This window comes from Alteromonas sp. KS69 (assembly GCF_003989595.1).
In the GTDB taxonomy this organism is placed as follows: Bacteria; Pseudomonadota; Gammaproteobacteria; order Enterobacterales; family Alteromonadaceae; genus Alteromonas; species Alteromonas naphthalenivorans.
In genome coordinates this window covers 1-57,671 of the sequence record NZ_PYHU01000022.1, presented here as the reverse complement: position 1 = coordinate 57,671, position 57,671 = coordinate 1, and the positions used below count along the sequence as shown (strand labels likewise).

General features: G+C 43.5%; 46 protein-coding genes, 1 tRNA gene and 1 pseudogene (1 of these 48 running past the window's edge). 23 read left to right on the top strand and 25 right to left on the bottom strand.

Annotation, left to right across the window (positions count from 1 at the left end; translation table 11 throughout):
- On the bottom strand, positions 1 to 983 hold the 5' portion of the coding sequence (gene typA / locus C7Y69_RS13810; RefSeq protein WP_013782794.1) for a translational GTPase TypA. It extends 847 nt beyond the left edge of the window; the window shows 983 of its 1,830 coding nt (coding positions 1–983); its start codon is at positions 981 to 983; the stop codon falls past the left edge of the window.
- Between the two features lie 433 nt (positions 984 to 1,416).
- On the opposite strand from typA, the gene glnA reads away from it, so the two are divergent.
- The 4 genes from glnA to glnG all read left to right on the top strand — a co-directional run bounded on the left by glnA (position 1,417) and on the right by glnG (position 6,112).
- Positions 1,417 to 2,826, top strand: coding sequence for a glutamate--ammonia ligase (gene glnA, locus C7Y69_RS13805; RefSeq protein ID WP_013782793.1), 1,410 nt, complete (start codon positions 1,417 to 1,419; stop codon positions 2,824 to 2,826).
- Positions 2,827 to 2,931: 105 nt separating this feature from the next.
- Entirely contained in the window at positions 2,932 to 3,501 is a 570-nt protein-coding gene (locus tag C7Y69_RS13800) for a hypothetical protein (protein WP_013782792.1), read from the top strand.
- A 126-nt stretch (positions 3,502 to 3,627) separates the two neighbouring features.
- The gene (gene glnL, locus C7Y69_RS13795) at positions 3,628 to 4,713 is read left to right on the top strand and encodes a nitrogen regulation protein NR(II) (RefSeq protein WP_013782791.1); all 1,086 of its coding nucleotides are present in this window, start codon (positions 3,628 to 3,630) and stop codon (positions 4,711 to 4,713) included.
- Positions 4,703 to 6,112 (top strand): nitrogen regulation protein NR(I), encoded by a 1,410-nt coding sequence (gene glnG, locus C7Y69_RS13790; protein WP_013782790.1) that lies wholly within the window; start codon positions 4,703 to 4,705, stop codon positions 6,110 to 6,112. The genes glnL and glnG overlap by 11 nt, the downstream gene beginning before the upstream one ends.
- A 115-nt stretch (positions 6,113 to 6,227) precedes the next feature.
- Here the strand turns inward: glnG and C7Y69_RS13785 are convergent, their stop codons facing one another.
- Positions 6,228 to 7,367 (bottom strand): HD domain-containing phosphohydrolase, encoded by a 1,140-nt coding sequence (locus C7Y69_RS13785; protein ID WP_013782789.1) that lies wholly within the window; start codon positions 7,365 to 7,367, stop codon positions 6,228 to 6,230.
- 232 nt (positions 7,368 to 7,599) lie between these two features.
- On the opposite strand from C7Y69_RS13785, the gene C7Y69_RS13780 reads away from it, so the two are divergent.
- The 4 genes from C7Y69_RS13780 (at position 7,600) to C7Y69_RS13765 (ending at position 11,298) form a co-directional block, all read left to right on the top strand.
- Complete coding sequence (locus C7Y69_RS13780) at positions 7,600 to 8,325, top strand: 1-acylglycerol-3-phosphate O-acyltransferase (protein ID WP_126873104.1); 726 nt, start codon at positions 7,600 to 7,602, stop codon at positions 8,323 to 8,325.
- A 30-nt stretch (positions 8,326 to 8,355) separates the two neighbouring features.
- Positions 8,356 to 8,754 (top strand): ribonuclease E inhibitor RraB, encoded by a 399-nt coding sequence (gene rraB, locus C7Y69_RS13775; protein WP_126873103.1) that lies wholly within the window; start codon positions 8,356 to 8,358, stop codon positions 8,752 to 8,754.
- 113 nt (positions 8,755 to 8,867) lie between these two features.
- Positions 8,868 to 9,707, top strand: coding sequence for a choice-of-anchor H family protein (locus C7Y69_RS13770; protein WP_126873102.1), 840 nt, complete (start codon positions 8,868 to 8,870; stop codon positions 9,705 to 9,707).
- Positions 9,708 to 10,026: 319 nt separating this feature from the next.
- Complete coding sequence (locus tag C7Y69_RS13765; RefSeq protein WP_260563515.1) at positions 10,027 to 11,298, top strand: diguanylate cyclase; 1,272 nt, start codon at positions 10,027 to 10,029, stop codon at positions 11,296 to 11,298.
- A gap of 27 nt (positions 11,299 to 11,325) precedes the next feature.
- Here C7Y69_RS13765 and C7Y69_RS21920 read toward each other — a convergent pair whose 3' ends face one another.
- Positions 11,326 to 11,580 carry a hypothetical protein gene (locus C7Y69_RS21920; protein WP_260563519.1) on the bottom strand — a complete coding sequence of 85 codons (255 nt, stop codon included), beginning with the start codon at positions 11,578 to 11,580 and terminating at the stop codon, positions 11,326 to 11,328.
- On the opposite strand from C7Y69_RS21920, the gene C7Y69_RS13760 reads away from it, so the two are divergent.
- Both C7Y69_RS13760 and C7Y69_RS13755 read left to right on the top strand, forming a co-directional pair.
- Positions 11,486 to 12,727 (top strand): PotD/PotF family extracellular solute-binding protein, encoded by a 1,242-nt coding sequence (locus C7Y69_RS13760; RefSeq protein WP_232363216.1) that lies wholly within the window; start codon positions 11,486 to 11,488, stop codon positions 12,725 to 12,727. The two genes, C7Y69_RS21920 and C7Y69_RS13760, sit on opposite strands and share 95 nt — an antisense overlap.
- Positions 12,728 to 12,761: 34 nt before the next feature.
- Positions 12,762 to 15,425, top strand: a complete 2,664-nt coding sequence (locus tag C7Y69_RS13755; protein ID WP_126873101.1) for an ATP-binding protein — start codon at positions 12,762 to 12,764, stop codon at positions 15,423 to 15,425.
- A gap of 102 nt (positions 15,426 to 15,527) precedes the next feature.
- Here C7Y69_RS13755 and C7Y69_RS13750 read toward each other — a convergent pair whose 3' ends face one another.
- The 3 genes from C7Y69_RS13750 to pepA are packed head-to-tail and all read right to left on the bottom strand — an operon-like array spanning position 15,528 to position 20,279.
- Positions 15,528 to 18,302 carry a valine--tRNA ligase gene (locus C7Y69_RS13750; protein WP_126873100.1) on the bottom strand — a complete coding sequence of 925 codons (2,775 nt, stop codon included), beginning with the start codon at positions 18,300 to 18,302 and terminating at the stop codon, positions 15,528 to 15,530.
- A gap of 39 nt (positions 18,303 to 18,341) precedes the next feature.
- Positions 18,342 to 18,767: a DNA polymerase III subunit chi gene (locus C7Y69_RS13745; protein WP_013782780.1), complete on the bottom strand. Its 426-nt coding sequence runs from the start codon at positions 18,765 to 18,767 to the stop codon at positions 18,342 to 18,344.
- Positions 18,768 to 18,773: 6 nt separating this feature from the next.
- A complete protein-coding gene (gene pepA, locus C7Y69_RS13740; protein ID WP_013782779.1) occupies positions 18,774 to 20,279 on the bottom strand; it encodes a leucyl aminopeptidase in 1,506 nt (501 codons plus the stop codon).
- Between the two features lie 261 nt (positions 20,280 to 20,540).
- Between pepA and lptF the strand changes: the two genes are divergently transcribed.
- Positions 20,541 to 21,641: an LPS export ABC transporter permease LptF gene (gene lptF / locus C7Y69_RS13735; protein ID WP_013782777.1), complete on the top strand. Its 1,101-nt coding sequence runs from the start codon at positions 20,541 to 20,543 to the stop codon at positions 21,639 to 21,641.
- Positions 21,642 to 22,703 carry an LPS export ABC transporter permease LptG gene (gene lptG, locus C7Y69_RS13730; RefSeq protein WP_126873099.1) on the top strand — a complete coding sequence of 354 codons (1,062 nt, stop codon included), beginning with the start codon at positions 21,642 to 21,644 and terminating at the stop codon, positions 22,701 to 22,703.
- A gap of 144 nt (positions 22,704 to 22,847) precedes the next feature.
- On the opposite strand, the gene C7Y69_RS13725 is transcribed toward lptG, so the two are convergent.
- The gene (locus tag C7Y69_RS13725) at positions 22,848 to 23,291 is read right to left on the bottom strand and encodes an RDD family protein (protein ID WP_041452682.1); all 444 of its coding nucleotides are present in this window, start codon (positions 23,289 to 23,291) and stop codon (positions 22,848 to 22,850) included.
- A gap of 464 nt (positions 23,292 to 23,755) precedes the next feature.
- Here C7Y69_RS13725 and C7Y69_RS13720 point away from each other — a divergent pair, with 464 nt between their 5' ends.
- The 7 genes from C7Y69_RS13720 to C7Y69_RS13690 all read left to right on the top strand — a co-directional run bounded on the left by C7Y69_RS13720 (position 23,756) and on the right by C7Y69_RS13690 (position 29,845).
- Positions 23,756 to 24,289, top strand: a complete 534-nt coding sequence (locus tag C7Y69_RS13720) for a sigma-70 family RNA polymerase sigma factor (protein ID WP_013782774.1) — start codon at positions 23,756 to 23,758, stop codon at positions 24,287 to 24,289.
- Positions 24,286 to 24,987, top strand: coding sequence for an anti-sigma factor domain-containing protein (locus C7Y69_RS13715; protein ID WP_126873098.1), 702 nt, complete (start codon positions 24,286 to 24,288; stop codon positions 24,985 to 24,987). The genes C7Y69_RS13720 and C7Y69_RS13715 overlap by 4 nt, the downstream gene beginning before the upstream one ends.
- A 157-nt stretch (positions 24,988 to 25,144) precedes the next feature.
- Positions 25,145 to 26,725, top strand: coding sequence for a DUF4331 domain-containing protein (locus C7Y69_RS13710; RefSeq protein WP_126873097.1), 1,581 nt, complete (start codon positions 25,145 to 25,147; stop codon positions 26,723 to 26,725).
- Between the two features lie 12 nt (positions 26,726 to 26,737).
- On the top strand, positions 26,738 to 27,238 hold the full coding sequence (locus tag C7Y69_RS13705; protein ID WP_126873096.1) for an Ig-like domain-containing protein: 501 nt from the start codon (positions 26,738 to 26,740) through the stop codon (positions 27,236 to 27,238).
- A 79-nt stretch (positions 27,239 to 27,317) separates the two neighbouring features.
- Positions 27,318 to 28,472, top strand: a complete 1,155-nt coding sequence (locus C7Y69_RS13700) for a hypothetical protein (RefSeq protein ID WP_126873095.1) — start codon at positions 27,318 to 27,320, stop codon at positions 28,470 to 28,472.
- Positions 28,473 to 28,481: 9 nt separating this feature from the next.
- The gene (locus C7Y69_RS13695; protein ID WP_126873094.1) at positions 28,482 to 29,636 is read left to right on the top strand and encodes a HupE/UreJ family protein; all 1,155 of its coding nucleotides are present in this window, start codon (positions 28,482 to 28,484) and stop codon (positions 29,634 to 29,636) included.
- A gap of 122 nt (positions 29,637 to 29,758) precedes the next feature.
- Positions 29,759 to 29,845, top strand: a tRNA-Leu gene (locus C7Y69_RS13690).
- Between the two features lie 260 nt (positions 29,846 to 30,105).
- On the opposite strand, the gene C7Y69_RS13685 is transcribed toward C7Y69_RS13690, so the two are convergent.
- Complete coding sequence (locus C7Y69_RS13685) at positions 30,106 to 30,462, bottom strand: type II toxin-antitoxin system RelE/ParE family toxin (RefSeq protein WP_012519647.1); 357 nt, start codon at positions 30,460 to 30,462, stop codon at positions 30,106 to 30,108.
- Positions 30,440 to 30,667 carry a type II toxin-antitoxin system Phd/YefM family antitoxin gene (locus tag C7Y69_RS13680; RefSeq protein ID WP_013782767.1) on the bottom strand — a complete coding sequence of 76 codons (228 nt, stop codon included), beginning with the start codon at positions 30,665 to 30,667 and terminating at the stop codon, positions 30,440 to 30,442. The genes C7Y69_RS13685 and C7Y69_RS13680 overlap by 23 nt, the downstream gene beginning before the upstream one ends.
- Before the next feature lie 194 nt (positions 30,668 to 30,861).
- Here C7Y69_RS13680 and C7Y69_RS13675 point away from each other — a divergent pair, with 194 nt between their 5' ends.
- On the top strand, positions 30,862 to 32,529 hold the full coding sequence (locus tag C7Y69_RS13675; protein ID WP_126873093.1) for a tetratricopeptide repeat protein: 1,668 nt from the start codon (positions 30,862 to 30,864) through the stop codon (positions 32,527 to 32,529).
- 426 nt (positions 32,530 to 32,955) lie between these two features.
- Here the strand turns inward: C7Y69_RS13675 and C7Y69_RS13670 are convergent, their stop codons facing one another.
- Positions 32,956 to 34,020: a Gfo/Idh/MocA family protein gene (locus tag C7Y69_RS13670; protein ID WP_013782765.1), complete on the bottom strand. Its 1,065-nt coding sequence runs from the start codon at positions 34,018 to 34,020 to the stop codon at positions 32,956 to 32,958.
- A gap of 399 nt (positions 34,021 to 34,419) precedes the next feature.
- Between C7Y69_RS13670 and C7Y69_RS13665 the strand changes: the two genes are divergently transcribed.
- Positions 34,420 to 35,208: a lipase family protein gene (locus tag C7Y69_RS13665; RefSeq protein ID WP_013782764.1), complete on the top strand. Its 789-nt coding sequence runs from the start codon at positions 34,420 to 34,422 to the stop codon at positions 35,206 to 35,208.
- 160 nt (positions 35,209 to 35,368) lie between these two features.
- On the opposite strand, the gene C7Y69_RS13660 is transcribed toward C7Y69_RS13665, so the two are convergent.
- The 4 genes from C7Y69_RS13660 to C7Y69_RS13645 all read right to left on the bottom strand — a co-directional run bounded on the left by C7Y69_RS13660 (position 35,369) and on the right by C7Y69_RS13645 (position 42,485).
- Positions 35,369 to 38,512: a WD40/YVTN/BNR-like repeat-containing protein gene (locus tag C7Y69_RS13660; protein WP_260563514.1), complete on the bottom strand. Its 3,144-nt coding sequence runs from the start codon at positions 38,510 to 38,512 to the stop codon at positions 35,369 to 35,371.
- A gap of 358 nt (positions 38,513 to 38,870) precedes the next feature.
- The gene (locus tag C7Y69_RS13655) at positions 38,871 to 39,836 is read right to left on the bottom strand and encodes a GGDEF domain-containing protein (RefSeq protein WP_260563513.1); all 966 of its coding nucleotides are present in this window, start codon (positions 39,834 to 39,836) and stop codon (positions 38,871 to 38,873) included.
- A gap of 274 nt (positions 39,837 to 40,110) precedes the next feature.
- Complete coding sequence (locus C7Y69_RS13650; protein WP_126873092.1) at positions 40,111 to 41,229, bottom strand: adenosylhomocysteinase; 1,119 nt, start codon at positions 41,227 to 41,229, stop codon at positions 40,111 to 40,113.
- A 212-nt stretch (positions 41,230 to 41,441) separates the two neighbouring features.
- A complete protein-coding gene (locus tag C7Y69_RS13645; protein ID WP_126873091.1) occupies positions 41,442 to 42,485 on the bottom strand; it encodes a CDP-glycerol glycerophosphotransferase family protein in 1,044 nt (347 codons plus the stop codon).
- Between the two features lie 217 nt (positions 42,486 to 42,702).
- Here C7Y69_RS13645 and C7Y69_RS13640 point away from each other — a divergent pair, with 217 nt between their 5' ends.
- Both C7Y69_RS13640 and C7Y69_RS13635 read left to right on the top strand, forming a co-directional pair.
- On the top strand, positions 42,703 to 43,785 hold the full coding sequence (locus C7Y69_RS13640; protein ID WP_126873090.1) for an ADP-ribosylglycohydrolase family protein: 1,083 nt from the start codon (positions 42,703 to 42,705) through the stop codon (positions 43,783 to 43,785).
- Positions 43,786 to 43,826: 41 nt separating this feature from the next.
- A complete protein-coding gene (locus tag C7Y69_RS13635) occupies positions 43,827 to 44,183 on the top strand; it encodes a RidA family protein (RefSeq protein WP_126873089.1) in 357 nt (118 codons plus the stop codon).
- A gap of 133 nt (positions 44,184 to 44,316) precedes the next feature.
- On the opposite strand, the gene C7Y69_RS13630 is transcribed toward C7Y69_RS13635, so the two are convergent.
- The 11 genes and pseudogenes from C7Y69_RS13630 to C7Y69_RS13580 form a co-directional block, all read right to left on the bottom strand.
- Positions 44,317 to 45,438, bottom strand: coding sequence for a hypothetical protein (locus C7Y69_RS13630; protein ID WP_126873088.1), 1,122 nt, complete (start codon positions 45,436 to 45,438; stop codon positions 44,317 to 44,319).
- A gap of 8 nt (positions 45,439 to 45,446) precedes the next feature.
- On the bottom strand, positions 45,447 to 46,136 hold the full coding sequence (locus C7Y69_RS13625) for a hypothetical protein (protein ID WP_126873087.1): 690 nt from the start codon (positions 46,134 to 46,136) through the stop codon (positions 45,447 to 45,449).
- Positions 46,133 to 48,325: a hypothetical protein gene (locus C7Y69_RS13620; RefSeq protein ID WP_126873086.1), complete on the bottom strand. Its 2,193-nt coding sequence runs from the start codon at positions 48,323 to 48,325 to the stop codon at positions 46,133 to 46,135. The genes C7Y69_RS13625 and C7Y69_RS13620 overlap by 4 nt, the downstream gene beginning before the upstream one ends.
- A 209-nt stretch (positions 48,326 to 48,534) precedes the next feature.
- A complete protein-coding gene (locus C7Y69_RS13615) occupies positions 48,535 to 49,209 on the bottom strand; it encodes a hypothetical protein (RefSeq protein ID WP_126873085.1) in 675 nt (224 codons plus the stop codon).
- Between the two features lie 23 nt (positions 49,210 to 49,232).
- Entirely contained in the window at positions 49,233 to 49,859 is a 627-nt protein-coding gene (locus C7Y69_RS13610; protein ID WP_126873084.1) for a hypothetical protein, read from the bottom strand.
- A 113-nt stretch (positions 49,860 to 49,972) separates the two neighbouring features.
- Positions 49,973 to 50,557: an RNA polymerase sigma factor gene (locus C7Y69_RS13605; RefSeq protein ID WP_126873083.1), complete on the bottom strand. Its 585-nt coding sequence runs from the start codon at positions 50,555 to 50,557 to the stop codon at positions 49,973 to 49,975.
- On the bottom strand, positions 50,554 to 53,685 hold the full coding sequence (locus tag C7Y69_RS13600; protein WP_185864177.1) for a CHAT domain-containing protein: 3,132 nt from the start codon (positions 53,683 to 53,685) through the stop codon (positions 50,554 to 50,556). The genes C7Y69_RS13605 and C7Y69_RS13600 overlap by 4 nt, the downstream gene beginning before the upstream one ends.
- A gap of 281 nt (positions 53,686 to 53,966) precedes the next feature.
- Positions 53,967 to 55,175: a M24 family metallopeptidase gene (locus tag C7Y69_RS13595; protein WP_126873081.1), complete on the bottom strand. Its 1,209-nt coding sequence runs from the start codon at positions 55,173 to 55,175 to the stop codon at positions 53,967 to 53,969.
- Between the two features lie 164 nt (positions 55,176 to 55,339).
- The gene (locus C7Y69_RS13590; RefSeq protein WP_126873080.1) at positions 55,340 to 56,113 is read right to left on the bottom strand and encodes an HAD family hydrolase; all 774 of its coding nucleotides are present in this window, start codon (positions 56,111 to 56,113) and stop codon (positions 55,340 to 55,342) included.
- Positions 56,114 to 56,196: 83 nt separating this feature from the next.
- The gene (locus C7Y69_RS13585) at positions 56,197 to 57,228 is read right to left on the bottom strand and encodes an ABC transporter ATP-binding protein (RefSeq protein WP_126873079.1); all 1,032 of its coding nucleotides are present in this window, start codon (positions 57,226 to 57,228) and stop codon (positions 56,197 to 56,199) included.
- Positions 57,229 to 57,238: 10 nt separating this feature from the next.
- A pseudogene (locus C7Y69_RS13580) lies at positions 57,239 to 57,671 on the bottom strand (carbohydrate ABC transporter permease); the annotation flags it as partial.

Genomic DNA, 57,671 nt, shown 5'->3' with positions numbered 1-57,671 from the left:
TTACCTTCTTTACCAGAAAACGGTGAAGTGTTTACTTGGAAAGTCATGGTCACTGTTGGTTCATCAACAGATAACGGTGTCATTGCTTCTACTTGGTTAGTATCACAAATAGTGTCAGAGATTTTAAGCGAACCTAAACCTGTGATTGCGATGATATCGCCAGCACTTGCACCTTCAACTTCATGACGTGCTAGACCAAGGTAACCATATACTAAGCCAACTTTACCGTTACGCTTCTCACCTTCAGCAGTAACAACAGTTACTTGTTGGTTTGGCTTAACAGTACCGCGCTTAATACGACCAACACCTATTACACCAACATATGAGTTGTAATCAAGTTGAGAAATTTGCATTTGGAATGCACCAGAAGCATCTGCGTCTGGAGGCGATACTTGGTCAACAATCGTTTGGAACAAAGCATTCATGTCTTCTTCAGGTTTGTCGGCGTCTAGTGAAGCCCAACCATTCAGTGCAGAAGCATAAACAACTTGGAAGTCTAGTTGATCGTCAGTTGCGCCAAGGTTGTCGAACAAATCGAATACTTGATCCATAACCCAATCAGGACGTGCGCCTGGCTTATCAATTTTGTTGATAACAACAATTGGCTTTAAGCCTTGAGCAAATGCTTTTTGTGTTACGAAACGCGTTTGAGGCATTGGACCTTCTTGCGCGTCTACTAGAAGCAACACTGAATCGGCCATTGACATTACACGCTCTACTTCACCACCGAAATCGGCGTGTCCTGGAGTATCTACGATGTTGATACGGTAGTCGTTCCAGTTAATAGCAGTGTTTTTCGCTAAGATTGTGATGCCGCGTTCTTTCTCGATGTCATTCGAGTCCATCACGCGCTCTTCTTGCTCACCGCGAGTTTCAAGAGTGCCTGACTGTTGTAACAGTTTATCAACCAAAGTTGTTTTACCGTGGTCAACGTGAGCAATAATAGCAATGTTACGTAATTTATTAATATCAGTGGTATTCATCTAGGGAGCCTGTGTAAATCATTACATGATGTTAAGCATGCATTAGATTTGTTGCAAAAAATGCAGATAGTAAATTTTGCGCGGATTGTACAGAAAAACCACGGCGTTTGCGCACCTTTTTTTTAAAAGGTAGGCATGTTTTTCACTATTATAGTCTTTGATTAACGAATTTATTACTTTTGCGCCCTGTTTTCGGTGGTAAGTGAAGACAAGTTACTCTAGGCTAGCTAACGGCTACTTAAGTTTAATTTGCACCAAAATATAGCGATTGAGCACCATTATCGTGCAACACCATTAATCATTCAGTTATCCTCTTGCTGCTAAGCCAGCAAAATTGGAACCACGATAGATGGCATGAAAATCGCTTTTAGTTTTTCCACTGTTGGGATGAAGCTGATCATTCCGCATTTTTACATTAAACCTGGAGGACACGATGTCAGTAGAAAAGGCATTAGAGCTGATTAAAGAAAGTGAAGCGAAATTTGTTGATTTGCGTTTTACTGATACTAAGGGCAAGGAACAACACGTATCGATTCCTGCTGCTACGGTAGACGAAGAGACATTTGAAGAAGGTAAAATGTTCGATGGTTCTTCAATTGCAGGCTGGAAAGGCATTAATGAATCAGACATGGTACTTATGCCTGATCCTACGAGTGCGGTAGTTGACCCATTCGCAGAAGAGACTCAAGTTAATATTCGTTGTGACATCCTAGAGCCTTCTACAATGGAAGGTTACGAGCGTGATCCACGTTCAGTTGCGCGCCGTGCAGAAGAATACCTAAAATCTACCGGCATCGGCGACACAGTATTCTTCGGTCCAGAGCCAGAATTCTTCCTTTTTGACGATGTTAAATTCCACACAGACATGGCTGGCTCTTTCTACAAGATTGATGCTGCTGAAGCAAAATGGAACTCAGGCGCTGATTTTGAAGGCGGAAACATGGGTCACCGTCCTGGTGTTAAAGGCGGTTACTTCCCAGTTCCTCCAGTAGATTCAGCGCACGACATTCGTGCAGCAATGTGCTTAGTAATGGAAGAAATGGGCTTAGTTATTGAAGCGCATCACCATGAAGTGGCTACTGCTGGTCAAAACGAAATCGCTTGCGAATTCAACACACTAGTAACCAAAGCAGATGAAATCCAAGTTTATAAGTATGTAGTACATAATGTAGCTCACGCTTATGGCCAAACTGCGACGTTCATGCCTAAGCCTCTTGTTGGTGATAACGGTTCTGGTATGCACTGTCACCAATCAATCGCTAAAGATGGCGTAAACATCTTTGCGGGTGATAAGTATGCTGGTCTGTCTGAAGAAGCGCTTTTCTACATTGGCGGTATTATTAAACACGCTCGTGCAATCAACGCTTTTGCAAACGCATCAACGAACTCTTACAAGCGTTTGGTTCCAGGATTTGAAGCACCGGTAATGCTTGCATACTCTGCACGTAACCGTTCTGCATCTATCCGTATTCCATACGTAACTAGCGATAAAGCGCGTCGTATCGAAGTACGTTTCCCTGACCCAACAGCTAACCCATACCTTGCTTTCTCAGCAATGCTTATGGCTGGCCTTGACGGTATTAAGAACAAGATCCATCCTGGCGATTCTATGGATAAAGACTTGTACGACTTACCACCAGAAGAAGCGGCAGAAATTCCAACCGTTGCTAGCTCGCTAGAAATGGCACTAGAAGCATTGGATAACGACCGTGAGTTCCTTAAAGCGGGTGGCGTTATGACTGACGACATGATTGATGCATACATCGATCTTAAGTCTGAAGAAGTAACTACGCTTGCCATGACAACTCACCCAGTTGAGTTCGACATGTACTACAGCGTTTAATTAACGCTTAAGTGCTTATTTATACAAAAGCCCGCTTATGCGGGCTTTTTTTTATGCCAAAGCTTTTCTACTATATAAGTAAGAAACTATGAGTGGGTCTTCCTATTGACTATTTATCCCTACATTGCGTTGCTTACGGTGATGGTGTTACTCCCCAGTGAAAGCCATGGGCAAAGCACATCAAACGACCCTGATGAGTCTACTACCTCAAGCTCTCCTGTTTATAAAGTGAAGCAAGCCGATGGCACTATCCTTTATACCGATAACCCTTCACCAAAAAGCGACCCTGTTGAGTTTGAAGCGAAAACACAGAATGTAGTGTCTAGCCCCTCAACACCGAAACCCGTTTTCGCTCAAACAACTAAATCCAAGGAGGTTGCCTATAAGGTGGTTATAGCCTCTCCTGCCCCTGAGGCTACTCTTCGAAACAACGCCGGAAACTTCACCATACGAGCGAACCAGCCGACTTCAGTGAAGGCGCCCCGCTATCAGTTAATTTTTGATGGCGCCCTATTGCAGAGCAATACAACAGGCGTATTTACCTTAAATGGTATAAATCGGGGCGAACATCAGTATAAGGTTGAGCTAACAGATAATAAGGGCAAGACTCTTGCATCCTCTGCACTACAAACGCTGTTTCTACATCAAGCATCAGCGTTAATAAATAGCAACTAACGTTCGAAAGTAGCGCAAAGCCCGCACCATAGCGGGGAACAGAAAAAAAGTAACACCAATTCTGTGCCTACAATTTTTACCGATACGTTACAATGCACCCATATAGTGCAGAGGAGATAAGCTCGGATGCAATCTACCGAGTTAGACACGCAACAATTTTTGAACAGCCTGAATACTGCGCTTGTGATGGTAGACAATAGATTAAATATTGTTTACGCCAACCACGCAGGAGAAGCCCTGTTTGAAACTGGCAGAAAGCAACTATGCGGTCATCGACTTGATGACTTTTTCCTGCCTGGAAATATCGACACCACTCGTTTACGCGCAGCACTAAGGCACGGAGAAGACTTTACCGAAAACGAAATTCGCCTTTGTTTTAGAGATAATCGCAATGTCATGGTTGATTTAACCGTAACGAACTTGCAGTTAGAAGAAGGGGCTAGGCTACTATTTGAAGTAAAAAAAATAGATCAGCAAAAGCGAATATCCCGTGAAAATTTACAAAACGCACAACATTATGCAGCTCGCGAACTTGTCCGTGGGTTAGCTCATGAAATTAAAAACCCATTAGGGGGCATTCGCGGGGCGGCGCAATTACTTGAAAAAGAATTGAGCGAAGAGCATAAAGAATTTACTCAGATGATCATTGAGCAATCTGATCGACTTAGAAATCTAGTCGACCGTTTGCTTGGACCAAATTCACTGCCTCGGTTTAATTGGAGCAATGTGCATCAAGCATTGGAGCAAGTGCGAAGCCTGATGCGGGTTGACTCAGAAACCCCTATCACCATCATTCGGGATTACGACCCTAGTATTCCACCTCTGATGATTGACGCTGATATGATTCAGCAAGCTGTTTTAAATATTGTCAGAAATAGTATTCAGGCGTTAACCGAAAGTGAAACGCCTGACCCTCAAATTCGCTTGGTAACGCGTATTGAGCGACAGATGACTATTCAGGGAAACCGCCATGCCCTAATCGCTAAAATAAAAGTGATAGACAATGGCCCAGGCATTCCCTCAGAAATAAAAGACACGCTTTTTTACCCCATGGTGAGCAGTAAGCAAAATGGTTCCGGCTTAGGGTTATCGATATCGCAAACATTGATAAACCATCACGGCGGAAAAATAGATGTAGAAAGCCACCCTGGGCACACTGAATTCGTAATTTATATTCCGATAGACCGCAAGGAGACAGACAATGACGAATGAGTCAGTATGGATTGTCGATGACGATAGTTCTATTCGTTGGGTGCTTCAAAAGGCCTTACAAACAGCAAGCATTGGATGCTTGTGTTTTGAAAACCCGCAAGATTTACTCCTTCAATTACAAAGCGGTCAAGCGCCAGAAGTGATTATCTCTGATATTAAAATGCCGCAGATGGACGGCATGACATTGCTTAATGAAGTTCATGCTACGCACCCCATGATGCCGGTAATCATCATGACAGCACATTCCGATTTAGACAGCGCGGTAAACGCCTATCAAAAAGGGGCATTTGAATATCTACCTAAACCCTTTGATATCGATGAAGCGGTCACGCTGACTCAACGTGCGTTAGCCCATGCAAGAGAGCAGTCGAAAACGCAGCAAGCCCCTCAAGACGATCCGGAAACCGAAATTATCGGAGAAGCACCCGCGATGCAGGAAGTTTTCCGTGCAATCGGCCGATTATCTCGTTCTTCAATTAGTGTATTAATTAATGGCCAGTCAGGTACTGGTAAAGAGCTGGTTGCCCACGCCTTACATCGCCATAGCCCGCGCTCTAGTAAACCTTTTATCGCACTTAATATGGCCGCTATTCCAGCCGACTTGGTAGAGTCTGAGTTATTTGGCCATGAAAAAGGCGCGTTTACAGGTGCCCAAAATGCGCGCCAAGGGCGCTTTGAACAAGCTGACGGCGGCACCCTTTTTCTTGATGAAATAGGTGACATGCCTTTAGATGTGCAAACTCGACTTCTTCGGGTTTTAGCCGATGGACAATTTTACCGTGTGGGCGGCCATCAATCTGTGGCAGTAGACGTACGAATTATTGCTGCCACCCACCAAAACTTAGAAAAGCGTGTGGCTGACGGAAAGTTTCGTGAGGATTTATTTCACCGGTTAAATGTTATTCGTGTGCATCTACCGTCTTTATCTGAACGCCGTGAAGATATTCATTTATTAGCCCGTCACTTCTTACGCCGAGCAGCGAAAGAGTTAGATGTAGAAGCAAAAAGTTTAAGCAAAGATGCTGAAAAGTTAATGGCTCAGCTTCCTTGGCCAGGTAACGTAAGACAACTCGAAAACGTATGCCGTTGGTTAACCGTGATGGCTAGCGGACAAGAAGTGTTACCGAGTGACTTACCGCCTGAAATCCACTCAGACAACAGCATCGAAAAGCCCGCCGCCGAAGCGGGAGATTGGCCAGACTTACTCGCCCGTTGGACCGACAAACAACTTCGCGATGGCAGATACAATATTCTTAATGACGCCATGCTTACGTTTGAAAAAATTATGTTGGAACGTGCCCTTCAGCATACTCATGGCCATAAGCAAGATGCCGCTAAGCGTTTAGGTTGGGGCCGTAATACCCTTACTCGTAAACTAAAAGAGCTAGGTATTACGTAGTTTGCGCTAGCTTGTAAGGCCTGCTAATACACAAAAGCCCGCTTTATTCATTGTGAAATAGCGGGCTTTTCTATGCTTGTTGAAAACAAGAAATAGGTTCGTTACTAATCGGAGGCTAGCCGCCTTTTTTCAACAAACTTGTCATCGCCTGGTTGAACAACCTTACCCACTGCATGCTAAATTGCCCTTTAGCACTGCGGTTAATTTCAATAACTGCCTCTTTCTTAGATAGTTGTTTTTCATCATTGTGGGCACGAGAATGTGTCATCGCATCATAAGTATCAACAATGGCAAGTAACTTGGCCCCATCACAAATATCATCTTCTTTAAGGCCTAATGGGTAACCGGTGCCATCAGTACGCTCATGGTGCTGCATCACTATTTTACGGGCCAAATCCCATTGGTCTAAGTGTTCAAGCAAGCGGGAGCTTTTATACACATGGGAACGCATTAAGTTGAATTCTATATCGGTTAACGCCTCGCTTTTATGCAAAAGCTTTAGTGGCATAAATGCCATACCGAAATCATGTACATAACTGGCTACGGCTAGCTGAGATTCATCAATAGGTTTGCCTGCGGTACTATTAATATACAACGCTAACTTAGCAACCCTATCCCCTCTGCCTACCCAAAATTTCGAGCGCTTCTCGATGGTTTGCATAAGATCACGAAAGAAAAGAACATCCAATTTCTTTTCATTACTCATGTCTTTGGGTATACCCGACGTTGCCAGCGTAGGCGGTTTTATTTGAATATTTTCAGGGTTACTGTCGTCGGTTATTACGTCTAAGGCGGGGTTGAGTAATAATACAGCCTCGGTAAGACGTTTCTCATGTTCATCGCCATTATCCGGTGTAATTCGGCTTATCGCCATGACCAACTGTTGGTGCAAGGTATCGTCATATTCGGCTTTTCCTTCAGCCATAACAGCTTCTACAAATGCCTTAACCCTATCCATGGTAAGTAACACCAAGTCACTCATGGTGCTGGTATACGACACCTGTCCTTTACGTAAGTAATCGAGTAAGTCTTCTACATGCTGAAGCAAGGGGATCATGGGTGAGAAATTCACTAACCCAAGGTCGCCTTTAATAGTATGAATTGATCGGAACAACGCACGTTGCAGTTCATTGTCTTCTGGACGAAGCTCTAATTCTATTAATGTCTGCTCACTCGATTCGTAAAGCTCATTAATTTCTTCCATTAAGTCACAAAGAATATCTTCTTCGAGGTCGTCAGGTACAAATGTCTGCATTATGGATACCGGGTTGGTGAGGATAAGGTTTCACTTTCTCTTATTGTAAGATGCTATCGACCAAGTTACCTCATACTAAAGTTAAGTATTTTAGATTAACTTGCCTAATTTGAACGTATTTCTTGCGATACCATGGCAACAGAACCGCTAAAGCATCTATAATAACTCATCGGACAAGTGTACGCTGAAACTTACTTTATACTTCGCGCGTCATTTATATTCAGGAGTCACTTTGATAGCTCTACTACGCGTTCCCGCGCTGTTACTCACCTTTTTACTCGTCAATATAGCCCTTTTGGCGGTATGCATTTTTCGTCCTTTTCACAAAGATAACGTACATACGGCGGGTAAACTTTATTCGTTAATGTCTTACGTAATGGGTTTAAAGGTGATTGTGCGAAAAGATTCAGCGGTAGATATAAAAGAGCCCTACGTATTTATTGCGAATCATCAAAATAGCTACGACGTAATGACTATTTGTAAAGCCGCATTACCCGGCGTTGTTACTATTGGAAAGAAAAGCCTTAAATGGATCCCCATTTTCGGTCAAATTTATTGGCTATCAGGCAATATTCTCATCGATCGTAAAAATTCAGGCAAAGCTAGAAATACCTTAGATATAGCAGCCAACCGCATCGCCAAAAAGCGTACCTCAGTATGGTTCTTCCCTGAAGGAACAAGAAGCTATGGACGGGGCTTATTGCCTTTCAAACAAGGCGCATTTAGGCTGGCGAAAACCACTAATGAGCCCATTGTTATGGTGACTGCCAGTAATCTACACAATAAAGTAAAGTGGAACCGATGGGACAATGGTGTAGTACTTATCGATATTAGTGCACCTGAAGCCCTTACCGACGACAAGCCACTTAAAGCCTGGATGCAGTATTTCAACGACCAGATGAAAAACAAGATAACTGAGTTGAATGCTGAAGTCGCTGAAATGGAAAAAAGCAGGTAAACTTGCGAAAAATGATTGAGGTTATGCTTTATGAGTCAGTTTGATGAAAGAGAAGAATGGTATTCCTTCAACGAGGAAACCATAGAAGCGCTATTAGAAGACGGTAGTCAGGCCGATGCGGAATACACCATTGAGCATCACTTTGCGAGTAACGACTTCGACAAGCTAGAAAAAGCGGCGGTTGATACATTCAAAGCCGGTTTTGAAGTGACGGACGCAGAAGAGTTAATGCTTGATGATGGCGGCACAATTTTTTGTTTCGATGCTATCGTTGAGCGAGCGTTAGACCTTGCAAAACTCAATGCTGATTCCGATGCTTTACTTAAAATTGCTGACAAACAAGACGTTCAATACGACGGCTGGGGAACGTATTTCATGCCCCGCGGCGATGACGAAGATGAGTACGAAGACGATTACCTAGAAGACTAAACCTCGCAGTCTACTCCCTTTACTAAACACTACATTAAGGGTGGCTTCAGTTTTTGTTCATCTTATTTAATCAACAATGGCACCTGTCATTTTGATTAGAAAGGATGTTAACAATGAAATCACCCATTCAACCCCTAGCAAAGCTCTGCCTACTAGCCCTATTACCTTGTTCGTTGATTAACACTTCATACGCGGAACAAACGCTATCAAGTGACCCGGTGTCTGTTGAATCAACAGAATATCGCTACGGCGCTATTTACTCCCCTACTGAAGCATCTACTCAGGCCGCAATTGATGCAACAGCCAAGACTGCCACTACCAGCGCTATTAATGATACTAAAAACAATAACGTTACAAAAGCTGACACGTTGGGGGTTGCTTCGCTGGCTGAGAAAAAAGCGAAACGTGAAAGTCTTTTTAGCGGCACCAGTAAATCCTATGCCGAAGCACAATCAACCACACTTTTGCCTGATTACTGGATTTATGACAGTTGGGTGTCTTTAGATACTGATATTGATTATGACGGGTATTATTCTGAATTTACTGTCGAGTTCGATGCAGATACCGCTTACGACAGTGCTCTTGTATATGGGGTTATTTACTTAGGTAGAAACGACCGGTATGAAGCCATTCATGTCACCTCTGAATTTGTGCTGTATGGTGAAGATTCTTCAGACGCATTTGTGGTAGAAAGCCGGCTGCTTTCAGGTTTCCCCGCGGCAGATTATGATGTGCTCATCGAACTATATGATGCCTACTCCGAGCAACTAGTCGCTTTTTCTGACGGCTATGATGATGCCGACCTTACTTACTTAAGTTTAGAAAGCGACAACCATGAGTATATCTACGAAGATACTGTCATAGTGGTAGAAGAGCACGGCGGTAGCACGACTATCTTCAGTTTGCTATTCATCGCCTTTACCCTAGTGGTGCGTAGAGTAATTCGACACTAACACCTTACGTTTCACTAAAAAGACTTCCATTGAAACGCTGCGGTTTATCCGTTTTTTACTATACTAAAGTCGTAGAACAAAAAATAAGCGTTATGAAACTTATTCAGTTGCCATAATGACTTACTGAAGTGGTTACGGGATAGTAGCCACATCGTTATATAATTTTTTAGTTGGTATGTGGCGATGAGTATAGAAAATGTAAACCTGATAAATTTATTAGAACACGCCAGTATTTGCGTGGTAATACATTCTTGGGACTCACAAGTTGTTTATGTGAACCCTGCTGCCGCAAAAAGTTTTTAAAACGTCTCTCGATGAATTGCAGCGCCGACACCAGTCTATAGATGGATGGGAATTTATAGATAGGCAAAATCGCCGGCTAAACCCAGATGAATACCCAGTTAGTAAAGTGATCTCGTTAAATGTATCCATTACAGATGAAGTTATAGGCTTAGTTGATGATACAACTGGCGAAGTGTGTTGGTTAAGCGTAAGTGCCTATCCTGAGAAAAGTAATGGTACTGGTTTTGTGGTGGTTTACTTTACTGAAATCACAAAAAAAATTGCAGACTTTTCGTTTCTTGATATTGTGCAAAGTGCACAAGATATGATTATCGTGACCGAGGCAGAATCTGTTAATGGCCCCCTATCACCGCAGATTATTTATGTGAATGATGCTATTTGTAAATTGACGGGTTATTCCCGAGAAGAGCTCATCGGAGAAACGCCTAGGATTTTTCAAGGCTCTTTGACAGACAAGGAGGCGACAACCCGTATTCACAGCGCTCTTACAGAGAAAAAGCCCGTAACCGAAACACTGCTCAACTATACAAAAAAAGGTACCCCTTACTGGGTTGAAATGAGCATATTCCCCCTTAAAAATCAATTTGGTGAAGTCACACACTTTGCTTCGGTCGAGCGAGACGTTAGCGCCGTTAAATTTCATGCAGAGCAACTTAATACACGCAATTCTGAACTGAGAGATATTCGAGAAAATTTAGAGAAATTAGTAAGCCAACGCACTAGAGATCTTCGCAACGTTAACGTGAAGCTTGAAAAACTGGCCTATTTCGACCCGCTCACAGACATTCCAAATAGGCGCGCCTTCGAAGAAGCATTAGATAAATCTACGCATTTTGCTCACCGTCACGGCTATTCTCTATTAATCGGCATTGCCGATGTTGACCATTTCAAAAAGCTCAATGATACCTTCGGGCATGCGTTTGGTGACGATGTACTAGTGGCTGTTGCAAAGTCGATGAAACAATTTTTTCGTCAAGAAGATGGCATAGGCCGTGTTGGTGGAGAAGAGTTTGCTTTTTGTATGGTATTGCCCGGCTCCCACGAAGCCATAGACATTCTTGAGCGACTCAGAAAGCGGGTTGAGCTAATTTCAAGCTCGCTTCCTGCCTTAAAGGGTTATGACGTAACTATTAGCATTGGCGCTTATTATGTAAGCGAGGTAAACCCCAGCGAAACAAAAGAAATGGTAAGCATAGCTGATGAAGCGCTGTACCGCGCTAAACGAGAAGGGAGAAATCGGGTTAGCTTGGTACGACAAGATAAAACAGAATTCAATTCAGTCAGTTAGTGGCATAACCTAAACGCTCAGAATCCGTTAATTTTTATCGTTCTTTTGTCTAAAGCTTCGCTCGTATTGGCAAATAACTTGGTAAATATCTAAAATCGATGCCAGAATAAAAATACTATAAAGAACAACTGGAATCGTTCTAATGCCACCCAGCCAACGTTTATCTTCTCGCCCTCGGCGTAGTTTTATTAAAGGAGCCGCTGCGCTGGGAGTAACCGCTGGCGTCACTGCCGGAGTAGCGCCTTTTGCAATAGGTAAGCCAACACCAACGTTAAGGGTCATGGGTACCCATGTCACGCTACAAGAAGAAATTCGTCAACACGCAATGGCTGATTTAGGCATTAATATCCAATTTCAGCCTGGTGGAAGTGCAACCGTACTGCAAAGAGCGTCAATGAATCCTGGTGCTTTTGATTTGTATGAACAGTGGTCAAACAGTATTAATGTTTTGTGGCGCTCGAAAGCTATTCAGCCTATCGAAAAGAAAAAGCTTACCTATTGGGATGAAATAAACGATTTAACCAAAACAGGGAAAGTAACTGAAGCCGCTCGCTTAGGCGCTGGTGATGCCCCCCATAAGATTATTAATGTCCAAGCTGATGGCAGTTTAGGGATAGAACATACAGACACCATTAGCTTTCTTCCCTATGTGCACAACGTAGACTCATTTGGCTACAATACGTCTCAATTTCCTGAACAACTCAAAAACCAAGAAGAAAGCTGGGGATGGCTACTCGATAGTCGGTTGTCTGGCAAAGTGGGGATTGTAAATGATCCCACCATTGGACTTTTCGATTTAGCCCTAGCGGCACAAGCAAAGGGCTACATTACATTTGAAGATATAGGGGCAATGACCACACAAGAGCTGGATAACTTATTCAGTATTCTTATTGAGTTATCCCAGTTAAATCACTTCAGTGGCTTTTGGACATCAGTGCCTGAATCTGTGCAATTTATGAAAAGCCAACGCGTCTCTATAGAGAGCATGTTCTCTCCTGCGGTATCGGCGTTAAACAGCCAAAACATTCCCGTTAAATTTGCTGCGCCGAAGGAAGGTTACCGAGGTTGGCATGGTGTAATGTGTTTATCGTCAGCTTCACAAGGAAGAAGTAAAGATGTGGCTTATGAATATATGAATTGGTGGCTGTCAGGCTGGCCCGGGGCATTTATTGCTCGTCAGGGTTATTACATATCTAATCCAGAGCGTTCTGCAAAATATTTATCGCAAGCCGAATGGGATTATTGGTACAAAGGGTTACCTGCAAGCGAAAATCTAAAAGGCCCGGCAGGTAAGGTTAGTGTTCAAAAAGGTGAACAGCGCTCAGGTGGAAGCTATGAAGATAGGTTTAGTAACATCGCAGTATGGAATACTGTCATGCCAACCTACGAATATAGCCTCCAAAAATGGTATGAATTTATTACGTCTTAACCCAATTGGTTAAGTCAAAGGCACAATAATAGCTATGCTGTCATCGATTCGAACGCAACTTATTCTCGTATTAATTGCTTTAGTCGCCCTGCTCTTAGTACAAGGGTATATTGCTAGAGAAAACCAATCTGTATTAAGCAGCGGCATGGCGGCATCGAGTCGTGCTGTGGTTGATGTGGGAATAGTAAAAGAACTCGAAAGAGATGTTATCGACCTACAGCGGAATGTGCTCATCTACAAAGAAAATGCGAGCCAATCTGCGGTAACACGTTTTGAAAGGTTGATGCTCTCTATCAATAAAAGGCTAGATGAGCTTGCCGATCCTGTTACCCAAAGTGGTGAGATTGACGATACCTATGTGCTGTCTCGTATGCATAAGCACCTTAGTGCCTACCAAGAAAATTTTCGCCAAGTTATTGATGCACGCTCTAGAAAAGACGACTTAATCATTGATGGATCATTGTCAGATTTACTGGCGATTAAGCGGCTATTTGACACTGCCAATGAAGACTTCGCGCTTCCTCAAAGTACCATTGATAAACTTAACTTCCACATTGCTAAAGCGGAAAATGCAATCCTTCGCTATTTGATGAAGCCTGATATGGCGTTAATCACGCAATTCAATGAAGCAATTACTGCCATTAAAGCGGTTACCATGAACAATCATACACTTCATAGCCAAGTGAATGAGTTACTTGAAAAGGCCGAAGCTGACTTATTTAAGCTAACACAAATTACCCAAGGGAATTTGTTTTTGGTTAATGTGGTTATGGCCGGTTCAGCGAATGAGTTTTTATATTTAAGCGGCGAACTTGCTAATCAAGTAACGTCGAAAACCGAATCTATTACTCACAACACCTATTTGGTAGCGCAAGAAACACAACGTAATGGTGAGATATTTTCACTGGTCGCCATTCTACTTGCGGTCATCGCCGCCATATTTACCGCCTATCGTATTTTAGGCCCTATTCGCACCATAACCCACGTATTCAATCGATTATCTGAAGGCCAAAACATTTCGAGTATTCCAGGCAACAGCCGCAACGATGAAATTGGTAATCTTGCTCGCGCCGCTCATGTATTTAGTGACAAAAACAAGCAAACGGAAAGCTTGCTATCGGAAGCCCGTGAACTAAATGGCAGGTTGGAATCTTTAAACTCAGAACTGACTGAAAGTAAGATAAAAGCAGAGCGGGCAACCGCCTCAAAGAGTATTTTCTTAGCCAATATGAGCCATGAAATTCGCACGCCCATGAATGGTATTATTGGTTTAATTGAACTCGCACAGCAACACCCAGTGCCTGATATCGTAAGTGGTTATCTTGATAAAGCGGCCTATTCAAGTCAGATTTTAATGAGTGTCATAAATGATATTCTTGATTTCTCTAAAATTGAAGCCGGCAAACTTAAAATTGAAGAAGTCAGTTTTTCCCTTCATTCTTTATTCGACAATCTCATTGCTGTTATTGCGCTTAAAGCCAAAGAGAAAAACTTAGTTGTTCGCTTTATCGTGTCACCATCCATACCGCCTCAAGTTATTGGCGATCCGCTACGTATTGCGCAAATCATCATGAATATTGGAAGCAATGCGGTGAAGTTTACCGAGCAAGGGCAAATTTGCATTCGGTTTGATGGCAAAATTAACGATAAAGGTAATTTGCTCTCCCTAACAATGAATATTGAAGATTCGGGTATTGGAATGAGTGAGCGGCAACTTGCTCGTATTTTTAACCCCTTTACTCAAGCGGATGACGCGACCAACCGCAAATATGGTGGAACCGGCTTGGGTTTAACCATTGTAAAACAACTCACCGACTTGATGGGTGGCTCACTATCAGCTACTTCAGTAGAAGGAAAAGGCAGTACCTTTACAATATCCTTGCCCCTTCGTGTATTTAAGAATCAGCCTGGTATTTTTGACCTTACGCCTCAGTTGCCCACGTCCAGTGTGTACTTAACCTCTTCGCCTCTTCTGCCCGATGCCTATCAGTCGGTAATACAGATTAGCCAAGCCAGTATTATGGACATTAACGCCGCCCAATCCCTCAATTCTCTGCCTAAACACCTTATTGTTGATATTCCCAGCTTTGGTGTATTTAAAGACAATATCCGCTGGTTACACGAACTGGCAGAGCAAGGAACCCATGTTGGTTTGATCATGGATACCGTAGGGAGTGCGCTGCAAGATAAGTACAACAGCCTGTGGAAAGGCCCTCTTATTATGCACCCCTTTACGCCTGCACAATTTGAACATTTCATGTCTATGGTAGTCAGTAATGAAACACGAAAAACCATGACTAAAAAGGCGGATATCATTGAAGATATTAGCTTAGAAGGGCATGTATTATTGGTTGAAGATAACAACATAAATCAGATTGTTACCGGTGAAATGCTCAAAACCTTAGGGATTACGTTTGATATCGCGGAAGATGGTAATCAGGCAGTGCGCAAAATAGAAAACGCCCCTCATTATGATTTAGTATTAATGGATGTACAAATGCCCGTAATGGATGGTTATGAGGCAACAAAAGCCTTAAGAAAAGCGGGCTTTACTACCCTTCCCATTATCGGGCTCTCGGCTAATGCTATGAAAGAAGACAAACAGAGCGCTATCGATGTAGGCATGAACGACTATCTTACTAAGCCAATTAAACGCAAAGCTTTGGTTGATATGTTGAAGCGGCACATGAAACATTAAACACGCAGAGGTTCTTACTCTTTGCACCGTTTAGTGAATAACGGCCAAACAAAAAGGGTTATCTCTCGACAACCCTTTATCAGTTAGCGTGTTAGCTCTGAGTTATAAAGCAGCAATAGTCTCGTATTGCGCTTTTAGCTTTTCGAGTTGTTTCTCACCTTCTTCCAGCTTACCGCGCTCTTTCTCAATCACGGCGTCTGGGGCGTTACTTACAAACTTCTCGTTACCCAGCTTTCCGCGTGTACGTGAAACGTCTTTGTCCACTTTATCCATGGCTTTCGTGATACGAGCAAGCTCAGCATCTTTATCGATAAGACCCGCCATTGGAATAAGAATTTCCATTTCACCTACCAGTGCCGTAGCGCTCGCTGGTGCTTCTTCACCGTCTTTAAGGATGGTTACTGTTTCAAGCTTAGATAACTTATCTAAGAAGGCTTTAGCGGCCTCTAAACGGCGGCTATCTTCAGCACTTACGTTTTTGAGTAAAGCATTAAGCGGTTTGTTTGGAGAAATATCCATTTCGCCGCGAATATTACGAATACCTACGATGAACTTCTTCACCCACTCAATATCGGCAAGTACTTGCTCATCTTGTTTAGCGGCATCTTGTACTGGGAATGCTTGCACCATAATGCTGGCATTCTCTTCAACCTGTAGCGCACTTAATGGCACAACACGCTGCCATATCGTATCGGTAATAAATGGCATTAACGGGTGCAACAAACGTAGCAAGTTTTCCAGTACGTTAATTAACGTATGGCGTGTACCACGTTTTTCAGCTTCACTACTGGCTTCGTTGCTAAGTACTGGCTTTGTAAGTTCTAAGTACCAATCGCAGAATTGGTTCCAAGTAAACTCATACACAATATGCGCAGCAATGTCGAAACGGTAGTCTTCTAATGCTTTTTCAAACTCAACAAGGGTTTGTTGGAACTTGGCCCAAATCCAGCGATCGGCAATACTTAATACCATTTCGCCGCCATCACGGCCTGTATCGTGTTCTTCAGTATTCATCAGCACGAAGCGTGATGCATTCCAAATCTTGTTACAGAAATTACGGTAGCCTTCTACCCGCGCCATATCAAAGTTGATATCACGGCTGGTTGAGGCCATGGCAGCAAAAGTAAAACGAAGTGCGTCGGTACCATAGGCGTGAATACCATCTGGGAACTGCTTACGCGTTCGCTTCTCAATCTTTTCAGCTAGCTTTGGCTGCATCATGCCTGAAGTACGCTTTTTCACTAGCGTTTCTAGGTCGATACCGTCAATAAGGTCGATAGGGTCAAGTACGTTCCCTTTCGATTTTGACATTTTATCGCCGTTCTCATCGCGGATAAGACCGGTAATATAAATATCTTTAAACGGAATTTGGCCTGTGAATTTCTTCGTCATCATGATCATTCTGGCTACCCAGAAGAAAATGATATCGAAGCCAGTTACCAATACCGATGAAGGCAAGAAAGTTTCTAGTTCAGGCGTTTTTTCAGGCCAGCCCATGGTCGCGAACGGCCATAGTGCAGATGAGAACCAGGTATCAAGTACGTCGTCATCTTGGCGAAGGGCAATATCGTCGCTCAAACTGTTTTTAGCGCGAACTTCTGCTTCAGTACGACCCACGTAAATGTTGCCGTTGTCGTCATACCATGCAGGAATGCGGTGTCCCCACCACAACTGACGTGAAATACACCAATCTTGAATGTTGTGCATCCACTGGTAATAGGTTTTGTTCCAGTTTTCCGGTACAAAACGAATCTCACCGCTTTCAACCGCTTCAATAGCAGGCTTAGCAAGTGACTCAACCGCAACATACCATTGGTCGGTAAGGTAAGGTTCAATGACCGCGCCAGTTCTGTCGCCGCGAGGTACTTTAAGCTTATGCGGTTCAATTTTAACGAGTGCGCCTTGGGCGTCTAAGTCGGCCACAATTTGCTTACGTGCGTCGAAACGGTCTAAGCCGCGATAAGCCTCTGGCGACTCATCATTAATTTTCGCATCGTCAGTTAAGATATTGATCATCGGTAGGCTGTGGCGCTTACCCATATCGTAATCGTTAAAATCGTGAGCCGGCGTGATTTTAACGCAGCCGGTACCGAATTCTTGATCAACATAATCATCGGCAATAACCGGAATTAAACGGCCAGTAATAGGCAGCTTAATATCTTTACCAATATAAGCTTGATAACGTTCGTCATCAGGATGTACCGCAACAGCGGTATCACCTAGCATGGTTTCTGGACGAGTAGTAGCAACCACTAGCTCACCACTGCCATCAGCAAGTGGGTAGCGCATGTGCCACATGTGGCCATCTTCTTCTTCGTTTAGTACTTCTAAATCCGACACTGCGGTGTGCAGTACAGGATCCCAGTTAACCAAACGCTTACCGCGATAGATTAAGCCTTCTTCATGAAGCTTCACAAAGGTTTCAGTTACCGCATCAGACAACTTGTCGTCCATGGTGAACACTTCACGAGACCAATCAGGTGATGTGCCTAACCGACGCATTTGCCCTGTAATAGTGCCGCCACTGTGCTCTTTCCATTCCCAGACTTTTTTAATGAAGTCTTCACGACCTAAGTCATGACGAGTCTTGCCTTCTGCATTTAATTGGCGTTCTACCACCATTTGGGTAGCAATACCCGCGTGGTCGGTGCCCACTTGCCATAAGGTGTTGTCACCTTTCATGCGGCGATAGCGGGTTAAGGCATCCATTATAGTTTGTTGAAAACCGTGCCCCATGTGAAGGCTTCCGGTAACATTTGGCGGTGGAAGCAAAATACAATACGGATCGCCGCTGCCCGATGCTTTAAAAAGGCCCGAATTTTCCCATTTTTCATAGCATTGCTGCTCAATGGACTGTGGTTCGAAGGTTTTATCCATTACTTACTCTCGTTGTGAAGCCCGATTCTGATGTGCTCACTATGCAGTTTTCTTAAACTGCATATTACATCCGGCTTGCTGGTAGTTCTTATATCGCACCCGCGCAGCCTGTTTGGCTTCGTCATCTACGGGAACAAAATCGATAATTTGGCGATGTTGATTTGGCGAAGGCACCATGCCCGAACCAACATTAACCACCATTTGACGGCGGGCAACCTGCTCGGGTTGCCAACAAATTTCCACCGGTGTGCCGCTTTGTGGCCCTTCACCATATAGGTTGTGGGGAACAAAGCGATTGGCTGGCAATTGCCATAAAAATTCATCAACTTCTTCGGCTTGCTTTTGCGTATCGCATAACACGCTTATCTTTTGCTTGTTGGCAAAAGCATCTGCAATAAGTTCGCTCGCGCGAGACGCCACACTGGTGTCGCCTGCGCTCAGTTGATAAAACACGACTTGAGGCATCGTGCGTTAGTCCTCTAACTTGGTGCCAGCGCGGTTCATTAAGAACTGCGATAACATAGGAACAGGTCGCCCTGTTGCACCTTTGTTCTTGCCACTGCGCCATGCAGTACCGGCAATATCTAAGTGCGCCCAATTATATTTCTTGGTGAAACGAGACAAGAAACACGCTGCCGTTATACTGCCTGCCGGACGACCACCTAAGTTAGTCATATCAGCAAACGGGCTTTCAAGCTGTTCTTGGTAATCATCCCACACTGGCAAACGCCATGCGCGATCTGAACTTTGTTCAGATGCATTTAGCAGTTCATGGGCAAGCGGGTTATGTGTGCTCATTACACCGGTTGCATGGTGGCCAAGCGCGATAATGACGGCACCGGTTAAGGTAGCCACGTCAATCACCAGCTCAGGCTCGTAGCGCTCAACGTAGGTTAACGCATCACACAGTACCAAGCGTCCTTCTGCATCCGTATTTAATACTTCAACCGTTTGCCCCGACATGGTGGTTAAGATATCACCTGGGCGATAAGCCGTACCATCTGGCATGTTTTCACAGCCGGCTAGCACACCAATAATGTTTATAGGCAGGTTTAGCGCTGCAATAGTGTGCATAGTACCTAGCACACCAGCTGCACCGCCCATGTCGTATTTCATCTCATCCATGGCTTCGCCAGGCTTAATTGAAATACCACCTGAGTCGAAGGTAAGCCCTTTACCCACCAGCACAATAGGTGCTTGATCGGCTGGACCACCACGGTGGTGCATAATACTCATCATACTTTCGTTTGCAGAACCACGGCCCACAGCTAAATAAGCTTGCATGCCCAATTCAGCCATTTGGGTTTCATCCACAACTTCAGCGCTCACGCTGTCGTATTGGCTGGCTAAAGACTGGGCTTGCTCCCACAGGTAAGCAGGGTTACAAATGTTTGGCGGCATGTTAGCCACATCTTTGGTAACTTTGGCGCCGCGAGAAATGGCTAGCCCATGCTCTACTGCACGCTCTCCCACGGTGAGTTCGCGACGTGTAGGTACGTTAAATACGATTTTACGCAACGGACGACGTGGTTCACCTTTCTTGGTTTTAAGTTGCAAGAAGGTATACAAAGAATCTTCGGTAGCTTCTACGGCTTGACGCACTTTCCAATAAGTGTCGCGACCTTTAACGTGTAATTCCGTTAAGAAACACACCGCTTCCATTGAGCCCGTTTCGTTTAGGGTAGTAATGGTTTTGGCAATAATTTGCTTGTATTGGCGTTCATCAAGTTCGCGCTCTTTTCCGCAACCAACTAGTAATACGCGCTCACTCAGTACATTCGGTACATGGTGCAGCAATAGCATTTGCCCGGCTTTACCTTCTAGGTCGCCGCGGCGTAATAAGTTGCTAATATAGCCTTCACTGATTTCGTCTAGTTGTTCAGCCACCGCGGTAAGGCGGCGCGGCTCGAAGACCCCGACAACAATACAGGCACTGCGTTGTTTTTCCGGACTGCCACTTTTTACACTAAACTCCACGATATCACCTCGTTTTTCGTCGTTTAAGATTTGCATGCTGACTAAATTCACATAACGTTTCGCGCTGCTTTATGTTTTAATACGCAGCCATACTTGCATGCTAGCTGCGAATGACGCAATGTTGACGTAAATTATGTCAATTTTGCTTCGCCACACCATGCAATTAATTTTATGATTGCAGGCAAAACTTGTAAAAACGGTAAGTTTACTCAAAATTGTGGTTTCTTTCACTAAAATTCCAAAGTTTCCGGTAGGACTGAGATGTTGATATTCCGCTATTTGCTTAAGGAAACCCTTAAGTCTCAGTTAGCCATATTTTTCATTCTAATGGCGATATTTGTCACCCTTAGATTTGTACGTGTACTCGGTGATGCCTCAGACGGCGATATACCAGCAGGACTAGTACTTGGCTTTCTTGGGCTATACGCCCCTATTCTCGCATCACTCGTGCTGCCTATAAGTGCTTATTTAGGCATTATGCTGGCCCATGGGCGACTGTATGTAGACAGTGAAATGACTGTCATGCGTGCATGCGGTATCAGTGAGTGGTACATCACCCGCGTGATGTTGTTCTTATCTGTACTCATTATGATAGTTACGGGGGCGATTACCCTCTATTTTGCTCCTATGGCGGCTGAAAATGAATACCAACTTAGGGAAAAAGCCCGCAACGAAGCAGGCCTTTCTGCCATTATTCCTGGTCGATTCCAACAAACCGGTAATGCCAAAGCAGTTATTTTTGTTCACGACATTGATACGGACGACCAATTGCGCCGCGTGTTTTTATCGCAAAATAAAACTGAAAATGGTGAAAATCAGGTTCAAGTGGTTTACGCGCAAACAGGGCAAGTAGCCAGTAACCCTGATGGCACCCGAAACTTGGTGTTAAAACAAGGGGTGCAGTACGAAGGTCAGCAGTCGCAAAAAAGCTACCGCAAGGTAGAATTCGATGAATACCAAATTCAAATAGCCGATAAGCCTGCAGAGGAAGCAAGACGCAAGGTTAGCGTTTTACCTACTACCGAATTATGGGGTGACGAATCAATAGAAGCCCGTGCAGAGTTGCAATGGCGTATCGCTATTCCTCTTTCGTTGCCCTTCTTGATACTTATTGCGGTGCCATTGAGCGCGGTAGATCCCCGCCAAGGCCGATTTGGAAAAATGTTCCCGGCTATACTGCTCTATCTTGGCTACTTCTTATTGTTATTAGCCAGCAGACGGGTACTAGAAGACGGCAAAATCCCCCCTCAACTTGGGCTGTGGTGGGTGCATACCATTATGCTGATAATTGGTGTTGCCTTGATTGTGCGAGACAGAAAAACAGGCACCCAATTTAGGGCCTGGATATTGGGGAAAAAGTAGATGTTTAAAATCCTCGATTTATATATTGCTCGCACACTGTTAGGTACGGTAACTGTTACTCTATCGGTCCTTATTGGCTTAAGCGCACTGATTAAATTTGTAGAGCAACTGCGTAAAGTGGGTGAAGGCGACTACGACATGATGGTGGCGTTCCTTTATGTTGTGCTTAGCTTACCAAGAGATTTAGAACAGTTTTTCCCCATGGCAACCCTGCTCGGCGGGTTAATCGGTATGGGTGTACTTGCCAGCAACAGTGAGCTTGTTGTTATGCAAGCTGCGGGCATGAGTAGATGGAACATCATTGTCTCTACCATGAAGTCTGCCACTATCATGATTCTATTGGTCATGGCGGTGGGTGAATGGGTAACCCCCTTCAGTGAATCTAAAGCCAAAGAAATTCGCACAGAGGCCATTTCAGGCGGAAGTTTATTCTCTTCAGAGCAATTGGTTTGGGCCAAAGATGGCGAGCACTTCGTGAGTATTGGCGAAGTGTTAAGTCGTGATTCCCTAAAAGACATTAATATTTTTGATTTTAACGACGACCTTTCACTTGAAAGTATTACCTATGCTAAATCGGGTAATTTCGATGGCAGTGAGTGGCGCTTAAGCGAAGTGGATGTTACACGTTTTAGTGAAACTGCGGTTACGTTAGATAACAAAGAAAGCATGCAATGGAATTCGACGTTAACGCCAGATAAGTTAGGTATTGTTGCCGTAAAACCTGAAGCCCTGTCTATTTCTGGTTTGCTAGATTACGTCGGCTATTTGGCTAATAACGGCCAAGATCCATCACGCTATGAATTGGCATTGTGGCGCAAAATTTTACAACCTGTTTCGGTAGGGGTAATGCTATTAATGGCCTTGTCGTTCATCTTTGGCCCTCTGCGCAGCGTTACTATGGGTGCCCGGGTGATCATGGGCGTACTGACCGGCTTTGGCTTCTTTATTTTAAATGAAGTGTTTGGCCCACTTAGTTTGGTATATCAAATTCCACCGTTTTTAGGCGCTTTGCTTCCCAGCTTATTGTTTGCGGCCATCGCCGCCATCATGCTGAGAAAGTAGCGTATTTTGAGTTGTCTAAGTTGAGTCGCTTGAATTAAGCGTTTGGTTGAATCATCAGACACACTAGGCTCTGCCGTTCCAACTCTAGATACAAAAAAAGGGAAGCTCAGCTTCCCTTTCTTATTTATGCAAATTGGGCTTTGCTTACCAGCTTTTGTGATCGTTACTTTCTTTAGTCAGTTTGAGCACTTGGGTTTGCGCCAATCTATCTTGCAACGACTGCTTGTGCTTAAAGTCAAACAGCACCAATAGCGTACCTAAGCCACCTAGTGAGGCCACCAAACGAATGAGCAAACGCGGCCATGTCATAGGTGCATCTACGGTGCTGAAAATACGAAGTCGCCATGCACGCATTCCCAAGGTTTGCCCACCTCGCTTCCAAAACCATAAAAAGAAACCAACCACCCACAAACCAACCCATACTTGAATAAGTAACTTATACCCAGTAGATGCTTGAATTAATTCAGCGGGCTGCTCGTAGCCTTGCAAATCCAATATACCATTTGAAAGCAACACAATAAGCGTCACTATTACCACCATAGCAGCACACATCCCCACTGCAACGGCAACCAATGTATCGTAAATCATGGCAGCTAAACGCCGAATAAAGCCTGCGCGTTCTGAGGAAGAGGTTAACTCGACAGCTTCATTTTCGGTGAGTTTTTCACGCTTATTCGCTTTTTTTGCGTTGCGTGCAGCACGTGACGCTTTGTTGTGACTTTTGTTCAAAATACTTCCGATACAGTTCAATACCGCGCTAGTGTGCCACAACCCTGACAAGGCATAAATAACCGATAGTGAAACAGGGCTAGTTTTAATACTTAGTATTGTGAATCGCTAAGCCATTACCGCTTAGAAATAGCGTGTAGGGTGAAGAGCACAGAGAATATTTATACTTTTTGCATCTAATTGAAGACGGCAAACGTTTAATAACATGTAAACACAAACAATCGATCGAAAAATTCTTGTGTCTATGCCCTGATCAGCGTTCCGAAGCTTAAGGCCATTTAATTTCTAAATGCCATTTATTGCTCGGTAAAGAAGGATACTTTATGGAACATGAAACCTTGTTTCCCCTACTGTGTGAAACAGCGAATGGCAATAAAGCCGCTTTTGCTGAGCTATATAAATTAACTAGCCCTCAGCTATATGCTGTGGTGTTAAAGCTTTTGAAGCGGCCGGAACTGGCCGACGAAGCGACCCAAGATGCGTTTATCAAAATATGGCATAACGCTGGCAGTTACCAACGAGGTAAAGGTACTGTGCTGACGTGGATGGTCAGTATTGCTCGCTACCGTGCATTAGATTTAATGCGCTATCACAATGTGAGAAATGAAGTATCACTAGATAACGAAGCGCCTCAATTAGATGAGTCTTCTACCCCCGTTCGGATGAATACCGAGCAAGATAAATTAGCGGAATGCTTGGATGAATTGGACCACTCCCAACGCCAAGCAATACAGTTAGCGTATGTAAACGGACTTTCCCATCAAGAAGTTGTGAACCATTTGTCGTCGCCTCTGGGCACTATCAAAAGCTGGATTAGACGTGGCCTTCAAAGCTTACAAAGGTGTTTGTCATTATGAATTATTTGAAAGAAGAACGGTTAAACGCACTCGCGGCCGAATATGTGGTGGGCACCTTACGTGGCAAAGCGCGTCTACGGTATCAAAAACTATTGATGCAGTACCAAATCGTAGGTGAAACCACCGCCAAATGGGAAGAATACTTGGTAGGCTTCTCAGACCGCATAACCCCTGTAAAGCCTCCCCATGCTGTGTGGGAACAAATTCAGCATCGTCTTGATCATGGCAATTCAACAAAACCAGTGTCGAACGTACTTGAGTTTGAACAAGCAAAGCAGGCTAGATGGCGTTATCTCTCCTTTCTGTCTACCGCTGCTGCAATGATATTTGCGGTACTTCTCGTCGTGATGATGCCAGTAGCCGACGAAGAAATTTCACATGTTGCGGTGTTTAATAACGCCGACAATGCACCGTTATGGGTAATAGAGATTTCTGAATCCACTATGGATGTAAAAGTGACCAGTGCATTTGCTGCTACGACCGATAAAGACTACGAGCTATGGATGGTACCTGAAAATGGAGAAGCGCCTATTTCATTGGGTTTGTTGCCTGAATCGGGCTTTGAGCACTTTGCTACTAATGCCATATTACTTAACGGTAGCATCGCGGCACTAGCCGTAAGCTTAGAAGCGCCAGGCGGCTCAAAAACCGGTGCACCTACTGAAGTGTTATACATTGCGCCGCTGGTTTCTGTGTAATAGAGAAGACATTTCTAAAAAAGTACTTTTGAAAGCCGGCATTCAAGCCGGCTTTTTTGTGTATGAAAAAGGTAATTTAAATAAAAGTAAAATAGTTGCATCCAACTGTGCATCCGAATCGTTTGGCTTTATGAACTCACTCACTAAGAGACATAATATGATTTCGATTAAACGTTCAGTAGTTGCAGTTTCTTGCGCACTTATTGCCGCAGGCGCAGTGGCTTCAAGTCACCGAGAAGCGCCTAACATTACACGTCATCCAGCTTTAGACAGTACCGACTTTTACGCATTTAATAGCTACGAAGAAGGGCGTGAGGGCTACGTTACTTTCATCGCAAATTACATTCCACTGCAAGATGCCTATGGCGGCCCTAATTATTTCGCCATGGATCCAAACGCGCAATACTCTATTCATATCGACAGCAATGGCGATGCAGTAGAAGACCTTAGTTTTGTTTTTGAGTTTCAATCTATGCTTGCAGCCGAAAACGAAGGCATCGCATTACCCATCGGCGCAGCCGGCGAAGAAAAAATGGTGAAAGTGCCATTAAAGAACATTGGCCCTGTTAGTGCTGACGATCAAAGCGCAGCCAACTTCTCAGAAATGTATAGCTTAACAATGGTTTCTGGCGACATGCAAAGCGGCGAGCGTACTACGCTGACGCCAAGTGCAGGTGATATGTTTACCAAACCACTTGATTACATTGGTAATAAAACCTTTACCAGCGAAGCAGAATACGCACGTTATGCTGAAAGTTTTATTTATTCGTTTTCAATACCAGGCTGTGACGACATGGCAAAGGTATTTGTAGGCCAACGTAAAGACCCGTTTGTAGTAAACCTAGGTAAAACCTTCGACTTGGTGAATTATGTGCCCGTTGAAGGCGACAGCTCACCCGGCGCTGGAGACGGCGATGGCTTCCCAGGCGGCATTACCCAGAGCGATGACAACGATGACTTAGCCGATAAAAATGTGACTTCGATTTCTGTAGAAGTACCTTCAGCATGTGTTACTGGCGACGGTAATGGCGTAGTGGGTAGTTGGACAACAGCCAGCCTTCCACAAGCACGTATCCTAAACCCTGATGCTACCTTTGATTCGCCAGAAGTTAATGGCGGTGCAATGACGCAAGTATCTCGTTTAGGTAGCCCATTAGTTAACGAACTGGTTATCGGTATTGGCGATAAAGATACGTTCTCTAGCGCACACCCGAGTGATGATGGTCAGTTCGCTGATTATGTCACCCACCCTGCCCTACCAGAGTTACTGAACATCTTATTCAAAGATGCGGTTAACACTACGTTAGGCACATCAATAGAAACGTTAGCGCCAACTAATTTCCCAAGAAATGATTTAGTTGCTGCGTTCTTAACAGGCTTCCCTGGCGTTAACCAACAGGCAATGGTAACGGCGTCGGAAATGCTTCGCTTAAATACAGGCATTCCAGCAACACCTGCAGCCGACCAATCTGCGTTCGGTGTAGCAGGCGACGATTTAGCTGGCTTCCCGAACGGAAGAAGACCTGGCGATGATGTGGTAGATATTGCCCTACGCGTTGTGATGGGTCGCTTATGTTATCCCATTCCAGTGAATGGTGAAGATACTGATTTAGGCTTGTGTACTGAAGAAGATGCAAGCGTAGGTAATGTTCCATTCACTGATGGCGCGCCAGTTGATGCCAGCATGACCGATGCGTCATTCCCTTACCTTAAAACACCTATTGCGGGTTCTGAATAAGGAGTGATGATTATGAACAACGCTCTTTTAAGAGGCTTAGTTTTGGTAGGCGCAGTAAGTGCGCTTACTGGATGCTTTGACAGTGACGATGATAAGCCAGAAGTAAACGTGGCACCGGTAGCTGAAGATGCGATGTTTACTACCCAGGCTGATATTGCGTTCACCGAAATGCTCAGTGCAAGTGATGCTAATGGCGATGCTTTAACTTATACGCTAGCCACAGACAGCGAAAACGGAACCACAACGGTAACAGCAGACGGTGATTTTACTTATACGCCGAATGCGCAGTTTACCGGTACTGATTCTTTTGTTTTCAGCGTATCTGACGGCGTAGCCGATGCTGACACGGGTGAAGTGACTATTACTATAGATGCGCAACAGGTCTCTTTTTCAAGCTATACACGAGATGCATTTAATCAAGAAGCGACTGATGAGCCCCTTCCTATTAACGGAAGAGCGTTCACTCAGGATGCTGAGCAAAGCAGTTTTGACGATTTGCTACCTCAGCAATAAATAGCACTAGCGCCAGGGATGGCGCTGCTTTTTCTTAAGTTTGTTTACTTTACGTTTATCTACCCTAGGAGTTCATACTATGAAGTTAATGACTCGGCTTATCGCACTTAGCGCTTTGTCTACATTATACTCATCGGCGCTGGCATTTGATGATACAGCGTCTCTTAGCGTTACATCAGATGACATTCCTAGCAATAAAGTTATCGCCACATGGAGTGCACAACCTCAAGTAAAAATGACCGTAGCACAAGCACAAACAGTGCTTAGTCAAAGCCGTTATCCCGATGCCACAGGTAATGAAAGACAACAGGTGATTCGCTTCATCCATTATCAAAAACAGCAAAAAAGCTCCCTTTCAGCTAGTGCGCAAACGCAACTTATGGTGTTAGAGGCCAAGGTGCTGCAAGGCACCCATCAATTTCGCGAAGCTGAAGCTATTTTAAACGAAATAAAAACGCCCCTTTATGCACCTGCTTTACTGCTACTAGCAGACATTAACATTCAGCAAGGCAACCCCGCAGCGGCCAAAAAATACTGCCAACAATTAGTTGGCAAAACCAGTTATCTATTGGCTTTCACATGTATTTTAAACGCCGAATTCACACTTAATACTAATAGTGCTAGCTACGAGAAACTACTAAACCTTGAGGCATTTGCTGAAAAATCTCGTGTAGAAAAAATGAATGCTAATAACACTAGCATCAAGCAAGGGGGCGCGAGCGAACGCCTGTGGTATTACGAAACCTTGGCGGCAATGGCCTACACCCTAGATAAACCCGAGACTGCGCTTTCACACCTGAACAAAATAGACACACAAAAACTGCCCGTAAGCGCACTATTGCTATGGTCTGACGCTAAGCTCAAACTTTCAAAATCTCAAGATGTGATTAAAAGGCTTACAGCAATTCAAGCTGCAGCTAATCGCAACTCCAACAGTACAGAAAAGAACATAGACGATGGCTTATTGCTTCGCTTGGCAAAAGCAGAACGGCAAATACGTCTTCATGATACTGAAATTCAAAAGCAATTAGCTGATAGAATGGCCTTACGTACTTGGCGGGAAGATGTGTCTCATGCAGCGCAAGTAGCTAGTTACTTTTTAGATATTGACTATAAACCCGCTATAGCCCTGAAATTCGCTAGGATAAACTGGCAAGCTGCACAAACACGAAGTGACGCTAGGTTACTGGCACGGGCCGAAAGCGCTGTTGCCACATCATCGACATTGAATTAAAGAAAATATATGAAAGCACTTGTAGTTACTCTTTTTTTGTCACTTTTAGTTATGAACGCAAGCGTAGTAAACGCCCACGAACTGAGTAGCGGGTATTTAACCCTTAACGCGGGTGAAGAAAATACCTATAGCGGCGAATTGTTATTAAAGCCTGATGATATTGGGCAAGTAGCCGGACTAGACACTAACGGCAATGGCGCACTGACGTGGGGTGAGATTCATCAAAATCAGCCCTTGTTAGAGCGCTATATAACGAAAGTGCTAAGTATTAGAGTAGATGACTCGCCCTGTGAAATTAACCTTAGCATGCCAAATATTAGAAGTGTTTCCGGCGATTCTTACTTGGTCTCACCAATTCAAGTTATGTGTGAATCAGATGGTACATTGGGCATTCACTACGACGGCATTTTTGAACATAGCCCTACCCATAAGCTTCTTGTAAACGTAAACCTTGCTGATCAATCAGGAAGTCGTTTACAAAGCAGTTCAAAAAGCAGTTCAGATAACACATCTGTTACCAGCGTACTTGATACAGATAGCCGCAGCGTTACATTCGATGCTAGCACTACGTCACTAACCGCATTGTTCATTTCGCTAGTGTACGAAGGTGTATGGCATATCTTCATTGGTATCGATCATATCCTGTTTTTAGTGGCTACCTTGCTTACCGTTAACCTGGTAAGAGAGCACAAACAGTGGCAAAAAGAGCCTTCAACTTCTCGAATACTAAAGCACACTGTAATATTAGTCAGTGCATTCACCCTAGCGCACTCTATTACCCTGACCGCTACCGCCCTGAATTTTATTGCGTTGGATAGCCGTTTAGTCGAGCTTGGAATCGCTATTTCAGTGCTGCTGACTGCTCTTAATAATATCTATCCGCTCATTGTGCGATTAGGCATTATTACCTTTGCCTTCGGCTTATTACACGGAATGGGGTTCGCCAGCGTGTTTGCCGATTTAAATGCGCAGTCAAATAACCTTGTGTTAAGTGTGGTTGCATTTAATATTGGTGTGGAAGTGGGTCAGTTGGCTATTGTGGCAGTATTACTACCCTTGTTGCTGTGGCTGCGTCATTTTGCATTTTATGCAAAAACCTTGATGCCACTCCTATCATCAATCATTGCGATTATCGCTATTAACTGGACGATTCAGCGCTGGTAGGAGCCATCCCGAAGCACTAATTGGATAATCTTTCAGCACTTAGACATTTAAGCTAAAAAAAGTGTTGTATGCGAGCGCTGCATCGCTATAATGCACCACTTAGCGATAGCACACCTATCCAAGCCAGTGTGATGGAATTGGTAGACATGACGGATTCAAAATCCGTTGCCAGCAATGGCGTGGCGGTTCAAGTCCGCCCACTGGTACCAAACTTTTAAACCAACTTTTTAGTTGGTTTTTTTGTGCCTGGTGATTGATAAAGCCTCCACGCAAGCGTGACGTCCGAGTGTCGGCTCATCGCGTGGCGACCAACCGAAGTCCGCCCACTGGTACCATATTCTTCTTTTAGAAAAAGATACTGAAACCGACTTTTGAGTCGGTTTTTTTGTGTCTGAAATCAGCGTCGTTCTGGGCTCTACCCCATTAACGGGGGATCAGTATTTATCCTGTTCTATTATTTTGGGGTAAATCAGACGAGTAAATTAACTTCAAACAAAAGCTTTTTCAGGTCTTGTCTAGAATCAAAAACTAGAAGAAGAATGACTGTCTTTGTAGACTCTTCAACTCGGTAAAGCACCACATTATGACTATCGACAAGAAGCTGCCTGTATTCGGTTAACCCTAACTCCAGGAGCCTGTCACTATGAGGCGCAGAATACGGATTTCCAGAGAGTTGAGACTTAACTTTCGATTTAATAGCTCGCTTGGCCTCGTTTGCAACATTGTGATTAAATTTTCTGATTAAAAATGCATCCAGTTTTTTCAAACAAAGTTTAAAAACCGGTGTCACTTTTATGCTGTATTCAATCGTCGTCAAATGCTTCATCCAGATCAAATAGCCCGTTCTGTCGCGCTCTGCGTTCTGACAAATTTATGAGTTTTAATAATGCTATAGTTTGTTGCTGTTCTTCGTAGTCATTCGCATCCTGAATAACATACTTTGGCTTGCCATTTTGCGTGACCAAAATGGGGTTATCCAATTCCAGATGATTCGCATGTTCCTTCATGTAAGATACAGTTTGAGTTTTCATGACAATCTCTTTGGTCTAAATATAGACTTATTATAGTCCGATAGACGAAAAATGAAACGGATAGATTTCCGAGTGGACCGCAATATTTTCATGATATACCTATACCGGAGCATTTATTTAATCAATTCGGCTTCAAAATTGAAAACTCTGCATGTTATGCTTTTACATTAATTCAGCGATTCAAGACTACTTACTTGACAAAGTTTGATAAAGATTTCCCGAAACTAGAAATGCGGCTTGACGCATTTTTTGATGCCATTGATGACGAAGATTACAAACTTGCCCGACTCATTGTAAAAAAGGCGGTCAGGAAATTCCTCCGACATCCTGTTTGCTTCGCGCTTCAAGGGCTAGCAGCTGTATTTATCGATGACGATCATACCGATGGTTATTTGTTTTTTAAGCAAGCAATAAACAGTGGCTACGCACCTGCTTTTGTATATTTTAATTTTGGACTCTGTGCCGAAAAATCTGGCTCAGTTGCTGAATCTTTAGCGGCTTTTCAAAATGCGCTTGACAGTGCGTCACCGGAAGAACTTCATCAATATGAACCTGCCAGACTCCATCTCCAGGCGATAAGAGAGCAACTTCCCGAACACCTCACTTTGGAACAGTACCTTATAGACGCCGAAATTTTTGAAGAAGGTGTTGTATTGTTAGAAAGTCATAAGTTCAGTGAAGCGGCAAACTGCTTTACTCTACTGTTAAAAAGCCAGCCTGAGCATGTACAAAGTTGCGGCAATTTGGGAATTTGTCAGATGTATTTAGGCGATCACTTGTCTGCAAAACGTGCGTTTCATCGAGCATTGGCAATTGATCCAGATTACTTGTTAGCTGAAAATAACCTGGCAATGTTAAAAGCGCTTGAAGACGGAGAGATAGAAGAGCTTCCAAGATTTGGTATTACCGATTTCTATGCAGAAAAAGAGAAAACCTCAAATCCTGCCACTGAACTCAATCAGGCAATATCACAAGCCATGGCCAACGAGCAGTTTGACTCAATTGAGGATGCCCAAGCATTTGTTGAGAACTATATGAATGAGCATAACAGTTCACCGAATACTGATATGCTTAACCTCACACCAAGCCAAACTCACAAGCTACTTACTGAGCCTTTCGAATCCAGTGATTTACTTAGCTGGCAATTTTCGAATGTTACCAAATTTACATCAGCCCCTGTTTATTGGTTAGCTGTAAATTTAATAGGAGCTTTAGGGGCTGATGGAGTTAAGTGCACCGCCAATGGAAATTTGCCCCGCAATTTATGTCGGTCGCTATTCGATAGTTATATGAAAGAGTTTGCTCCCAGCTTTATAGTTTCCAAAATAAATAAAGAAGACGATTTCGTTAACCTACATGTAGTTCGCAGCATCTTGTTGATTGCCAAATTAATTCGTAAACACGGTGGGCGCTGGAAGCCATTGAAATCAACATGGCAACTTTATGAGCGCATACAGCAAGGTGATAACACAGCTGCGACTGAACTTTATCAAATACTGTTTAAAACGTATGCTACTGAGTACAACTGGGCGTACATTAGTGGTAATGAGAGCGATTGTGCATTCTATCAGTTCAGTATAGGTTACTCATTGTATATGCTTCGTCATCTTGGCACTGAATGGCGACATTACCGAAAATACCAGGTACTTTATGAGCAGGCTTTCCCAGATCAAGCAGATTCGTTGTCAGAGCTTGCAAAGATAGAATTTCCCTCCCAGTATATTTTTCATTTCTGGTTCGACTTTGCATGGCAAGTCGGACTAATAGAAAAACGTGAAAGCACCGATGAAAATACAAATGGATTTTCCAAAGAAATCATAGCTACGCCTCTGTTTACCGAACTGATTTCTTGGCACATATGAATCCGGTAATAAAAAACGTCATTTACTCTAATCGAATGCGTGCGGCGTCAGTAATCACAGCGTCTTCAATAAACCTCAACTTATTTGTTATGGCATGGAATTTCAGATCAAAACACGCCGTTTATCTGAATCTGATAGAAAGGGATTCCACCTAAACCTCATCACCTTTGTTTGGGGCTTCGTGGACTGGGGGAAGGAGAATCGGGTAAAGTGGCTTTAAGCATTTTTTTTGCGAAAAGCTGTTAGTCATGCAAAGAATTTGCAAAGCGTCATTATTACAATTTAACTTGCTGATTTAAAATAATTATTTCAAACACTAACTTTTCAAAATCCGTTGCCAGCAATGGCGTGGCAGTTCAAGTCCGCCCACTGGTACCAAACTTTTAAACCAACTTTTTAGTTGGTTTTTTTGTGCCTGACTATTAATCAAACCGCCACCGTTTTTCCTGTTTGTGCGGCCCGAAATATTGCATCAACAATATGAATATCGGCTAACCCTTCACTCCCGGTTACTAGCGGTTGTCGGTCGGTGAGTATGGCTAAAGCATCATTGTCCATTTGAAGCGTTTGCTGCATGCCTTGAATAGGTTCAAACTTTTTCCCATCAGAGGTTATACCCGTTACGCCATTGTAGCTTTGCATTGGTCTCAGTTGATACCAACCTTGTTCGCACTCTGCTTTAAAGTGGTTGAACTCTGTTACTACGCTTGTACCACAATCAGCCATTAGTCCATTCCCGAAATCCATGGTAAACATGGTGGTTTCATCAACCTCGGTAAACTTATTAGGGAAACGCTGGGGTGGATGACTACCTGTAACAGATAATGGCTCTTTACCTGTTAAAAACCGAGCGCTATTAATAGCGTATACACCCATATCATAAAGCGCCCCACCTCCCATGTGTTGCTGCATTCGCCAATTGCTAGCGTCTCTTCCTTGCCCAGCGTAACCAGCAAAGCTAGATACCTTCTTAAACTTCCCATAAGGCATGCTTTCTAAATAGTGATGAAAAGTGCGTGTGTTGGGCTCATGTTGCATGCGATAACCAATAGATAGCGTCACACCATTCTTGTTACATGCGTCTATAATGGCTTGGCATTCGTCACTATTCATGGCCATAGGCTTTTCACACCAAACGTGCTTTCCTGTGTTCGCGGCTTTTACTGCAAAATCTTTATGTGTACCGGTTGGCGTAACTACATAAATAACATCAATATCTTTGTTATTCGCAACCTCATCAATCGTATCGTAGGTATACACATTACTATCCTGAATACCGTATTTACGCTGCCACTTTGAAATTTTGCTTTCTGTACCGGTAATTATTCCGCGCAGTTCACAATGTTCGGTATGCTGAAGTGCTGGCGCAAGTAAATTAGCGCTGTAATTGCCTAAACCTAGCAAGGCAACACCTAACTTTTTCCGCGACTGAGTGCCTCCTAAAGCCAAAGAGAACGGACTATGAGCGACTAATAGACCAGCACCTGTCATACGAATAAAGTGGCGACGTGTTACGTTTGACGTAAAAACTCCCTAATGAAGACCTGTATTTCCCTTCTAATTAATAGTGTTAATTATATATAGTTAGATCACTTTGCCGCGGCGCATTATTCGGTTCTATTCATAAACGATTTTGTCTGGAACCAATGGTGTATCAGCATTCCAGAGAGCATCGAATAATGCGGTTTTGTAGCCTGGTTATGATGATTTACTTCTTTTTCTTTTGTTCGCCCTGCTTATTCCGCCCTCTACGTGACTTCTTTTATTCGCCCTCATTATTCTGTGCGTAATATCACTGAAACAAAAACACTATAGCTTTAGAACTCGAGTCATTGTTTGTGAATTAAATCCGTTCACAAAACTGAGTAAAGCGAGTTGATATAGTTGTCTATGAAAAAGCTCAAGCGCTATCAATACGAGCGATATGCCATTCTCTGCCAACTCTCCTATCCCGATGCCGAAGCGCATTACCGTCAAGTATTAAAGCCCTTTCACGAACGTCACTTGGTCGATAAATATGGCCGGATGAGCGTCAGGATCCTTTGGGTAGATAATAAAAAAGAAGCCATTGTGGTATTTAGGGGCTCGCTGGGACTAAAAGACTGGCTCGCAAATTTGGTATTCCTACCCACTAGAATCAAACAAGTCGATAAAAAGTTCTATGTACATTGGGGCTTTAGTCGACTACTTCATCAACCCATGTATTCAAGCACGAAGACGATTGACGAAGCGCTGCCATTGCAAGAACTTTTGGTTAAAGTACTAGAGCCTTTGCAAAATCAAGGTAAGCGTTTTACATTTATAGGGCATTCTTCTGGAGGCGCAGTAGCCGTGCTGATGGCCGACTATTTCGAAAGAAAAAATGCTAAAGCGGTAAAACGGGTAGTGACCTTTGGCCAACCCGCAGTAGGCAGTCGCTCATGGTACAAAAACTACCTATTACACCACAAAACATACCGTATTTGCTGTGATTTAGACGTAGTAACGTTTATGCCTCCTTTCCCTTTTTACTTTTGGCACGTGGGTAAAATGCTATGGCTGCACGACGACCAAATCTATGAAAACACGCCCACGCATAAGCGGTTTTTTAAATCGTTAAGTAGCTGGCTATTAAGACCTATTACCTACCATTACATGAGAAAATACATTAGAAATAAGTCTTTATTTGATGAGCATTAGTGTGTACTCACGCTATAGTGTTTTTAGATGTGAAGGCCTAATTTAAAAAACAAAAAACCGACTTAACGTCGGCTTTTTGTTTAAAGTGTGCCGATAATGCTATCGAACACCTTCATCGTACCTTCATTTTACAAAGTACAATTCAGTACGCACAAACAGCCTACAAACTGTCTAGATCGTACACGCCTTTTTCAGCAAGCGCTTCATTGACTGGCTTAACATTTTCACGAAATAGAATTTCTAACTGTAGTTTGTACTTTTGCCATCTGGCCTCTAAATCGTCTAAACGTTGTACTGCCCCAGCTTGTGCTGGCGCGCCGGTTCTATCGAAGTTATCCATTAAAAAGCGAACTTGTCGGTCGAGCATATTTGGCCAATTTATGTCATCTTCAAAGGTTTGGTGTTTAGGTTGGATCACCAATGCTTCCCAATCATCAATAGCACTAACAATACGGTCAATTGATGCTGACACTTCGCTGGCTAGTACCACATTCGACTCAGTTACCCCATTTAGCGTTTCACGCACGTTACGGGCTTTTTGCAAGTGCTCAAATAGCTCGTTTAGTAAGTTTTCACTAGCCTGAATGCTTTGCTCAACAATTTGTAATTGGGCGGCATCAGATTCTTCCCTTGGGTCTGGCAGTACCTTAAACGGTCGGGTCTGAGACTGCTCGCCTACAGTGATAGTCGCTTTATAGTCGCCAGGCATTACTCTGGCGCCATTCCAGCCACCAAATAATTTCACATTATCAATACAGTTTAAAGGTGAGCGTCGCAGGTCCCATACAAACTCGTTATAACCTTCATGTGTTGAAGGGTGTGTAAACTTCAGCGGGCTACGTGCGTCTTCGTTACCCTTGGCGCACTTTTCAAACGCATCTGCGGTTGACGATAACGTACGCACGAGTTGATTTTTCGAATCAAAAATATCAATGCGAAGACTTTCACTCTCTTCAAGCTCCTCTTTTAAGTAGTAACGGAACCTTGCTCCGCGAGGAGGGTTTTTCGCTTCTGGTTGGCCGCTCATATTGCCGCCAGACAACAAGCGCACACCGTCGACAGGGCTAAATTGAAACAGAGCTTCATTGTGTAATGAGCCACTGACTTCACGCAGCGGGTTTATGTCGTCCAAAATCCAAAAGCCACGACCTTGCGTTGCCACAACTAAGTCATCACCTTTTACCTGCATATCAGTTATTGCCACAGGCGGTAAATTAAGTGCCATCTCCTGCCAGTTTTTACCATCGTCAAAACTGACAAACATACCGCTTTCAGTTCCCGCGAACAGCATACCTTCATGCTGCTTATCCTCACGTACTACGCGAACAAACGCATCTTCAGGCAAGCCTTTATCTATGCGAGTCCAGCGTTTTCCGTAGTTTTCTGTTTTATAAATATAGGGCTGATAGTCGTTCAGTTTATAGCCGGTTACCGCTACATAGGCTTTACCCTCGGCGTGAACGCTTAGCTCAATAGCATTAACCTGTGCTTCTTTTTTATGAGGCGTAATGTCTTTCCAATTTTTACCTTCATCTGTGGTTAAATGTAACTTGCCATCATCTGCACCTACCCATAGTTCACCTGCATTTGCTGGCGATTCAGCAATATAGAAAACCGTATTGTAGTATTCAGCACCGGCTTGTTCGTTGGTGATAGGTCCGCCGTTTAAACCCTGCTTTTCGGCATCGTTGCGGGTTAAATCTGGGCTGATTTCTTGCCAATTAACGCCTCTATCGGTGGTTTTTAATATCATTTGCGTACCGTAGTACACTGTTTTAGGGGCGTGCTGCGACACCAATACCGGCGCATTCCAGTTGGTACGGTATTTCTGATCTCGCGCGTTGCGCCCAAATACGTATTCGGGATAAGGCATGATAGGGCGAGTAAGCCCCGTGTCCTTGTTGAACTCGGTTAATGTGCCATTAATAGTGGTGGCGTAAATTAGCGTAGGATTGTCGGCATCAAAGGCGATATGTGCACTTTCTCCGCCGCCTACCGCAAACTGCTCGGCGATACCAATGCCGCTATCATAAGTAGAAGAAGGGGTAGCCATTGTGGTGTTATCTTGCTGGCCGCCATAGACATGGTAGGGTTCCAGGTTATCGGTAACTACACGATAAAACTGCGCAGTGGGTTGGTTATAAATACTCGACCACGACTTTCCACCATCAAAGGTTACGGTTGCGCCACCGTCGTTGGCATTAATCATATTCAGGCTGTTTTCAGGGTTTATCCACATATCGTGGGTATCACCGTGTGGCAGTGATTTTATTTCGAAGGTTTTGCCGCCATCGATAGACTTGTGCAGCTGTACGTTCATTACATACAGGGTGTTTTCGTCGTTAGGATCGACCTTAATATGATTGTAATACCAGGCTCTGGCTTTAAGAATATTGTCGCCATTCATTAGTTGCCAAGAAGTGCCAGCGTCGTCGCTGCGGTATAAGCCACCTTTTTCTGCTTCAATAATGGCGTAAACGCGCTTAGGGTTAGAGGCAGAAATATCTATTCCCACCTTACCGATAAGCTTAGGTAAATCCTTTTCTAATTTATCCCAGGTTTCGCCACCGTCAGTGGACTTATAAATACCGCCACCGTCGCCACCTGATTTTACAAACCATGGCGTTCTTCCGTGGTGCCACATGCTGGCGTACAACACTCTTGGGTTAGACGGGTCGAGTGCTAAATCTGCAGCCCCAGTGTCGGCATTAACGTTAAGTACGTGCTTCCAGTTTTTACCGCCATCGATAGTTTTAAATACACCGCGCGCTTCATTTGGTGCCCAAATATTACCTTGAACAGCCGCCCACGCTATATCTGGATTGGTGGGATGAATACGAATTTTGGGAATTTGACCACGATTTTCTAAACCAACTAGCTCCCAAGTTTCACCAGCATCGGTAGACTTATATACACCTTTACCATGGCTGGTAGTTACACCGCGAATAGGTCCTTCCCCTGTACCCACATAAATAACATTGTGATCTGAGGGTGCTACAGCAATTGCTCCAATACTACCTACTTCAAAGTGCTTGTCAGACAACGGCTTCCAAGACAAACCGGCGTTATCTGTTTTCCACACGCCACCACCTGCGGCCCCCATGTAATAAAGGTTGGGGTTACCATCAACGCCTGAAACGGCAACAGAGCGACCGCCACGAAAAGGCCCAATATTACGATATTCCATTTTTTCGAAAAGCTTGGGATTAACGGTATCTTCTAGTGCAAATGCCGGGAAAGAGAGACTAACTAGCGTGCTAATAGATATTGCCAATGCGGCTAGTGTTCGCCGTAATGTCATCATTGAAAGCCTTTTTATAATTAATTGTTTATGAAGGATAGGTGCTTATGATTTATATAGTGCAACGTATTTAGCCATACAGTAAAGGCTAAATAGCTAATTCATAGGAATTCGTATTGCCTTAATGAGTTCATCCACTTGTGTTTTTTTAAACATTACCATTAAAGCACAGTGAAGGGATTTTAATTGGTACGACAAATACACCACCTTGTCGCATCGAATAACGAAAGTGGAAATGGAAAAGGCAATATGGATTTGTTTAGCGATACCCTGTTCGCACTTAGCGTATTTGTCGGTTTCGCTTTTATTGTCGGCTTTTTTGCTCTTATGTATCTATGGGCCAGAAAACAAAAAGGCGCTATTAATCACTGAAGGTGGCAATGCAGACCGCGTTTTTGCCTTGGTTCTTGGCGCGATATAATGCTTCATCTGCACCCGATAGCATTTGGTTTGCCAAGTCCTGTACTTCGACCACATTGGTTATAGTCAACTTTTCTGGCGTAACACTGACTATACCGAACGAACAAGAAGTATTAAACGTGCGCTCGCCTTTACCGAAATCTGTTTTTGCAATGCGCTCACGAATTCGCTCGACCGTAGTAGCCGCATAATTTTCATCTTGTTTGCTGGCAAATAAAATAACGAACTCGTCCCCTCCCAACCGTGCTATACAATCAGACTGGCGAATATTGTCTTTTATAATAGTAGTAATTTGGGTGAGCAACGCATCACCATTAGCATGCCCATATTGGTCGTTGATATTTTTGAAGTCATCTACATCAAATACGCATACCGATAACCAGTTCAACTCCCCTCGTCGCATTAGGTTCACCGCTTCCGTTAAACGTATCTCCAAATAACTGCGGGAGAATGCTTGGGTTAAATGGTCATACATAAGTCGGTTACTCAGCAACCGCCTTTCTTCATAAAGATCATCTATATGTAAAACCAACACCCACGCAATACATGAAGTAACCGAAAATGAGCCTATCCAACTCAACGGAGGTAAATCAACCACCTGAATACCGGTGAACGTATCGCAAAGACCTGTAATCACCCACACGATATTTGCTACCAACAACAATAACACCGTATTCGTATTCCCATTCTCTTGCCTGATGCGTTGTCTATTAAACACTCTCACGAGTATAAAAATACAATAAGCGGCGAGGACTAAAATCCATGCCCCCCACAACTGGAATAATGCCCCAAACTCTAAGCCTGTGTAGTACTTAGAAGTTGAGTAGAAAGCATTATTAAGAAAGTACGGATTGGGCACCATGGTCAACAAGGAAAAAGCACCACAAATTACGTAGCACCACTTCAAAAAAATAGGCACTTTGTATTGAAAAAAAGCAATGTGAAAATGCAGACTCAACACTATGGTAAACATCGCCGCAATAACGGTTAGAAACACTAATTCAGCGTATTACGCTTATATGTTAAGAGTATGTTAGCGCAAAAGCATTCTACTCGCTTGCTCTTTCTATAGCGAACTTTGTCAATCTGGTAACGATTGAGGAATTATATTACGCAGCCCCGAAGGTAGAACCCCTTATATCTTCGATAAACCTATCATCAGCATATTAAGGGGTAGCGCCCTAAAGCGCCGCCTTCCATGCCTTTTCAGGTAGTAAATATAAGCCATTTTTGTGGGTACTACCTTCCCCTACAATATGCCCAATACCAGCTGCCATTACCGCCAAGGTAACGTCGAAAGCATTTAAGCTATCACCATAGCCTGCGGTAAGGTTAAACATAGAGCCATCTGCCAGTAAGAATAGGGTTTTGCCATTCAAGGTATAAGCATTCACATAAGGCATTGGTTCGCTGTGATTGGCATTTTCTTTAAGATATGGCACGTCGATTTCTTGCGCCACATGCCCAACATTTAATATAAAGGTGCCTTCTTTCATCGCATCCAAGTGCTTTGCACTTACCACGCCGTAACCACCCGTGGCAGTGGCAATAACATCGGCATCTTTTACCGCATTGCCCAAATCAACCACCGGCCAACCATCATATTTAGCTTGTAGCGCGCGAGCAGGGTCGAGTTCAGCAACTTGTACTTGTGCACCAAAAGCCTTTGCGGATGCCGCCACGCCCTGCCCCACTAAACCATAACCTATGACGACTACTACTTTTTCATGCAGGGTAAGATGTGTGGTTTGGAAAAACGTTTGCCATGCACTTAAGCCCACCATATGGCGATTATGTAAGCCTTCTTTTACGGGCAAATCATCCCAGTTAAAAATAGGATATTCAGGCTGCATACCGTTTAACCGCGTAATGCCTGAACCTGTAGCCTCCAAACCCGCATCAATACTCGGAACCGTTTCATTCGATTGCACTTTTTCATGCAAACGTGTGGTTAAATCCGCACCCATTTCACATAAATGTGTGGGTTTCCAAGCCAAGGCTTTATCAAAAGAATCTGACCAATCGGCGTTACTCATGTCTCGCCATGCATGCGCCGTTGCCCCTTTATCTACTAGGTACTTTACTACATCATCTTGAACTGTAGTGGGATTGCAAGTTGTTAGAAAAACCTCACACCCACGCGATAATAATCCTTCAACTAATGGCGCCATCTTTAAATCTAGGTGCATATTACAGGCTAGTCTAATGCCGTCTAAGCTGGGAAGAGAGGAAATAGCGTCACGCGTGCGCGGCATATGTAAACTGGCCCATGAAAGCTCAGCTTGAAAATCTTGATACATAGAAAAGTCTTAATGTCGAAAAAGAGAAAGCACTATAGTACGCCACAATATCTTTGCTCTACAACTATCAATTTTGAACTGACCTATTGAAATAAAACATTGATATGTATGAAGATAGTTTTATATTGTTATGCTGAACTTCAAGTTAACGATGCCTATACTGCGCGACAAACCCAGCGCGACAAGCTCAGCGCTTTAACTCACTGCCATTATCAAAACTTCCAGTAGTTGAGTTTCTTTCTAATTTTGAAGTTTCTTAATAGGTTTCTAGGTTTTTTATCAACCCAATTACTGCCCACCATTTCTTCAACCGCTTTCACCACCCGATGTGACGACTTTCCGTCTAGGTAGGGGGTAATTGATGGCCCGTATTTTTTAATGCTATCGATAAGTTCGGGCGAAGGTGACAACGCTTGTTTTATTGCACCTTCTAGCGCATCGCTTTCTGTAATGTTAATAAAACAATCGAGCGGGTCGCGGTTATTTACCGTAACGACCGGTTTATTTAAAAGTAAGAATTCTTGAAAAATAGAGGAGTTGTCACAAATCATCACATCCGCTCTGTACAACGCTTCGATGACTTGATTATTTTCAAAAAACATTAGGTTTTCACTTTCTAACGCTTTGTATTTTTCAACCGTAGAGGCGGCCATTTTCGGGTGCAGTGTCACTAACCACTGCCAGTTCCCGCTTTGACTCAACCGTTTAACCTCATCATAGACGAACTCGGCGCAGGACAAGGATGCAGAGAAAGTAGAACCAAATAGCACCTGCGGTTTATCGTAGTGTTCTGTCGATTGATATTGAAATAATGAGTCTAATTTTACCCACCCGGTTTCAACCACATTGTAATGGCCTTTATTACTGCGTGTTAATGTACCCGTGCGTTCAGGCCCTTCTGTGCAATATAGATCGAACAGCCCACGTTCAGGATAAACATTACCTCGCTTACTTTCATTAAGACCATGAAAAACCTGCACTTTAATGCCGGGAATGAAATTTGGCACTCTATCGCCGGGGACGAACACCGCATCAGGTTTAAAGCTTATCGCTTGCTCAATGGAAGCTAATGCCTGCTCATTTTCATGCAAAAAGTGTTCGGATGCATCATTTCCCACCACCAACCATTTAACCTGATGACCTTGCTTTATCGCTTCATTTTGTATGGGACGAAGTATGTCGAAGGAGTAATTTTGTTCTACATATAAAAGAAAATTTAAGGGTTTCCCCGCAGTACTTGATGGCGATGCATGCATATTCTTACCCTTCAATTTCAAACTCAAACCAAAACCAAAACCAAAACAACAAATAGTAATGAGGCTGCCACTTTTTAGCAAATGGCTTTTGCAATCGTTACGCTGCGATCAATATTCACGCAGAATACGTACAAAACCCTTAGATCATTCAATGTTTTTTGCTCATTGATTTTATATTGAAACCGATGGGTATATTAGCTATTAAGGGGAAGGCTCAGTGCCATCTGAATTACATAAATCACGGGCAATAGCGGCGCTTAAAAACGCGTTTATTGCTGACGCTTTGGCAATGCCAGTACATTGGTATTATAACCCAGTGGACATTTTAAAAGACTTCCCCGGCGGCATTCAGCAATTTGAAGACGCACCATCATTTCACCCCTCCTCTATTATGTCTTTGCATTCCACCAGCCAAGGGGGCCGGTCCAAAGCGTCTAAGCAGGAAAAGAAAAACATTGTGGGCGACGTTATTTTAAAGGGTAAACGGCAATATTGGACTGGCGCTAATCAGCATTACCATCAAGGCATGAAAGCCGGAGAAAATACCCTGAATGCCCATTGTGCAAGAGTGCTACTTAACGCTTCAGTACCGCACTATCAACAAGCTGCTTTTTTAGATGGGTACATTAAACTGCTGTGCGCAGATAAGCCAGCTCACCCAGACACCTACGCGGAATCGTATCATAGAGGCTTTTTTGCAAATCTAGTAGCTGGTAAACCTGCCGATAAGTGCGGCGCAGTGACTCACGATACGGCATCTATAGGTGGCCTTGTTACCATTGGACCTTTAGCGCTCACTTGCGCCTTAAAAGGTGATGACCTGAGTGATATACAAAATCTATGCAGAAGCCACTTGTATTTAACGCACCCCAGTGACGAGCTAGGTGTAGTTTGTGATTATTATGTCGAGCTGCTGTATCGATTGCTCTACCGCACGGACGAATCGCCTCAAGACATACTTGAAGATATTGCCTTGCGAGGGAACCATCTGTCTTTGGCAAAGCTGGTCGCCAAGAATAAAAGCGATATCGAAATAGTGGGCCGTCAATTCTCTCCTGCATGCTACATTTCTGATGCATGGCCCAGTGTGCTGTATTTTGCTTATCGCTACGCAGAAGATGGAAAAAAAGCACTCACAGCCAACGCCAATGTTGGAGGAGATAACGTGCACCGTGGTTTTGTATTAGGTACACTCTTGGGTTTGATTGAAGCCGCGCCAATTCGCGACATGTTTGAACAACTTGCTGATACAGAAGAGTTAGAGCATGAAATTCAGCAAGCTTGTAAAGATGAAGAATAAACCATTGAAACTTTAAGATTAAAAGCACGGACACTCAAACAATGACCATAGAGCGAATAGAAACAAAACAGCGTATGAGCCGTATAGTAAAACATAACGGTACTATCTATCTATGCGGCCAAGTATGCGCCGATGCAACCCAAGGTATTACCGAACAAACCCAAACCATGTTAGATAAAGTGGATACCTTGCTAGCACAAGCGGGTAGCGATAAAGAACATATTTTATCAGCCACTATTTACATCAAAAGCATGGAATACTTCGCCGAGATGAACGCCGTATGGGACAACTGGGTGCCAGAAGGCCATGCCCCTGCTCGCGCTTGCGTTACAGCAGATATGGCCCGCGAAGCTTTGTTGGTTGAAATAACGGTAGTCGCGGCTGAGAAGTGTGAATAGGCCATAGCGCTTGTTCCAGGCTGTGTTGCACCTTTGAATAAATCACCACTCGCCATCAAGACACATTAGAGGCGAACTTCAAAGGTGCGCAACCGTCATGTTTAAATGAAGCAGCCTATGCCGTAAACTTACTTTAGTTACTGGAAAAAAAACTGGGCGCCAATTTCTTTAGTGATTCTGGTCTTATATTTACCGCTGCAAGGTTTGCATTATATTGAGGGGCCAATCTTAAACGTAATGTATGCACTAATTCTTCAGGCGTGTATACGCGCTCTGGCTTCCCTTGTGCAATGACGTCCAAGTCAATTTGATTGCTTAAAGGATCCCAATTTATATTTGTTGGAATGAATTTTCCGGTTACACCGGAAGGTACATTTATTGCGGAGTCTTTGATTGCAGATTCATTGAGTGAAGCGTCGCCGTCTGAGGTGTCATTAAGACCCGCCGATTTATCTACTGAAACTTGCTCTTTAAGGTCTTTCAGCGTCATTAGCCTGCTTAATTGTTGACGCCAAAATGGCGCACCTAACCCAGCGAGCAATCCCGTTAACACGCAGCCAAAAATCCATTCAATAGAGATTCGATTTATACCTTGCGCTATGGGTCCAACTGAAAATGTTCTACTTTCTAAATCAGAGCGTTGATTTAACCTATTTCTTAACTCAATCATTATCGCCCCTGCGTTAGTCGGGTCGTCCTCTGCCTCAAGCCTAGTGTTTAAACTCTCAATTTGACTTTGAAGAAGGGTCATATCTTCGGCATCAGTATTTTCAAGCTCATTTATCAATGACAAGCTGCTGATATTTAATGCCAAGGCAACAATGGTGGCAACGCATGCGACTTTAACGCCAGTCCTCAAACGAAATCGACTTGTGGCACTATGATCACATTTTGCTATCCTATCGGGTAATACTTGCGCTAATTTATCCGCCATTTTTGGTGCTGATACTTTACTGGCTGACGATAAAATATTATTCAACAATACTGACCTATTTAAATATGGCTTTGCTTTTTCACGCTCATATGCCATTAAGGTATTAAGCTTTTCTAGCACATGTGCGCTTTGTGCTGCAGTAAAATCGACATCATGTATTAAAGACAACCGGACTTCTTCAACTACACATTCACACCAATAATCGTAGCCACGGGTTCGAGAGCCAATCATAGACATGAGCTTATCTGTAGTCAGTGCTGAAAACTCAGCAACGGTAATGATCACTAAGGTCAGCACTATAGCGGTATCAAGATAATCCATAATTCACCTCACAAATCTAAAGATAAAATATCGTTTTTAAATTTAGGAATAAACCGGTTGGCATTTTGAATAAAATCAACCGCAGGAAGCATATAGCCCTTACTCCCATTCCCAGCGATATGCATGCCCAATAGTGTTTCTCCATCATCGCTAAGAACAGGCGAACCACTATCTCCAGCCATTGTCTCTCCATCGTAGCTTGCGCTAAGGCGATGTACCGCTTGAAGACGGCTAAGTTCAGGCCCATAGGTAACAATTTGTTGGTTACCCCTTTTAGCACATACATTGGATAGAGTGACTTTGCCGCGCGGGCTGTGCATGATGGCGGTCTTTGGTAATTCATCCATGTAATACAGTATTTTTGTTGGTACTGGACCGGGAATAGCCTTGCTTGCAAGCTCGAGGTTCTTTGGCTCTACTTTGGCAAACGCCACATCGAAGCTCCATGTATCAGTACCTAGCGGGGCGATACTTCCGCAAATATCGTTATAGTGCGCAATAACTTTCCCGCCATGCTCTATGGTGGCCTGCTGACAAGGCTGCTTAATGTCTCTCGCTAATAATCCAAATAGGTGGAAACAACTCACTAGATAGTGCTCAACGGATAGGTTTTTTCGGGTACGGCGTATTAATGCAACAGCACTGCCTTGATCGTATTTTGATTTCTTTGCAGTATCGATGACCTTTATATAGCTCATTGCACTTTCCCCTCTTGTAAACTTTCAATCTTGGCTTTTATTTCCTCATAATTACTAAACTTCAAATCGCTGTATCTTAATGTATTTTTCCCTGTAAACCGCTTGAGTGATTTGTTAATCGTCACTTTTGCTTGAGCGGCTAAATCCTCTACTTTATCTACATAAAGTGTTGGGCAAATTGAATCTAGGTCACGCAGTGTTACGGTTAATACACCTTCACTAAAATCAGAATAGGCTAACGTAAAATCGTCACCGCAATCTCCAGCTTCCATTGGCGTGCGTAATGCACATTTCAGCCTTCCTACATCGTCATCGGCTTTGCAAACATCAGGTGTTGAGCTCAAGGCATTTGCTAAGCTTGCATGAGGCGTTAGCTTCTCGTTACTGGTAATGTTTTTACAATTAAGCTTTTTGAGTAAGGAGTCTGTGGTAAGCCTCTCAAGTAATATCTTCTTAATCGCCTCTATATTTTTCGTTTCTGAAGGGATAGAAAACGACCCAACAAGAGCCAGTTCTCCTGAAATGGTACTTCCTAGTAAGGCTGGATTTTCCAAAACAATACCATTCGCATGTGTTCCCATTACCGGGTAGCCAATAACACCGAAGGTTTCATTCCATGTATTGGTTTTGCTATTTTCGCAGTTTTTCAACGCTGCTTGTGATGCCTCTTTAACGTTCTCTTTCGCAGCATCACTTTCAGTTTTTTTAACTGGCTCTTTAATCGATACGTTAATAATGGCGTGCTGAGTGCTGCTATCTTTCACTTTAATCGTAAAAGCTTCACCCGCTTTTGCCTCGCCTGTAAGCGTAACGATAACTCCAGATCCTCCTGCCACCGTCGAGACGTTTACCGATGAGTTAGGCGTTCTAGTTAACTGTGCGGAATAAGGCTTAGTTCCACCAGATACTTCAACGATTGCCGTTTGAATTACGCCCTGTGTAAATGCTAAAGAGGAATGATCGAGTGTTAGCTGGGTAGTAATATTATCAGTAAGGGCACCACAAGATTTAAACGTAGCTTCATTTAAGTTGAGGGGCATCGCCAATAAACCATTTAATTCGCTGGCTCTTGCCAACATAATTTGACGCTTCGCTTGCATCTCTCCCATGGCAACACTGATGTTAGAAATGACTTTTTCGTAAACGCTTATAATCGCATTTTTAACGTTCTCAGCATTCTCGGCGTTCTCTTTGTTTTTTTTATCGAAGTCCCCCTTCGCCTGCGCTAACATGCCATCGAGAACTTTATTAACATCGGAACCGCCCGTACTAGTGAGTGTGGTTTGTAGTAATTGAGCGAAGTCTAGCCCGGGCGTAAAATATTGTGCGTAATCACTCAATGCAGCTATTTGCGAACCGATACTATCTGTACTCGCCAATGTTGACGTTAAGGCTTCATCGACGGCCACACGAATGCTATCCACTTGCGCAAATACTCTAGGCCCAATCGTGGAAGACTTTGCAAGCAAGGTGTTGGTGCTTTGAAGTAACTGTGCGGCCCGCGCTCTGTCGCTGTCTATCACCTTTAGCTGTGCTTGGGCTGCCGCTTTTAAGCTTTTGCTGGCGTCATCGTTAAGAAACAGTTGGTTCATGTTATTGGTCAAGTCTCCAGCCGCTATGGCGTACTCATCCATTGCGCTACGAAGCCGTTCGGCATTGTTTTGAATATGCTGATAATTGCTAGTAATTCCCACCATAGGGCTAACAATATCTTTTATGCACACCATTGCTCGCATACCAGCAATATACTGCGCACGCCTGCCAACATTTTCATTTGCCGTTCCTAAATGATAGGCGCCCCCTCCGAGCAACCCCGCCGCTTTGAACGTATCAATATTGGCCTCGAAAGCTGCTAAACCCAATGTTACTGTGCCAAGGGCAATCAGGCCTTGGCTTAAATCTTGGCTCTGCTTTGCATCTTCTAAAAGCTTTCTGCGGTAGCCGTCGTAAGTGTAATCGACGTAAGCCATTGCCCGCTGAAGCTCTACTTCGCTTGACTCACACGAGGTGCAATTTTTTGTGTTAACGGGGCGAGGGTCCTCAACATAAGGAAAAGTAGTACAACCAAGTAGGGAGCTTACCAAAATACACATTGTCGATAATCGACTAGTGGTTTTTTCTCGGTTCAATAACTTACCGAATAGCGACTTGCCAAAATTGGCATAGCAGTCGGAATTAATCACGTTCATGTTGCCCTCATAATCCATTTTTATTGGTATATATGAGCAGTGCACGAACCTTTATAATTCTCTCACCTAAATAGCATTTTTATTTTTTTGGGTAGGAGCAATACCTATGACGAGACGATAAAGACAGGATTTAGCTGAGCCAGGCTTAACCTCTAGCCCAGCGCAACTACAAAGTAAGAATACAGCTAGCTAGTTCACGGTTGCGGTACCTATGTACCTATACCACCACCGTGGGTAGTATTGTGTTTTAAAACTTCGAATAAATCTTTATCATGCGAATGAGAGCCATCACCATCGTGATCATGAGCTCCATTGTTACTAAATTGCTTATCTCTATGAAAAACACGATACGTCATCCCATTTTGATTACCCCGATAAACGTATATTTGCATGGAATGGGGATGATCTGTCACGGGTTGAGCACCTTCTGTTCCGTGTTTAGGGTTATCTAAAGTCGGTATATAAAGAACCGTAAAATTTCCCGTTTCATAAACCTGATAGCAATTTCCGCTATAGCTGATGTCGTCAATATTATCTTTGTCAATTCCACTAGCGCCTGTAAATCCAACACTTATATTAGGTTTTGGCGTGTTTTGGCTTTTTGATTCGAACCTACAAGTATTTTCAAGCGCTAAAGCACTGCCACTTTTATCTAAAATTAGCGCTCCAAACCCGTTTATTCGTTGTGATTGAAGGGCGTCATCCGCCCCGCGAGTATCTATATCATTACCTAAAAATTCGACGTCATAACTAGCAGTAATTTTCGATAGCATGCACTCTGCATCGTCATCGTTGCACTCTTTATTTTCATGTGAACAACCAAGTAAGGTTAAAAGTAATAATGTCAGTCCTACGGTTGATATCATTTTTTTGAATAAAGTCATTAGGGTCCGCTCCTAGTTATTGACTAATTAAATTGTATTAACCCACTGTGCAGTGGTGTTTTTGTTGTATTGTTGTAGCCTGACACTTCAAAATCGTATACTCCTGATTCAAAGTGCTGTAATCCCATGTTTATGAAAATTTCGCTTGTAGAAGTTAAATGTAAAGCGCTTGTCGTGAACACTTGCTCTCCTTTTTGATTGGTTAACGTGAACCCATATTTGGGATAATCAAATTCAGGTATTTCAGTATCAACGTAAATTGCAAACACGAGCTGGCTGACCGATTGAGTCACCTTAACCGCATCAAATTCTGAAGCTCGAACATTCGCCATTTCCAAGCGATAAACATTTAAATCGGAATTTGGTTCTAAGCGCTGAGAGGTATTGAACGGCGTTGGCATTAATAAAACGAGAATCAATGCCGCTGCCGCGGCCCAAAGTGGAATAGGCTGCTTCCACATTCGAGGTTTGCTTTGCATAGGCGTTATATTATCAACACTGTTTGCTTGCATTCCTTTGTACAAACGCTCTGTAAGCTCTAGTTGATCTAAACACGCTTGGTTAGACAAAAAATAAGCTTCAAACTCCGCTTCTTCACTCGGTGTCATTCTACCTAGCACATACCGTTCTATTCTTTCATCCTGCTTCACTACGCAAACTCCTAACCATGAATACTCTGGGTCTATTGTTTGTGAAATGCCTATGCTCTTGCGTACTAACTTCTTGTGCACTAACTAGGCCAAACCTCTCAGTGAAATTCATATCAGTTATCTTCCATTACCGCTAACCACAGCGTTTTAAACCGTTGTTTACAGCGATATAGCACATTGTCGAAGTTTTTAGCGTTAACATTTAGTTCATTACAAATCAGACTTTTATCTTGTTCATGTATATAGTAACGATGGAGTAATTCTCTATCTCTCGGTGTATTCAACTCTTTAATAACCGTTTGAACAAGCAAGCCTAAATTATGTCGTTCTAGCGCATCCTCGGGCGATTGTGTTGACGGGCCGGAAGACTCAGACTCCAACGCTTCCCCCATACCCGTTTGTTGGCGCTTAACGTCACTTTTTCTAAAATGCATCAGTAGCTGATTTTTGGCCGTCTGAAGAATAAACGCTGACAACTTTGTGGCATCTCGTAGTTCATTATTCCTAATACGTTCAATCACGATACGCCACGTTTCTTGACTAATATCTTCAGCCAAATCAGGGGCGTGACATTTTCGCCTAAGCACAAAGCGTAACCCCCTTTTATAACGCTCTATCATTTGTAATTCTGCGGCAGCATCTCCCGCTAAAATCCCTTTCACGATAGTGGCTGCAATATCGCTCTCAGACTCAGTCATGCCGCGTTACCATGCAGAACAAATCCCGCCCAGTAGTAAGGGGCTCGCCACGGGTATGTTCCATTTTTTCTTTTGTGATTCTTCACCGCCACTTTCGCTTTTTCTAATGCTTCAGAGATGGGTAATTCGTGTTGTAGTAAATAACGATAAAACTCCTTCATCAGCATCGCGGTTGCATCGTCTTGTACTTGCCACAAACTGCCTATAACACTATGTGCTCCAGCTTCGATGAAGGCGCGGGTTAAGCCAAGCATGCCTTCGCCCTCTATCAAGTGTCCTTGGGTAGTTTCGCAACCACTTAACACAACAAGTTGAGCCTTTAGCCTAAGCCGCCTGATTTCCGAGGCAAACAGCAAATTGTCGGCACTTGAAGCGTTTGATAGAACGAGTCCACCCAATTCAGGCACTTGATTATTTGCTAGCCCATGTGTTGCCATATGTAAGATATTAAAGGTAGATAAATCTAATTCTGCTAACGCTTGTTTACTGGCTTTACCTTTATTTAGAAGGGTTATCGGTTGAGCAGAGAACTCGTTTATGTAACTTGCCTCTTTTGCTGTATAAGGCAATGAGGAAGACTGAAACCCATAGAGTAGCGGGCTGCTTTGGTCTTTCGGCATAGTCTTCATTAAAGGGTCTGCCACAACAAGAATACTGCCTTCATCCACAGCCGTAGCGTAATTATCTCTTCTCGAATCTACTATATTTTGTAAAGAATGTTGATAGCTTACTGACCACCCGCTCTGCGCCGGGGAGGATGCTGACAACAACGAAAATGGTAAACGGGTTAACGCGCCATCCGGTATTACAATTAAGTTCGTTTTGCCTTTGAATAGATACTCTGCATTGCTAGGAAAAAGTGTATTGCGTAGCTCTGCCACCTCTTTACGCATATTACGCAAAGGCAGTTTTTGCGATATCACATTCAGTACAGCGCCCACTCGTTCACTAAAAAAACGCTCATGTTCACTCTTAAAGCTTACAATCTGCTGCTGATCAATAAACCACAACCTAGACTCCACTTCTGCGGTATCAGTAAATAACACCACATCATGCTCTGTTAAAGACTGCTGAAGTTGGGCCAATGATTTGGCAGAAAATTTAGCGGTAGACGGCGGAACAACATAATTGTCACTCTCAAGCTGATATAACGCTTCTGACAATACCCGTATCTCTCTGATGGTCTGTTTTCGCTGCTGTGTTTCAATTTGCGTACTAAGCTCAATCAATTTCACCTGTTGCTTTTGATTGAGCTTTTTTTGTTCACGTTGAATGTCGCTATTAGCATTGTTGTCACGATAAAGCCCATACCCTATGGTTCGTGATCGCGCAGCCTCAGCAAGTAATAAGCTCTGCTCTGCAGAAAGTGAGTTATCAACACGAACCAGCAAACTGACCACCTTCTGGTAGGTAGAGAAATAACCCCTACGTAAATCGGTTCGCTTTATTTTTGAAAAAATGTCGTTGATCTGCTCGCTAATATCACGGCCTATTTGTAGTGCAAGTACTGGGTCGAGATGGGCTACTTCATTGGCATAGGCATAGGTACTTTCTAACTGTGACAACGTGGAGCGCGTTTGAATAAGTTTGCTCGTTCCTTTGTTAAAATAGGTCTCAGCACTTTTAACGTTCCCCATGGATGCATGCAGTGTGGCCATTTGTATTTGTGCTAAGCCGATTGACCGAATATCTTGCGTTTGCATCAGAACATTTAACGCATTTTGCTGATATTTCATTGCTTCATCTTTGCTACCAAGTAACGTAAGGGCATGCGCTAGATTTGAAGCAGCAATAGCATGCTCATAATCCGTGGCAATTCCGTCAGTGTTAAACAAGTAACTCTCTATTCGCTCTTTCGCCTGTTGATGCTCTCCAAGTTGCATGTTGAGTAAACCAACAAAAAAGTCGATTTCACTCGCCCCCTTTGGGGCATTCAATTTAAAAAATCTGCGCTTTGCTATATCAAACGTATCCTTCGAATAGATATACTGCCCCGTTGCCTGCAGAAGCTTCGCTTTTTCTACATTAGCCCACGCATCTAAATATGCATGCTTAAACCTACCGCTTAGCTTTAGCGCCCGTGTAACATGATGATTGGCTTGCTCGATATTGCCTAGTTGTCGATACACACCCGAGAGTTTGATATGCAAGTTCGTGATTGCGTAGTTATCTGAAACTTGGGTTGCTAATTTCTTGGCAAGAACGTATTGCTGCATGGCGTTGTTAAAATCGCCCGTGTGATAAAACAGCCATCCTAAAGAGGTCATGCTTTTAATAGCATTTGACACATCACCTTGTTCCAAGAAAATTTTGCTGGTTTCTTCAAAGGCCGCTACAGCATTTAAATAGCTTCCTTTTTCAATTTCTATTGACGCTTCTAACTCTTTCGCCTCTGCATACAACAAGGGATAGTGCCCAGAACTTAGATGGTCGAACACAATGCTTAAGTACGCCACCGCGGTACCAAATTCACCTTTTTCATAAATATAGTAACTCGCTAAATCCGTGTTAATTTTAATAAGGTAGGATTGGGGAATAGATGTCTGATGTAAAATACGTTTTAGTAAATCAGCTTGATTGTCGTATTCTCCAAGATAGTGGCTCACTATAGATTGCATATAGGCACTGAAAACAATGAGAGAGTGTTCATCTAACGATGTTGCAATATTCTCTGCTTTTTCATAGTACGAACGCACATCATGTAGGGCTTCTTTATACTCCATCTCTGCAAGCTGATTTTCTGCCGCAGACCACGTTAACGAAGCGAATTGAATGGCATTGTAGAAATTCCTGTGAGCATCTAATCCGGTACCAATAGCACTAAATAAGATATCGCTGCGACCTTGCGTTGGCGATGACGCCGAAGTATCTATTTCAACGTAACAAATGACACAGTCGTTCGCATCGAAGAGTAGGTATTCCGGTTGTCTATAGGCGGCTGGAATATCAAGAGTGAGTAAGGGCTTGCTAGTTTTATATTCAGTGCCATAAAGTGCTAAGCGAAAATTTGCTACTGATTGCGTCGCTTTAATAAGCACTGTCACCCCCGTTGTAGGGATAACTCTAAACGTTGTTTTTTCATTAAGGCTTACTTGGAAATTCGCCGTGGTAGCGTCCGATACTGTCACGGTGGGAATCAATGTATTTTCTTCCGCCCATCCAGAGAAAGAAAACACAAAAAGCACAGAAATAAAGAAAGGGAAACCACATAGCAAAGCTACTGATCTTTTGAGAAAAGAGACGCTTAGAGTTTCCATACATGCATTTACGCCACCAAAGTATTGTTCAAAAAATACACTAATTTATTTGAACACTCAAGTCACCTTATATCAGCAGGTTTTAACACTCAGCGTTGGCTTTTCCTTTTTCTAACAAAACTGGCAGAACGTAAAATGCGTATACACTGTCCTTAAAAAGGTTCGTCTATGGATTTACTTGGTTCGGTGAACCACACTGCACCAGTGTCAGATACATAGAAGTGATCTTCTAAACGAATACCAAACTCATTAGGAACCACTATCATAGGCTCATTGCTAAAGCACATTCCTGGTGCTAAGGGGTGTGGATTATCCTTCACCAAGTATGGCCACTCGTGAATATCCATACCAATGCCATGCCCTGTTCTATGGGGTAAACCTGGTAGATTATAATCTGGGCCTAAGCCATCAGATGCTAAGCTGTCTCGCGCGGCCTTATCAACATCGCCACAGGGTACGCCTGGCTTTACTGCATTAAAGGCTGCGTACTGTGCGCGTTTTTCACTTTCCCACATCGCCTTTTGTTTCGCTGTTGGCTTACCAAAGCAGTAGGTTCGCGTAATATCAGATAGATACCCATGAACTTTGCAGCCGGTATCAATAAGTACTAAATCGTTTTCTTTCAATACTTGCGGGTCTTTTACCCCATGTGGAAATGACGTTGCCGTACCAAAAAGTACAATGCAAAAGTAGTTGCCACTGGCACCCACTTTTTTGTGAGCATCATTGATAAAGGCTTCCACTTCTGTGGTAGTAATCCCTGTATAGAGCATACTGGCTGTAGCTTTATGCACTGCAAGGGTCATATCCATAGCACGCTGTATAAGCGCAAGCTCATTGACCGATTTGTGCATTCGGCAGTGGGCAGTAATCTCTGCGCCGTTAATAATGCTGGCGCCTTCAGGAAGGGCTTTATTAAACCCGTCAACAACGAAAAATTGGGTCGATTCATCTACCGCGATTTTCTTGCCACCGGCAGTATCAATTTCACCCACTAAACGAGCAACCAGTGCATAAGGGCTTTCATGCTCTTGCCACCCCATAATGTCACCCTCGATGAGTTTACGTTCCTCAAGGGAGTCGATTTCAAAATAAGGTGCCACGTAGATAATATCGCCAGAGGCAGGAAGAATAGCGCCCACTAAACGCTCGCTGGCATACCATTGCATGCCCGTAAAGTAAGATAAGTTAGTGCCGGCATTAAGGTACAGCGCAGCAATACAATTTTGCTGCATATATTGCTGAGCTTTATCTATGCGAGATAAGTATTCACTTTTTTGAATAGGCGCTACATCGCTAGTCATATTTGAAAGACTACCCAGTGCTTCTTCCTTTGTTTTCCCGCCAATCAGTGTTGTCATAACCTGCCCTTATAATGTTATTCGTCGATAAAGCAGGTGCACTGTACAACACTGAAGTGAAAAGTCGAGAAGCCAGTTAAAGGATCATTCATCCCCTGCCTGCTTGGGTAATTTAAGCGTAAATGTGGTGTCTCGATCGCTCGACTCTTAAAAAAACGCCCTGCCTAAACACTTATTTTTAAGCTGGGGTAAAGATTGAAAAACTCACACCAATGAGAAATCGACGGTACCTCTTTTTTCTTATCTGCGCTAATTGGTTTATTCTTATCTGCGCCAATTGGTTTATTCTTATCTGCGCTAATTGGTTCATTCTTATCTGCGCTAATTGGCAGTACACCTTTAAAATGACTCGCGCCGGTATATTTCACCACCTGCATATCGGCAGCTAGTGCACCTTGAATACCCGCTTCTGAGTCTTCAATAACTAAACAATGCTTAGGCTTAACACCTACTTTCGATGCCGCAAGTAAAAATATATCAGGGGCTGGCTTCCCATTTACAACTTCTGTACTTGTGGTAATGCGCCCTTCAAAAAAAGAAAGAAGACCTGTTGTTTCTAGCGCAAACGCCACACGCTCTGGACTGCTGCTGGTCGCAATACAATTTTTCACGTTCAAATGCGCTAATACATCATTTAACTGGGGAGTCGTTTGTAACTCTTCAGCAAACACTTTTAACAGTGCAGTTAGGTAGTTATCTCGAAACTCAGCCGGAAGCATGACATTGAAATCAGCTAAAATCTGCTTTTGTGCAGACTCGTAACTTTGGCCTAGAAAATACGTATCGAAGTAGTTGCTTGTAACCTCTACACCTAAGTCGCCTAGCATGGCGATAATGACCCGTTTACACAGCACTTCACTATCGACTAATACGCCATCACAGTCGAAGATCACAAGTTCAATGTCTGTAGTGTCGAGGGAGGTTTTACTGCTACCCATTTAATAATCCTTGTATCTTTCGTCCTTTAAAAACGTGCAGGCTATTGTTGAATGCAATAACCCGCACATTAACTAAAAACGAATTATGCTACACGCTCTTCGCCCCAAGAAAGTGAGGGAATGGTTACGCCATCCTTGTCAAAATGCATAATTTTACTTTCTGCGGCAGTTAGGTTGACCACATCGCCATAGCTCACCGGACAATCACCGTCAGCTTTAACCGTGAGCGTACCAGCACCTTCTACATGCACATGTAAAAAGGTTTCTGAGCCAAGATGCTCCACTACACCTACCTTGCCTGACCACAACCCTCGCTCTTGGGTAATTTTTAAGTGTTCTGGTCGCACGCCTATGGCATGTGTATCGTCGCCGGCTTTAGGCATCACATCAATGAAATTCATTTTAGGCGAGCCAATAAACCCAGCTACAAAGCGGTTAACTGGCTTTTGATATAGCTCTAATGGCGTGCCGACTTGTTCGATAATACCGCCATTGAATACCGCTATACGATCGGCCATGGTCATGGCCTCCACCTGATCGTGCGTTACATAAATCATGGTGGTATCTAAACTTTTATGAAGTTCTGATATTTCTAGGCGCATGTTCACTCGAAGTGAAGCATCCAGGTTAGACAATGGCTCATCGAACAAAAATGCCGAAGGTTGGCGCACAATAGCACGGCCAATCGCCACACGCTGACGCTGACCACCTGATAATTGACCCGGCTTGCGATCAAGATAATCGGTTAGGTTCAGCATTTTAGCCGCTTTTTCAATTTTTTCGTCAATCACAGCAGGCGCTACTTTTGCGCGCTTAAGCGGAAACGCAATATTACTGCGAACAGACATATGCGGGTATAACGCGTAAGACTGAAATACCATGGCTAAACCACGTTTGGCAGGCGGCATATTTGTGGCGTCTTCACCGTCAATATCAATGTTGCCGCTAGTCGTATCTTCAAGTCCTGCAATCATGCGAAGTAAGGTAGATTTACCGCAGCCCGATGGCCCAACGAACACAATGAATTCACCGTCACGGATATGTAAATCTAGCGGTTTAATAACATTTACGTCGCCAAAGCTTTTTGTCACTTGCTTTAAAGTAATGCTTCCCATTGGAATACTCCTACTTAACCGCGCCGAAACTTAATCCGCGCACTAATTGTTTTTGACTGAACCAACCAAGAATAAGGATTGGCACCACAGCCATCACAGAGGCTGCTGATAATTTCGCGTAAAATAAGCCTTCTGGGCTTGAATAACTGGCAATAAAGGCAGTTAACGGTGCTGCATTCGCGGCGGTAAGAATGAGTGTCCAAAAGGCTTCATTCCACGCCAAAATAACGTTTAGCAGCAAGGTTGACGCAATCCCGGGTAAGGCGATTGGTAGTAACACGTGAAAAATTTCTTCTTTAATGCCAGCGCCGTCCATTCGTGCCGCTTCAAGAATTTCATGAGGGATTTCTCTGAAATAGGTGTAAAGCATCCCACCATGATAGGTAAGTTAATGAGTGTCATTACAATCACCAAACCTAAGCGTGACGTGCTCCAATAGATTC

Coding starts and splice junctions, on each gene's coding strand:
- rraB (WP_126873103.1), top strand. CDS start 8,356: ATGAGTCAGTTTGATGAAAGAGAAGAATGGTATTCCTTCAACGAGGAA.
- C7Y69_RS13750 (WP_126873100.1), bottom strand. CDS start 18,302: ATGGATAAAACCTTCGAACCACAGTCCATTGAGCAGCAATGCTATGAA.
- C7Y69_RS13705 (WP_126873096.1), top strand. CDS start 26,738: ATGAACAACGCTCTTTTAAGAGGCTTAGTTTTGGTAGGCGCAGTAAGT.
- C7Y69_RS13785 (WP_013782789.1), bottom strand. CDS start 7,367: ATGCAGACATTTGTACCTGACGACCTCGAAGAAGATATTCTTTGTGAC.
- C7Y69_RS13670 (WP_013782765.1), bottom strand. CDS start 34,020: ATGACAGGTGCTGGTCTATTAGTCGCTCATAGTCCGTTCTCTTTGGCT.
- C7Y69_RS13680 (WP_013782767.1), bottom strand. CDS start 30,667: ATGAAAACTCAAACTGTATCTTACATGAAGGAACATGCGAATCATCTG.
- C7Y69_RS13695 (WP_126873094.1), top strand. CDS start 28,482: ATGAAAGCACTTGTAGTTACTCTTTTTTTGTCACTTTTAGTTATGAAC.
- C7Y69_RS13725 (WP_041452682.1), bottom strand. CDS start 23,291: ATGATTTACGATACATTGGTTGCCGTTGCAGTGGGGATGTGTGCTGCT.
- C7Y69_RS13720 (WP_013782774.1), top strand. CDS start 23,756: ATGGAACATGAAACCTTGTTTCCCCTACTGTGTGAAACAGCGAATGGC.
- C7Y69_RS13770 (WP_126873102.1), top strand. CDS start 8,868: ATGAAATCACCCATTCAACCCCTAGCAAAGCTCTGCCTACTAGCCCTA.
- C7Y69_RS13645 (WP_126873091.1), bottom strand. CDS start 42,485: ATGCATGCATCGCCATCAAGTACTGCGGGGAAACCCTTAAATTTTCTT.
- C7Y69_RS13745 (WP_013782780.1), bottom strand. CDS start 18,767: ATGCCTCAAGTCGTGTTTTATCAACTGAGCGCAGGCGACACCAGTGTG.
- C7Y69_RS13635 (WP_126873089.1), top strand. CDS start 43,827: ATGACCATAGAGCGAATAGAAACAAAACAGCGTATGAGCCGTATAGTA.
- C7Y69_RS13665 (WP_013782764.1), top strand. CDS start 34,420: ATGAAAAAGCTCAAGCGCTATCAATACGAGCGATATGCCATTCTCTGC.
- C7Y69_RS13615 (WP_126873085.1), bottom strand. CDS start 49,209: ATGACTTTATTCAAAAAAATGATATCAACCGTAGGACTGACATTATTA.
- C7Y69_RS21920 (WP_260563519.1), bottom strand. CDS start 11,580: ATGACCCTTAACGTTGGTGTTGGCTTACCTATTGCAAAAGGCGCTACT.
- C7Y69_RS13700 (WP_126873095.1), top strand. CDS start 27,318: ATGAAGTTAATGACTCGGCTTATCGCACTTAGCGCTTTGTCTACATTA.
- C7Y69_RS13650 (WP_126873092.1), bottom strand. CDS start 41,229: ATGTATCAAGATTTTCAAGCTGAGCTTTCATGGGCCAGTTTACATATG.
- C7Y69_RS13590 (WP_126873080.1), bottom strand. CDS start 56,113: ATGGGTAGCAGTAAAACCTCCCTCGACACTACAGACATTGAACTTGTG.
- lptF (WP_013782777.1), top strand. CDS start 20,541: ATGTTGATATTCCGCTATTTGCTTAAGGAAACCCTTAAGTCTCAGTTA.
- C7Y69_RS13625 (WP_126873087.1), bottom strand. CDS start 46,136: ATGAGCTATATAAAGGTCATCGATACTGCAAAGAAATCAAAATACGAT.
- C7Y69_RS13630 (WP_126873088.1), bottom strand. CDS start 45,438: ATGGATTATCTTGATACCGCTATAGTGCTGACCTTAGTGATCATTACC.
- C7Y69_RS13755 (WP_126873101.1), top strand. CDS start 12,762: ATGCTGTCATCGATTCGAACGCAACTTATTCTCGTATTAATTGCTTTA.
- C7Y69_RS13715 (WP_126873098.1), top strand. CDS start 24,286: ATGAATTATTTGAAAGAAGAACGGTTAAACGCACTCGCGGCCGAATAT.
- C7Y69_RS13620 (WP_126873086.1), bottom strand. CDS start 48,325: ATGAACGTGATTAATTCCGACTGCTATGCCAATTTTGGCAAGTCGCTA.
- C7Y69_RS13595 (WP_126873081.1), bottom strand. CDS start 55,175: ATGACAACACTGATTGGCGGGAAAACAAAGGAAGAAGCACTGGGTAGT.
- C7Y69_RS13685 (WP_012519647.1), bottom strand. CDS start 30,462: ATGAAGCATTTGACGACGATTGAATACAGCATAAAAGTGACACCGGTT.
- lptG (WP_126873099.1), top strand. CDS start 21,642: ATGTTTAAAATCCTCGATTTATATATTGCTCGCACACTGTTAGGTACG.
- glnL (WP_013782791.1), top strand. CDS start 3,628: ATGCAATCTACCGAGTTAGACACGCAACAATTTTTGAACAGCCTGAAT.
- C7Y69_RS13585 (WP_126873079.1), bottom strand. CDS start 57,228: ATGGGAAGCATTACTTTAAAGCAAGTGACAAAAAGCTTTGGCGACGTA.
- C7Y69_RS13605 (WP_126873083.1), bottom strand. CDS start 50,557: ATGACTGAGTCTGAGAGCGATATTGCAGCCACTATCGTGAAAGGGATT.
- glnG (WP_013782790.1), top strand. CDS start 4,703: ATGACGAATGAGTCAGTATGGATTGTCGATGACGATAGTTCTATTCGT.
- C7Y69_RS13710 (WP_126873097.1), top strand. CDS start 25,145: ATGATTTCGATTAAACGTTCAGTAGTTGCAGTTTCTTGCGCACTTATT.
- C7Y69_RS13660 (WP_260563514.1), bottom strand. CDS start 38,512: ATGATGACATTACGGCGAACACTAGCCGCATTGGCAATATCTATTAGC.
- glnA (WP_013782793.1), top strand. CDS start 1,417: ATGTCAGTAGAAAAGGCATTAGAGCTGATTAAAGAAAGTGAAGCGAAA.